A 56,045-nucleotide genomic window follows, 5' to 3' on the forward strand; every position below is an offset into this window, starting at 1 on the left:
TCAGGCGCTTCGTGCCCTGAAGAAAAAGCTGCAGCGCGAAGGCGTGTTCCGCGAGATGAAGCTTAAGCAACATTTCGAGAAACCGTCCGAGAAAAAAGCGCGCGAGAAAGCTGAAGCGATCCGCCGTGCCCGTAAACTGGCACGTAAGAAAGCACAGCGCGAAGGTTTGCTCTAAGCACCTTCCTCGTCCAGTTTTGGATGACACTATTTGACGACCCCCGAGGCATCGCCCGGGGGTTTGTCGTTTTCAGGGTGACGTTGCGCGCTTTTTCGCGACTGGCTGACGCAACCCAGCGTCAATGCGCGATAAATCGCGAACTCAGATTCAACTTCCGGTGGCGATCTGCCCACCAACCGCGAGCGGCACGATTGTGTCTTCTCGTCGCCAAGATCTCGCCACTAATGTCCCGCCAAAATAACGCAATCTATTGGAGGCAGAATCATGTCAACGGCCAGCGATCTAGAACGGCAGATGCTCGCATTGATCAATGCAGAGCGGGCGAAGGCGGGCTTACAACCGGTCAAGCTTGAGCTTCGGCTGAACGCAGCGGCGGAAGATCACAGCGAGTGGATGCTGAACGTCGATAAGTTCAGCCATACCGGCGCCGGAGGTTCGCGACCATCGGACAGAATGGAAGATGCAGGCTTCGAATTCTCCGGAAGCTGGCGTGCAACTGAAAACATCGCATGGCAGAGTGTCCGCGGTGCGCCGGGGCTGTCGGATGACGTTCAGGATCTGCACAACAGCCTGATGAACAGTTCCGGCCATCGCGCGAATATTCTGGACGCCAACGTGACCGTTATCGGAATTGGGATTGAGGTCGGAAACTATGACGGCTGGAACGCCATCATGGTGACCCAGAACTTTGCACGGACTTCTGCGCCTTTGCAGCTTGATACCAGCAGTTCGGGTGGTTCCGGTGGTTCCACACCTCCACCGCCCTCGGGGCAGTTGGACGTCAGGGCTGGCAAGATCGGCACTGCTGCGGATGACTGGTTCGTTTTGAAATCCGGACAGTCTGGCCTTTTGGATGGGCGCGGCGGTGATGATACCCTGGTTGGTGGCGGCGGCCGAGATAAGCTGCTTGGCCGCTCCGGCGACGACACCCTGAACGGCGAAGGCGGAAATGACACTCTGGTTGGCGGAGCTGATAATGACGACCTGAATGGGGGGGATGGCAAAGACCTTCTGAAAGGCGGCTATGGCATTGACCAGCTGGACGGTGGCGGCGGAAAAGATGTGCTTAAAGGCGGAGGAGGCAACGACATTCTTGTCGGCGGCGCGGGCAACGACAAACTGATTGGCGGCAATGGCGCAGATGTCATGACCGGTGGCACCGGAGTGGATCAATTCTACTTCACCAAGGGCGCGGATACTGTAACGGATTTCACTGACGAGGATATCGTCAACCTCCGGCAGGCCAAGTCTATCGTTGGGTATAACGATCTGATGAAGAACCACATTTCGCAATCCGGAAATGACGTCATCATCGATGCCGGTAACGGCCACACCCTGACACTAGAAGATACCTTGTTATCAGACCTGGCAAGAGACGACTTTGTGTTCTGAAGGCCGGACAAGCGAAAACTAAAGCCACGCCCCCGGAATCCGGGGGCGTTTATCGTGATCAGTAAATCTTGGGCACGTACAGCTCGTCCGGCAAAACACGCCGTTCGTATTCCGGATTATATTTGCGATCCGGGAGGTCGACTTTTTCCTGCGGTACATCCGTATAGGGGATCTTGGTCAGAAGATGCTCAATACAGTTCAGGCGCTCACGCTTTTTGTCGTTGCCTTCGACGATGTACCAGGGCGCCTCTCGGATGTTGGTACGGAACAGCATGTCCTCTTTGGCTTTGGTATAGGCCTCCCAGCGGATACGGGATTCCAGATCCATGGGGGACAGTTTCCACTGTTTCATAGGATCGTGAATCCGCATAAGGAATCGCAGCTGCTGTTCCTCATCCGTGATCGAGAACCAGTATTTCAGCAAGATGATCCCGGATCGAACCAACATCCGTTCGAATTCGGGAACGTCCTGAAAGAACTGATCAACCTGATCTTTGCTGGCAAACCCCATCACCCTTTCGACCCCGGCACGGTTATACCAGGACCGATCGAACAGAACGATCTCACCGGCGGCGGGCAGATGCGGAACGTAACGCTGGAAATACCACTGGCTCTGCTCACGACGACTGGGCGCCGGCAGAGCTACCACCCGGGCAACACGCGGATTCAGACGCTGCGTAATCCGCTTAATCACCCCACCCTTGCCAGCACTGTCCCGGCCTTCAAACAAGATACAGACCTTGGCACCGGTATGTTGCACCCAGTCCTGCACCTTGATCAGTTCAGCCTGAAGTCGCAGCAAGTTACGGAAATAGACCTTGCGATCCAGCATGTCGGGATGCTGATCCTTGTAGATCTTCCGCACTTCCACCGACAGCATGGGCTCGCTGAATTCGATCTCAAAATCTTCGTCCAGCGCGTCTTCCAACTCGGCTTCGAGCCAGTCTTTTGGTGCATGGTTAAACTCGTCGGTCAAGGTCTGCTCCTTATCAATTGTCGGGTCAGGACCCTATCAGGCGCGTGTAACCGCCTGATGTCATCACAGAGGTAGATGAAAGCCTTTTTCTAAGCTTATCTGCCGGGGTCAGCAAGATCACTGCCCTAGGAATTCGGAAACTTGGCATTTCCGCTCGGCTGGATCATTCAATCGCCAGAGCCACTCCTACTTCAGTTTGTATGAAACCTGTTAACACGACTTGCCAGCCCGAGTGTTCTGAGGGCATCAAAGCACAGGTCATTTCAGAGAGGGGCCGTGGCGCATTTCATATCTGTTCTGCCGGTTGTTTGGCCCTGGTTTATCCTGATCGCCGCGCAGATATGCGCTGTTTCGGGGAAATGGTCTTTGGGGATCGTTCTGCTGACCTGTTTTGGCCTGATTGCCCTGACCTTGGGTCTGGTCACGCCCTTTGCCGCAGCTATTTCGTCAGCAGGTCTTGCCGGGGCGTTGATGCTACGCGGTTTGAACGGTGCGTTTTCCTTTGTTGGACATATCGCCTTGATCCTGTGGTGCTTGGCCATGGGCGCACATCTGGTTCCGGGCTTTCATAACCTTCTGGTACTGGACCGGGTTCATTCCGGTCCGGGCAGCACCGATTTCACAATGTACCTGAACCTGGACAAGCCTCTGATCCTGTTCGCCGTCCTTCTGGCGTGGCCACGCATGAATGATGGGGTAGCGTATATACGCAAATCGCCGCTGGCGGTCGGGCTGGTCGCATTGCCGGCCCTGTTTCTACTGGGCCTCTCAGTTGGTGCCATCCGGCCAGAGTTCACCCTTCCCCATTGGTGGATGATCTTTGCACTTTCCAACCTGTTTCTGACCTGCCTCACGGAAGAGGTCTTTTTCCGTGGCTATCTGCAATCAGCACTTTCCAAACGCCTGGGGGCTGCTGCGGGGATTGCTGCGGCCAGCCTGCTTTTCGGGCTTGCACATTTTGCAGGTGGACCTGCATTGGTTTTCTTTGCAGCCCTTCTTGGCGCGGCATGTGGCCTGGGATATTACGCGACAGGACGTCTTTGGGTTCCGGTTCTGATGCATTTCGCCTTTAACGCGGCGCATCTGGTGATTTTCACCTATCCCGGCCCAGCCTAGGTTAAACCGGCAACGCCGTCGTCTTGAACACAGTCCGAAGCGCGAATGAACTTTGCATCTGCGCCACGCCTGGAAGTCGAGACAGATATTGGCGGTGGATGCGGGCGAAATCCTCGGTGTTTTCGGCAACGACCTTCAGGATGTAGTCCGCAGTTCCTGCCATCAGGTGGCATTCCAAAACATCCGGGATCCGCGCAACGGCTTTCTCAAAAGCCTCCAGTACTTCCTCGGCCTGGCCCTGCAAGGTGATCTCGACAAACACCGTTGTTGGCACATTCATCTTGCGCGCGTCCAACAAGGCAACGTAGTTGCGGATATAGCCATCGGCCTCAAGCCTCTGTACCCGCCTGTGGCAGGCCGAAGGCGACAAATTCACCTGCTCGGACAATTCGGCATTCGACATACGACCATTCCGCTGCAAGGCGGCCAGAATCTTTCTATCTGTCGTATCAAGGCTCATCCACGCAATTCCTTTGCGGGTTTTACCCATTGTAGCGAAGATTTTCCCGAAGAAAAGCCGGAATGCGGGCAGAGTTTCACAGAAATTGCACCCGAAACCGCCCATTATTTAGGCAGTTTAGGAACGGAGAGACCTAATGAAAATCGGTTGCCCCAAAGAAATCAAGCCGCAGGAATTCCGTGTCGGCATGACGCCCAACGCCGCACAAGAGGCGGTGTCTCGTGGCCATGACGTGATAATCGAAAACGGAGCTGGCATTGGCGCCGGGTTTGATAACGATGATTACGTCGCCGCAGGTGCCCGCATCGTGGACAGTGCAGAAGAAGTTTTTGCCACCGCAGATATGATTGTCAAAGTCAAAGAACCCCAGGCGGGCGAACGCAAGATGCTGCGTGAAGGGCAGCTTTTGTTCACCTACCTGCATCTGGCCCCGGATCCGGATCAGACCAATGACCTGCTGGAATCGGGCTGTACGGCTATCGCCTATGAGACAGTGACCGATGCAAATGGAGGTCTGCCCCTGCTTGCACCCATGTCCGAGGTTGCGGGCCGTCTGGCACCACAGGTCGGATCTTGGACGCTGCAAAAGGCCAATGGCGGCCGCGGAGTGCTGATGGGTGGCGTCCCCGGCGTTGGTCCAGCAAAAGTTGTGGTTATCGGTGGGGGCGTCGTCGGCACCCATGCCGCCAAGATCGCCGCAGGAATGGGCGCGGATGTGACGGTACTGGACCGGTCCCTGCCCCGGCTGCGTTATCTGGACGACGTGTTCGGCGGTCAGTTCAAGAACCAGTATTCAACTGCAGGTGCGACCGCGGAGCTGATCCAGACCGCCGACATGGTGATTGGCGCTGTGCTGATCCCGGGTGCGGCAGCGCCGAAACTGGTGACGCGCACGCAGCTGTCCACCATGAAACCCGGCGCGGTTCTGGTGGATGTTGCCATCGACCAGGGCGGCTGTTTTGAAACCTCAAAGGCCACAACCCATGCGGACCCTATCTATGAAGTTGACGGCGTCATGCATTACTGCGTGGCCAACATGCCCGGCGCGGTTGCAAGAACGTCAACAATAGCACTGGGCAACGCCACAATGCCGTTCATGCTGGCACTGGCGGATAAAGGATGGAAACAGGCCTGTCAGGATGATCCGCACCTGCTGGCTGGCTTGAACGTTCACGCCGGCCAACTCACCTATTATGCGGTTGGCAAAGCGCTTGGGATTGACGTGGTATCCCCCAACGTCGTCATCAAATCCTGACGGACGCCTCCAACCCCTGAAGCGCCCTCTCCGAGGGCGTTTGCAGCGTTGGGCATAGCGCCGCCTCTTCGAAGCGGCGTGACCTGTTCACAGCGTTGAACGGGGCACCAAAAACAACGACGCCGCGCGATTAGCGCGGCGCCGGACCCAACCGGAGGAGGGTATTTCAATGCCCGAGCGACGGGCGGGAGCATCATCCCTGTTTCTGGATCTCGACCGAATGCGGGTATGGAATCGAAACGCCTTTTGCATCAAACGCTTCTTTGACTGCTTTGGTCATTTCAAATTTGACATCCCAATAATCGACAGCGGCACACCACAAGCGCGCCGTCAGATCGACCGAGCTGTCCCCCAGATTTGTGACCCGCACCCAGGGCTCGGGATCGCCGTGGATGCGCCCGTCAGCCATTGCGAGGTCCAGAATGATTTTCATCGCCTCATCCGCGCTATCGCCATAGTCGATACCAAACACCAAATCTACACGACGCGTCTCGTGTGCCGAGTAGTTGGTGATAACTGACCCCCAAGCCTGGCCATTGGGTACAATGATCTGCACATTGTCGGGGGTCACGAGTTCGGTCGTGAACAGATTCAGATCTTTGACAGTTCCGGCTGTTCCGCCGATGTCGACATATTGACCAAGCTTATACGGCCGGAAGACAACCAACATCACGCCTGCCGCCAGATCACTAAGTGTACCCTGCAGCGCCAGGCCTATGGCCAGCGAAGCAGCGCCCAAAATGGCAACGATACTGGTTGCTTCGATCCCGAAGATGCCCAGAACAGCCACAATTACCATGGCCAGAATGACCCATTTGATCATGCTGGCGGCAAAATTGCCCAGCGTCGGATCAATATGGGGCGTTTTGTTGATACGGCGGCGAACAACCCCAGCGACCATACCTGCCGCAATCCAGCCCAATATCAGAACAATCAGAGCCTTGCCCGCACTCATCAAGATTGGCACATAGCCGTTTGCCATATCCATGGCTTGATTTGCCATTTCCATCGTCTGCTCCAATTCGGGTTTCCTTCTGCTTTCAGATCGTTAATTGAATCCCACCTATCTGGTGGGCTCCTCTTCTGCCGTAACTGCAGGAGTCACTTTTTCAGTGCGTCGCGGATTTCCATCAGGATGTCCAGCTCGCTTGGCCCGGCTGGCGCTTCTTCTTCCGCCGGTGCTTCCTCTTCTGCCGCCTCTTTGACTCGGTTCACCATTTTGACCAGCATGAAAACCACCCAGGCGATGATCAGAAAGTTGATGAACGCCATGATGAACGCACCATATGCAAAAACAGAAGCACCGGTTTCCCGCGCCGCTTCCAAGCTCGCCCCTTCGGCGACATCACCGGCCAGAACGGAGTAGTTGTTGGTGAAATCAACCCCACCCGTGAACAGACCAATCAATGGATTGATCAGATCGCCAACAAGCGACGTAACAATTGCGGTAAATGCGGCTCCAATGATGATACCCACCGCCATATCCATAACATTGCCTTTGGCAATGAATGTCTTGAACTCCTGGAACATAACTTCCCTCTTTCCCTGTTGTCATTTTTATGCGCCTAAACGCACGGCAACTGTGCGCTAATTGCACTATAAAATGTATGTTTTTATGGGAAATCGTGACTATTTTTCCCCAATCGGCTTATTCAGGAGACCCCATGACACATTTTGCGTCTTATTCCATTACAGACAAATGGCCCGCCAAAGACCCTTCGGTCATTCAGCTCTATTCTTATCCGACGCCTAATGGCGTCAAAGCCTCGATCATGCTTGAGGAAACCGGCCTGCCCTACGAGGCGCATCTGGTCACGCTTGCGGATGCGGATGTCAAAAGCTCCGAGTTCCTGTCGCTGAACCCAAACAACAAAATCCCTGCAATCATTGACCCGAACGGTCCTGATGGACATCCCCTGGGCCTGTTCGAAAGCGGTGCGATCCTGTTGTATCTGGCCGAGAAGTCAGGGAAATTCATGGGCCAGACACAAAGCGACAGACATCGCATTACCCAATGGCTCATGTTCCAGATGGGTGGAATTGGTCCCATGCTTGGGCAACTTGGCTTTTTCCACAAATTCGCCGGGAAAGAGATCGAAGATCCGCGCCCCCGTGAGCGTTATCTCAACGAGGCAAAGCGGCTTTTGAATGTCGTGAACAATCAACTTGATGGCCAGGAATGGATCTCCGGGGATTACTCGATCGCCGACATTGCAATCGTCCCCTGGCTGCGCGGGTTGGATTTTTATGGTGCCCGAGACATTGTTGGCTGGGATGAGTACGCAAATCTCCAACCTTATCTTGATCGGTTTCTTGCGCGTCCCGCCGTTCAGCGCGGGCTGCAGATTCCTTCCCCGGGTTAACACGCGTGGGGTGAGGCAATACCTCACCCCATCCATTTAGCTTGGAAGCTTACCCGTCAGAACATACCGCAGCACATCCACCACCTGCGAGGGATGTTCAGCAACAGCCAGGGCGGCTGCATCAACCTCTTTCAACGCGTGCTGATGATCTGGCCCGTGCACTACGATGATCGACTTGCCCAAAGCCGCCGCATATCCCGCGTCAAAGGCTGCGTTCCATTGCTTGTATTGATCGCCAAAGCGGACGACCACGACATCCGCGTCTGAAATGCCCTTTCGGGTTCGGATCGCATTGACCATCGCACCCTTGTGGTCATGCCAATACTTGTTTGGCTCGGACCCCAAAATTACAACGCCGCAATCGTCGCTGGCTTCGTGAACCGTGACAGGGCTGTTGAACGAAATGTCCAACCCTTTCGCCCCGTCAATGATCTGCTCGCGCCAGTCGGTGTGTATCTCTCCGGACAGGTAGACGTTCAGGCCCATTGATTTCTCCTTTGATTTTATTGGCGACCCTAAAGACAAAATGGACCTGACCCAAGGGGGGGCTCAGAAAGCTAACCGCCAAAACACCGGCTGCCCGTTGGGAACTGCCCTACGGGCCGCGCTGCGCTGCTTGCTTCCCAGAAACCCCGGCATCTCGGATGTTGGCTCGAACCCGAAACTGCGGGGCAAACGGGTATAGATCGACCGAGGCGGCAACCGCCCCCAGGTGATCCCTTTCAGCTGCGCGCCCGGTTCTGGCTGGTGCATCCAGACTTCGCGAATGGCGAATTCGTCGCGCAGCAGCACCAACACTGCCAACATCATGACCTCGGCCCATATTTTCGCGTATTTCTGCTGCAGCGCCTGCTCGTATTCACGCGTCAAACGCAACTCACGCGACCGGGGCGCCCGGCATTGCAGTCGACGCCGGGCATGGCCGACAAAGCGCAACCAGTCGGACTGAATTTCTTCGATCAGACAATAGCCACTTGTTAAATCTATATCCAAGCGGCACCAGGCCAGAGTCGGACGGCCATGCGTGCGTACCGGGTGCCAACAGCTTTGGAACGCACCCACCGCCGCGCGCTGTTCGAATTTCCACAACAGCTCGGCATGCTCGGTCGGGAAGCCCAACTGCACCACAAGATTATGCGCCTTGCGCGTGGTTTGTTCACCAGACCAGCGCTCAAAGCTCAGGCAGAAATCCAGCCATTCGGACTGATAGACCGCTTCTAAACCATGGAACGCCGCAGGGCTTAGCCCCTTCAGACGCACGGCGCGATCCGCATGGGCCACGGCCAGCACATCGTGCCGCCGCAAAACCCCGCCGCACCGCGCGATCATGGGTTTCAGCAAAGGACGCGCCAGCAAACAGGACAGCCCCGATTGCTTTAGATCCGAAACCGACATTTCGGCCTCCATCGACTGGCACAGCAACCAGGGGCTTTGCCGGTCGGTATAATAGTAGAATGGCATCTCTTCCGGCAGAATCTGCCGGATAATCGAGATGTCTTGGCGTTTCATGACAACTCTCCAACGGGAAACAGGCCCGCCGGTCAGTTGGCGGGCAATCAGGGTTTGGGCATTGCTTTTGCGAGGCTGGGATCTGGCATTGGGCCGACTCCGGATTGTGATTGCATCAGGGGGCTGGGCTTACGGCCAGGGGGTGATTCCACTCAACCCCTGGATTTTCAGGACGCAGGGACGTTGCAGCACGGCAACACTGGCGTCTGAGAAACGAGAAAAGCGCGCCGAAGGGCGCGCTTTGCATTTGGATTACTATGGCGTTAGCCGCGCAAAACGCCGCCTGTTGCCTTGGACACCTTGGCGATGATCTTTTCAGCCACCGCTTCGATATCTTTTTCCTTCAGCGTCGCATCTGTCGGCTGCAGCCGAACGGTGATGGCCAGAGATTTCTTGCCCTCACCCAGGCTGCCGCCAATGAATTCATCAAAGACGCGCACATCTTCGATCAGCGCCTTGTCGGCCCCGGCAGCGGCATTCACCAGCGTCAGTGCCTCGACGCCTTCATCGACGACAAAGGCAAAGTCACGCTCGACCGCCTGCAGATCGCGCAGTTCCAGCGCCGCGCGGGTCGCCCCGGATTTACGCGGCAGAGGCACCTCATCCGGCCAGATAGTGAAAGCCACCGCCGGGCCCTTGATGTCCATCGCCTGCAACACACGCGGATGCAACTCGCCGAAAACGCCCAGTACCTTTTTCGGACCCAGACAAATTTTGCCGTGCCGACCCGGATGCCACCAGGCGTCGCCCTCGCGTAGGATCTGAACCTTGGCGGGTGCGCCGATGGCGGCCAAAACGGCCTCGGCATCTGCCTTGGCGTCGAACACATCCGCCGGGCGTGTGGCGCTATGCACATCCTTGGGGCCGTCGCGACCGACCAGCAGGCCGGTAATCTGGATTTTCTGATCGCCTGGCTCGCCGTCGTGAAAAACTGGGCCAACTTCAAACAGCGCCACATCCGCATAGCCGCGCGCCTGATTGCGGGCCGCCGCTTGCAACAGCCCCGGCAGCAGATCGGGGCGCATATGGCTCATCTCGGACGAAATCGGGTTTTCCAACTGCGTCGCTTCATCGCCACCGCCAAACAGCGCTGCGGATGTCTGATCAATGAAGGTATAGCTGACGCATTCGTTATAACCCAATGCGGCACAGGTGCGGCGCGCCATCGACTGGCGGCGCTGAGTGGCTGTCATAACCGGTTTCGGAATGCCATCAGTGACCCTCGGCAGCGGCTTGCCCTGAAGCTTGGTCAGGGAGGCAATTCGTGCGACCTCTTCCACCAGATCAGCCTCGCCCATGACATCGGGGCGCCAGCTGGGGACATGGGCCATCTCGCCTTCAAGGCGGAAACCCAGACGGGTCAGGGTCTGGCGCTGCTCGCTTTCGGGAATGACCATCCCGACCAGCGATTGCACCCGGGCCGAGTCCAACTTGTAGGATCGCGCGTGGTTTGGTGCTTTGCCTGCCTCAACCACTTTAGAGACCTCGCCACCGCAGATATCCAGGATCATCTGCGTTGCATGTTCCAATCCTTCCAGCGTGTATTCCGGGTCGACGCCGCGCTCGAATCGGTACCGCGCATCCGAGTTGATTTTCAATGCCCGGCCTGTCAGTGCAATTTGCACATGATCCCAGAACGCGCTTTCGAGGAAGACGTTCACGGTACCCTCGGTACAGCCGGTTTCTTCGCCGCCCATGATCCCTGCAATGGATTCCGGGCCGTTGTCGTCCGAAATCACCATCATGCCCGGTTGCAGCGTGTATTCCTTTTCGTCCAACGCCACCAGCTTTTCGCCGCCCTTGGCCCTATGTACGCGCAGGTTGCCCTGAACCTTGTCCGCATCAAAGACATGCAGCGGACGGTTCTGGTCGAAGGTCATATAGTTGGTGATATCCACCAAGGCCGAGATCGGACGCAGGCCGATCGCCTTCAACTGATCCTGCAGCCACTGCGGGCTGGGGCCGTTCTTGACACCCTTGATCAGACGCCCGGTGAAATGAGGTGCTCCGTCCAGCGTGTCATCATCAATCGTCACCTTGATCGGGCTGACGAAATCGCCCGGCACCGGCACATAGTCGCGCTCTTTCAGCGTGCCGACCCCGCGTGCCGCCAGATCGCGCGCGATCCCGGCGACGCCCAGCGCATCGGGACGGTTCGGGGTGATCGCAATCTCGATCATCGGATCGACCTTTGCGGGATCATTCTCGGCCAGCCAGTCAACGAACTGATCGCCGACCTCACCCGAGGGCAGCTCGATGATGCCGTCATGCTCTTCCGACAGCTCCAGCTCGCGCTCCGAGGCCATCATGCCAAAGCTCTCGACACCGCGGATCTTGCCGACGCTGATGGTGATGTCCAGGCCCGGAATATACATGCCCGGTTTGCAGACCACGACAGTGATACCTTCGCGCGCATTGGGCGCGCCGCAGATGATCTGCAGATCACCCTCATCCGTCGCAACCGTACAGACCCGCAGCTTGTCGGCATCAGGGTGCTGTTCGGCATGGGTCACTTTTCCCAGCGTAAAGCCCGCCAGTCGGTCCGCCGGATTGACGATCTCTTCGACTTCGAGCCCCAGATCGGTCAGCGTTTCGGCGATCTCATCGACCGACGCGTCAGTGTCCAGGTGATCCTTGAGCCAGGAAAGGGTGAATTTCATCGGTCGTATTCCGCATAATCTTGGGTCAGCCCGCGTGTAACGGATATTCAGACAAGGGGAAAGAGGCCGTGTGCCACATGATCACCTACTGTTCGGCAACTGTGTTGGCGACGCTATCCGATCCGGCAAACACCGCCAAAATCCGCGCGATGTTTTCGCCTGTATTCGCCCCCACATGCGGGGATCGGAACGCTTCGACAAAGGCATCACCGGTTTTGTAGGTCTTTACCCCCGCCGCGCCGTAATCGACAGTGATTTCCCCTTCCAGCACATAGGCCATCAGCGGAGCATTATGCCGGTGACTACCGGTCACCTGACCCGGCTGCATGGTGATGATGGCCATGGTGATCTGCGGCGTCCCGTCCGGGTATTCCAGTGGCTCTCCGATCACGGACTTGTCCGTTTGCACCAACACATCAACAGGCGGATAGGCGTCGCGCGCCAGGGCAGAGGTTGCGGTCAGGATCGCGGCGGTCACCAGCAGGGGTTTCATCGGGCAAGGCTCCTTGGTCAGATGGCCTGCGCAGATGACCCCGGATGTAGGGGGCTGTCAAACGGGTCAGGGATAGACCGGCGCTCGTCCGGCCAGCTCATCCAACTGCCAGCCGATCCAGCCATGCGGGATGAAATGCCCGCCCGGATGCGTGTCCAGCGTGACGCGGCCCTGCGCGCAATCGGTCCATTCCACACGGCTGAGGGTCAGGAAAGGCTTCACGCTCCAATCGCCACGCGGAGTTGCACCGTTGCAATCGAACTTCGCCTTCCACAACGCCACCGGATAGGTCGTGTCCCCGCCCGGACCCAAGGGAAAATCCATCACCGTGTCGTCCAACCCATGCACATGGCGCACCTGGCGCGGGGCTTGCGAGCAATCCTCGGTCTGGCGAATGCTACCAGCCACCGCCAGCAGGGCCGCAATATCATCGCCGGATTGACAGACAAAGCGCCACGCCATCGCACCGCCATAGGAATAGCCCGAGACATAGATGCGATCCGGGTCGATCGGATAGCGCGTCGCCACATCCTCTAGCACCCGATCGGCAAAGGGGACGTCATCAGTGTCGGACGTCCAGAAATCCCAGCTTTTGCCGCGCCCGTTCGGGGCCACCAGCAGCACGCCGCGCAGTTTGGTGGCCCCTGCAATCCTTTCGTGGTTGACCACCACATCCCCCTGCCGCGCCCAGCCGTGGAAATGCAGCAATACCGGCAGAGGGCTTTCGCCATCCCAGCCGTCGGGTTCAAGCACATGATAGGAACGGTCGCCCAGCGGGCAGGCTGTGTCGCCGTGGCAGCCATTTGCTACAGCTTGGAGCGGGAGAAGGAAAAACAGGCAGGTCAGAATCCGAAACATAACTCGGAGCCTACCCGGCCCGCGCACGAAGTCACGTCACAACCCCGTGGGAATTCAGCGAAAGCAGCGCTATCGCCAGATTAGTTTAGCGTACCAAAGCACATACTGCGCCGCAGTTTATTGCACGTCATACCGGGCTATTGGTAGCAGAGCTTCTTCGATCTTTTTTGTCGCTCGGGCCTGCCTTAACCACAAAGTATCATCCTCGCCGTATCTGTCCATACGACGTTGGCAATCCATTCTCAATTGGTTGTTTTCTGGAGTGCTATCGTCATTCAAAAGCTCCAGTGTTTCGATCGCCCAAAGTACTTCATTGCGAATGCGGAACAACTCGTCGATTCCCCTTGAAACTTCTTCGATCCCTATGAAGACCTTTTGTTGAATTTCAGCGTTATTAAGTGAGTCAAAGTACTTCTCACTTTGAAAAATTCTTTGCTTACGATGTGAAAGGAAATCTGTTCGTTCCCTACTGACTTCATTTGGAAGTCGATAAGGATCCCTAATGAATTGTAGAGCCCGATCAACACCCAGCACTGCCGATAGACAAGCTGCGGCCGCCTCTGCCCTCGAGCGCAATTTTGCCTCTTTTTTCCAAACTTTCAATTGATAGAAGGCAGCAATCACCCCGAAGCCAACAATGAATGTACCAAGATCCGCGAGAATCGATGCAAGGGGAGCAATCCAAGAATAATCACGGCACACGTTTTCGCATGCCGTGATCACTTCTACTTCGCTCACCGGCTCAAACCACCATGCAGGTTCGGCATATCCAGCGCTGCAAACCCGTAATGCCGCAGCCACCGAAGATCGCTATCAAAGAACGCCCGCAGATCAGGAATGCCGTATTTCAGCATCGCCAGACGGTCGATGCCGATGCCAAAGGCAAAGCCCTGATAGACGTCCGGATCAATCCCACCGGCGGCGATCACCTTGGGGTGAACCATGCCGGAGCCAAGGATCTCCATCCAGTCGTCGCCCTCACCGATCTTCAGCTGACCGTTATCCCACGAACAGCGGATATCGACCTCTGCCGACGGTTCGGTAAAGGGGAAGTGCGAGGCGCGGAAACGAAGTTCGACGTCATCAACCTCGAAGAAGGCCTTCACGAACTCTTCCAGAACCCATTTCAGGTTCGCCATCGAGATGTCCTTGTCGATGGCAAGACCTTCGACCTGATGGAACATCGGCGTGTGGGTCTGATCATAATCAGCGCGATAAACGCCGCCCGGACAAATGATGCGGATCGGCGCGCCCTGCAGCTCCATCGAGCGGATCTGGACCGGCGACGTATGGGTGCGCAGCACGTGCGGCGGACGCTCGTCGCCCTCGGCACGGTGCATATAAAACGTGTCCATCTCGGCCCGCGCGGGGTGGTGGCCGGGGATGTTCAGCGCGTCGAAATTGTGCCAATCAGTCTCAATCCGCGGCCCTTCAGCCACCGAGAAACCCAGTTCGGCAAAGATCGCGGTCAGCTCCTCGGTCGCCTGACTGACCGGGTGGATCGAGCCTTGGCGGCGCGCGCGGGTCGGCAGGGTAACGTCCAGCCATTCGGTCCGTAGACGTTCGTCCAGCGCGGCATCGGCAAGACCGGCTTTCTTGGCGGCCAGCGCCGAGTTGATCTCATCCTTCAGGGCGTTCAGCGCGGGGCCTGCGACCTGACGTTCCTCGGGGGTCATCTTGCCCAACTCGCGCATCTTCAGCGCGACCTCGCCCTTTTTGCCCACGGCGGCGACGCGGATCGCCTCAAGCGCGTTCTCATCGCCCGCCTCGGCGATTTGCCCCAGATATTTTGCCTTAAGATCGTCCATGACGCCCTCTGAATTTGGTCGCCAACCTGCTATCGGCCCCGCCCCGCGAATGCAAGCGGGACGCGGTGGGTCAATAGCTGTATTCGGGATAAATTCGGGTCAGATCGCCGTTCCAGTCGCCATTGTAGTGTTCCAGCAACTCATCCGCCGGAACCTTGCCGGTATCGAGGCTTTCCTTCAGCGCGTTCAGGAAATGCGTCTCATCGGGAACCAGACCACCTGCGCCGGGATAGGCCCGGGCCTTGAGACCACTTTCCGAGATCGCAACCACTTCGCGGGCAAGATCATGCATGTTGATGTCGCCAACCTGCGCCTGCAGGCCATTGACGGCTGCCTGAACGCGCAGTTCCTCGCGCGTTTCGGCATCCCAGCCCTTGACCAGATCCCAGGCCGCATCCAGCGCGCCCTGATCATAGGTCAGGCCAACCCAGAAGGCAGGCAGCGCACACAGACGTCGCCATGGGCCACCATCCGCGCCGCGCATCTCCATGAATTTCTTGATCCGCGCCTCGGGGAAGGCGGTGGTCAGGTGATCGGCCCAATCGGACAGAGTAGGTGTTTCACCCGGCAGCGCGGGCAGTTTGCCCTGCAGGAAATCGCGGAAGGACATGCCCAGCGCGTTGATATACTGGCCATCGCGATAGACAAAGTACATCGGCACATCCAACGCGTATTGCACGTAGCGCTCGAACCCAAAGCCTTCTTCGAACACAAAGGGCAACATACCGGTGCGTGCATCGTCCAGATGCCGCCAGATATGGCTGCGCCAGCTTTTCTGGCCGTTGACCTGTCCTTCGAAGAAGGGTGAATTGGCAAACAGCGCCGTCGCCACCGGCTGCAAAGCCAGCGCCACGCGCAGTTTCTGCACCATGTCTGCCTCGGACCCAAAGTCGATATTGACCTGAACCGTGCAAGTGCGCCGCATCATGGCACGACCCATCGAGCCGACTTTCTCCATGTAATCGTTCATCAGCCGATAACGGCCTTTGGGCATCAGAGGCATCTGCTCATGGGTCCAGATCGGGGCCGCGCCCAGACCGATAAAGCCCACGCCGATTTCATCAGCGATATCCTTAACCTCGCGCAGGTGGGTGTTCACCTCGTCGCAGGTCTCGTGGATCGTCTCCAACGGCGCACCCGACAGCTCTAGTGCACCGCCCGGTTCAAGGCTGACATTGGCCCCGTCTTTTTCCAGACCGATCAGGTGGCCCGCTTCGCGCACCTCGGCCCAGCCGTGCCTGTCACGCAGCCCTTCAAGCACCGCCACAATCGACCGCGTGCCTTCGAATGGCAGCGGTTTCAGTGAGTCTTTACAATAGCCGAACTTTTCATGTTCGGTTCCGATGCGCCAATCGGCTTTGGGCTTGCAGCCCGCTTCCAGATATTCGGCAAGTTGCTCGTGGCGTTCGATCGGTCCGCCGCCGGACTGGGGGATGGACATGAACCGTGCTCCGATCCTGATGTGTCTGTCTTGTTGGTCAGTCGTGGTCGCAAACGACGGCGGTGTCAATGCAACCGCATATGCGCAGGGCGCATCGGCTGACGCTCCCAAATTACTACGGGATGGACGGCCCCACCGTTCAATTCCGACAACATATGTTCTGTTTTCAACCCCGGCAGCGCCGAGAACACGTCAAACAGCGCTTCGGCCCCTTCAGCATTCACAGGAATGTGAAGTGTCGGCTGGCCAGGCTGTTCCAACACCCAATGCGCCGGATTCGAGGATGGGTCCAACGCCAACCGCTCGATTTCCCGCGTCGCGACCATGCCACCGTCCAGCGGGCCAAAATAGGATATCTGGCCTTCGTCGATGGTCACAACTCCGGGGCCACCGACGCCGGTGCGAAACCTGGCGCGCTGAACCCCGATCACGGCCAGTGCAAGCGACACCGCCACCAAAACCCAGCCCAACCAGCCCAGCAACCCACCCGGGCCGCTGATCCAGCTGAGGCCAACCAACAGAATGACACCGGCAACCAGCACTTCGCGCCAGCGCCACAGGGCCAGTTTCGCTTCGGGTCGGATGAAACTCATGCGGTATCCTCTGGGTTTATGAACAGGATGAGCGAGTACTGCCCCGCGGATTGAAAACCGATACCGATATAAGCACGCGCAGCGGAATCGGAAGCCGCAAACAAAACCGCGCGTTTCGCACCCGTACGGCGCGCCTCCTCCAGATGCAGCGCGACGGCCAGACGCGCATATCCACGGCCGCGCATTTCACGAGGTGTAAAGACCCCACCAATCTGCACGACTTCTTGCAAGCGCGCGTTAAAACCAGTCATGGCGACAGGCCGATCGTCGACCAGCAACACACGATGAGAATCGCGTTCGATATAGGCGTCGTAATCCAAGCCAGCCTGTTTTTGCGCTCGTGACGAATTGAATTCCATTGCTTCGATCAGGTAGTCAGACCGCCACCTTACGACGATTTCACGATCAAACGCACCCAAAGGCACCAATTTTGCGCTTGTAGCATCCGGAATAGCAAGTTGTTCCAAATCCAGCGTGAAACCCGGTTCATCGCTGTTCAGCGTTGCCGGCCGATCCTCCCACCCCGCAAGACGCATGATCCGGCGGGCCTGTGTTGCCTCAGCCGCCATTCCAAACAAGGCACGCCCCCGGATCAGATCAATCGCAGCGGCCAGTTCTTCATCTGTGCAATCGGGACATTGCGGTAAAACCATGCCCTCATTCGTGATGGAGAAAACAGCCCGGGGGTCATCGCCCAACACCCAGATATTAACGGCACGTCGGTCCGTGCCCCGCAATCCAAAATCACGCAGATTGGCCAAAGGGAACATCGACGTCTGAATGTGGCGCATTAGAAACTGGTCGATCTTCGGTACATCCGCCTCCTGCGCGAGACGCCAAATCATGACCAGTCCCCCAGCGCCTGCTGCCACATGGTCAGAGCCGCAACCGCTGCTGTATCCGCGCGCAGGATACGCGGGCCAAGACTGACGACATGGGCATAGGGTAAGGCGGTCAGCCGGGCGCGTTCACGTTGGGAAAAGCCGCCCTCGGGTCCGATAAGGATCGCCCATGGCAACCCCTTTTCATTCGCCGCCAGGCGCAGGGCCGAGCCGACCTCGGCCTCGTTACAGAACATCAGTTGACGCCCCTCGGGCCAGCTATCCAGAACTCGGTCCAGCCGCTGCAGATCGGCGACCTCGGGCACAAAGGTACCGCCGCATTGCTCGGCGGCCTCTACCGCGTGGGCTTGCAAGCGGTCCTGACGGATACGTTCGGAATTGGTGAATTCTGTCTGCACCGGCATGATCCGCGCCGCACCCATTTCCGCCGCCTTTTCAACGATGAAATCGGTGCGTGCCTTTTTGATCGGGGCGAACAGGAACCACAGGTCAGGTGGCCGTTGCAGCGGTTTGGTCTGTTCGACACAGGTCAGTACACCGCCACGCTTTCTCGCTTCGGCCACTTCGGCCTGCCATTCTCCGTCCTGTCCGTTAAACAAGGCAACCTGCCCCCCCACAGCCAGGCGCATGACACCGAACAGGTAATGTGCCTGCTCGCGCGTCAATTCTACCGATTGCCCCGGACCCAAAGGGTGCTCTACATACAGTCTGATCTTTGCACTCATGAGACCTTACATATGCAAGGCAATGCGCCAACACCAGACGGTCAGGTCGCTGATGCGGTCAGCGGCAACTGGGTCGACACCTATGCGCCGGAATTCTCGCGCCCTTACCTGCGGCTGAGCCGGGCTGATCGGCCTATCGGCACATGGCTGCTGCTGATCCCCTGCTGGTGGGGGCTGGCGCTGGCCATCCTCAGCGACGGCACCCCGCGGTGGGAGGACCTCTGGATCGCCATCGGTTGTGCCATCGGTGCCTTTTTGATGCGCGGCGCGGGCTGCACTTGGAATGACATTTCGGACCGCGACTTTGATGCAAAGGTGGAACGGACCCGGTCGCGCCCGATCCCTTCTGGGCAGGTCAGTGTTCGGCAGGCCGCGATCTGGATGGTGCTGCAATGCCTGCTGGCATTGTTGGTTCTGCTGAGCTTCAACCAGGCCGCCATCGCCATGGGCGTGCTGTCCCTGTTGCCCGTCGCTGTCTACCCCTTCGCCAAAAGGTTCACCTGGTGGCCACAGGTATTTCTAGGACTGGCCTTCAACTGGGGCATCCTGCTGACCTGGGCCGCGCATACTGGAACGGTCGGCGGCCCGGCTATCACTCTGTACCTGGCCGGCATCGCCTGGACGCTGTTCTACGACACGATCTATGCGCATCAGGACGCCGAGGATGACGAGCTGATCGGTATCAAATCCACCGCCCGCCTGTTCGGGACAAATACTGCGCATTGGTTAAAGTATTTCCTGGTCGCCACTGTATCCCTAATGGCGCTGGCCATTATCGACGCCATGACAGGGCAGGAGCCGGTTACAGCCATGTTCGTGGCACTTGCCGGACCTTGGGCGATGGGATGGCACATGACGTGGCAACTGCGTGGGCTGGACACTGAAGACAACGCCAAATTACTGCAACTTTTCCGCGCCAATCGTGACACCGGCCTTATTCCGCTGATCTTCCTTTGCATTGCTGTGCTGCTCTGATTGCACCTCGGCGCGGGCCTCTGTAAGAGTCCTGCTCAATAACTTCAGGAGTCGTCTGCCCGCACATGCGCCTGCCCTATTTCCTAGCTGCCTCCCTGATATTCCTCGTTTCGGCCAGCCTTTCGCTCGTGGCCGCAGGATATGCGGTAACCAAAGTCGAAGAAGCGTCGGAACTCGCCGTGCGGCGTGCGCTTGACCTAAAAGGGCATGACTGGGCCGAAGTCGAATCCGATGGCCTGCGCGTTGTCCTGACCGGCACAGCCATTGACGAAGCAACGCGGTTCAATGCGCTGACCGCAGCCGGGACCGAGGTTGATACCTCACGCGTTATTGATGACATGCAGGTCGCCCCCACCCGGCAACTGGCAGCACCGCGCTTTTCCGCTGAAATTTTGCGAAACGACAGCGGTATTTCGATTATTGGTCTGATACCCGCAAGCCAAGACCGCAGCGAGCTGATCGAAAGGTTGCGCCGGATGGACGGCGACACCGTTTCGGACCTGATGGAAACGGCGGATTACCCTATACCCGAAGGCTGGGACGACGCGTTGAACTATGCGCTCGAAGCGTTGACCCGCCTGCCGCGCGCCAAAATATCGGCCAGCCCCGGTTTGGTGAAAATCACCGCCATTGCAGACAGCCTGCGGGAAAAAGAACGACTGGAACAGAGCCTGACCCGCGCAGCACCTCCCAGTTTGCGAATCGGGTTGTCGATCTCGGCTCCGCGCCCCGTAATCACCCCCTTTACACTGCGCTACCTGATTGATGCCAACGGCGGCCAGTTCGATGCCTGCTCGGCCCAGAATGAAAAAGCGCGGGATGCCATCGTCGCTGCTGCCAAAGAGGCAGGCCTTGCCGGCCCGTTTAGCTGTACAATCGGTTTGGGCGTGCCCTCACCCCGTTGGCCCGAAGCGGCAACGCTCAGCATTCGTGCCCTGTCCGAGATTGGTCAGGGTTCGGTCACGATTTCGGATGCGGATATCACGCTGGTGGCGGCGCAAGGAACAGAGGCTGGGGTCTTTGACCGTGTGGTGGGCGAGCTGGAAAATGCGCTGCCCGAGGTTTTCGCCCTGCACGCCGTCCTGCCCGAACCCGAAACCACCGACTCCACCGGCCCCCCCGAGTTCTCGACCACGCGCAGCCCCGAAGGGCTGGTCCAAATGCGCGGTCGTCTGAGCAATGAGACATCGCGCGACATGGCCGACAGTTTTGCCCGCGCGGCATTTGGATCGGAACAGGTTTATACCGCCACCCGCATCGCCTCCGACTTACCCGCAGACTGGCCGGTGCGCGTTCTGGCGGGGCTGGAAGCGTTGTCTCTGCTGCATAACGGCGCTCTGACTGTTACCCCTGACGACGTTTCTCTCAGCGGGGTCAGCTACGACCCGGACGCCAAAGCCCGTATCGCCGGATTGCTGTCGGAAAAGCTTGGGGATGCCAAAGGTTTCACCCTTTCGATCACCTATCAAGAGCCGCCGAAACCCGCAGACAGCCTGCCCGACCCAGAGCTGTGCGAAGACCAGCTTGCTGAGGTTCAGGCCAGCAGCAAAATCGCATTCGAACCGGGATCGGCCACGGTTGCAGCGGATTCGCGCGATACCGTCAATCAGATCGCCGAGATTCTGCGCGAATGCGGCCCCATCCGGATTGAAATTCAGGGCCATACAGATAGTCAGGGCCGCGAAGAGATGAACCAGCAACTCAGCCAGGCGCGGGCTCAGTCGATCCTGAATGAGTTGCGCGGACGCCGCATCCCAACGTCAAGCTACTCGGCCGTGGGATATGGTGAAACGCAACCGATCGCAGACAACGATACCGAGGCAGGCCGAGAAGAAAACCGTCGCATTGAATTCCGCCTGATCCGGCCCGAGCCCATTGCCAATTCCGAGACCGGGCTTGAGGCGCTGGAGGCCGAGACAGAGACGCCAGAAGACGCCGTAGATACCGGCGCAGAGGATCAGTAAGTTGAACAGAATAGAATTCATCATTGCCACCGCCATCATCCTGTTCGCAGCCTTCTGCATGGGGTGGTTCGCCAACTGGCTGGCCCATCGTCTGTCTCGTGTTCGCCAAAGCGACGTCGCCGATCTGGATCGCATGAGCCAGGAATTGCATGAGGCCGAAGAAACCCGCGATCAGGCCATCACCTATCTGCAACAGCGTGAGGCCGAGCTAACCAATCAGCTCACCCAGACCGAGGCGGAACTGGGCGCTGCCATGGACGGGTTGCGCGCCGCGCGGCAGGAGGCCGAAGAATTACGCGGCCGGATCAACAACGCGGACTAAGAGAACTAGAGGAATCGGCAACTTGCGACACCCGCAAATATAGGGCGCCGTTGTGTGTTTCAGACACCTGCCAAACCGGGCCCGAAAATCCCCTCAGCTTGATGAAGCTTGGGCACAGCTCAATTCATGATCATGTCTCAGAGGTTGTCTCTGCCTCGTCCAGAACCTTGCGCGCGACACGAAAGCATTCCAGCGCCTGCGGCACGCCACAATAGATGCCGATCACGTGAATAATGGCCCGGATTTCTTCTTTGCTGACGCCGTTGCTGATGGCGCCGCGACAGTGGAGTTCCCATTCGTGCATCTTGCCCAGCGCGCCGATCATGGACAGGTTCATCATTGACCGGGTCTTGGCGTCAATCACATCGTCGCCCCAGCCGAAACCCCAGCACCAAGCGGTCATTGCCTCTTGAAACGGCCGGGTAAAATCGTCGGCGGCAGCCAGGTTTTTCTCAACATATTCCGCGCCCAGGGTGCTTTTGCGTTGCTCCAGCCCTCTGAGGAACAGATCTTCGTCGAAAGTCTCGGCCATTTTGGTCTCCGGTAATCGTCACAATGAAGCGGTGCGCTGATGCACTCTACGCCTCTTACAGGTACTATCAACGCTTGCACTTTACGCCGGATAAGAAAATGCGACGGATTTTCTAGCCCCTTGGCACGAGGATCATTCCACTGCCCCGCGCATCCAGTCTTGAAGACAGGCAATTATATGTACTGACATCGCTTCACCAGCGGGCTGCGATTGTGCAAGCGGTTCAAGACGTCGCGGCTATTTGAGACACCCAAAAGTAAACGGGCCGCCGTCTTAATGAGACAGCGGCCCTTACTGACTGAATGTCGGGGTTTGGTCTCGCCCCCTCGAATACCACTTAAAAATGGACAGACTAACAAAAACTTTCGACTTCTTCGAGACCAACCCGATTTCTCAATCGGTGTGCATCCTTAATGCCTGATCTTTGAGAGCGCGACAGTGAACTAGTTCACATTAAATAAATTTATCTTCAATTCATCCAATCAAAGAACCCGGGGCCGGCCTTTGTCAGTAGTTTTTCGGCCATTGCGCGCGCCATTTCTGCACCATCACCAATCACGCCAGTGGCGTCTTCGGCGATAGAATCAGACCCGTCCGGGCGCAGGACTTCTCCGCGCAGGCGCAGAATGCCACCGCTGATATCAGCCAGCCCGGCAATCGGAGTCTCGCAGGACCCGTCAAGCGCGGCCAGCAAGGCGCGCTCGGCCAAAAGTCGATACCCGGTTTCGCTATGATGAATTGCCTCCAACATCCCTGCAGCACGGGGATCGTCACTGCGACGTTCGATACCGATTGTACCTTGTGCAATGGCGGGCAGCATATCCTCGGGCGAGATAGCAGTTGCGGGAACGTCGTCCATATTCAGGCGCCGGATACCTGCCATCGCCAGAAACGTGCAATCCGCTACGCCATCGGTCAGTTTCTTCAGGCGCGTTTGCACGTTGCCACGGAACTCGACCACATTCAGGTCAGGGCGCCGGTTCAACAGCTGAGCCCGGCGGCGCAAAGACGAGGTGCCGACCACTGCGCCATACGGCAGGTCATGAATAGAATTCAGGCTGGGCGAAATAAAAGCGTCGCGCACATCTTCGCGCGGCAGGAACGTGTCCAACACAAGACCCGCGGGCTGTTCGACCGGCATGTCCTTGGTCGAATGCACAGCGATGTCGATATCACCTCGCAGCATCGCTTCTTCGATTTCCTTGGTGAACAGGCCTTTGTTGCCGATCTCTTTCAGCGGGCGGTCCGCGTCGATCATCGCGCGATTGTCGCCGGTGGTCTTGATCACCACGATTTCGAATGCATCTTCGGGCAGATCAAAGGCTGTGCCTAACCGCTGCCGGGTTTCATAGGCTTGCGCCAGCGCCAGGGGCGAACCACGGGTGCCGATTTTCAGCGGTGAGGCGGGTGAAGGCAGGGTCAATGTCATGGACACAGCTTTAGTCGCGTCACATTGCCCTGACAATGGGGGCAGAGCTTGACAAATTGCCGCCGAAGGAAGACCCGTTGCCACAAACCAGACGATTGGGGGCACAGATGGCCGAAACAAAGAAACTGCTGCGGGCATTGGCAGGACAGGTGCAGGATGTGCCTCCGATCTGGATGATGCGCCAGGCCGGGCGGTATCTGCCAGAATATCGTGCAACGCGCGCGCAGGCCGGGGATTTCCTGTCGCTGTGCTACAATCCCGAGCTTGCGGCCGAGGTCACATTGCAGCCGATCCGTCGCTATGGGTTCGATGCAGCTATCCTGTTTGCGGATATCCTGCTGGTACCACAGGCGCTGGGTGCGGATCTTTGGTTTGTCACCGGTGAAGGCCCGCGTTTGTCGACCATCACGCAGCAATCCGAGTTTGATGCGCTGAAATCAGTCGAGGATATCCACGAAACACTCTCGCCAGTCTATGAGACAGTGCGCATCCTGTCACGGGAGTTGCCATCCGAGACGACCTTGATCGGTTTTGCTGGCGCGCCGTGGACAGTGGCGACCTACATGATCGCCGGACGCGGCACCCCGGATCAAGGCCCCGCCCATGCGCTGCGCGAGGGGAATACTGCGCTGTTCGAAGCGCTGCTGGACCGGATCACGCTGGCCACGATCGAATATCTTTCAGCCCAGATCGAGGCCGGCGCCGAGGTAGTCAAGATATTCGACAGCTGGGCCGGATCGCTGAAGGGTGAGGCGTTCCGCAAATATGCGGTCGAGCCGTGCCGCCTAATCACCCAGGCCATCAAGGAACGTCACCCCGGCATCCCGGTGATCGGATTCCCGCGAGAGGCCGGAGATGGCTATATCGGGTTCGCCAAAACCACGGGGGTTGATTGCGTCGCGCTGGACAATTCGGTCTCGCCGGAATGGGGCGCCGAGCATGTCCAGGTGGATGGTTGCGTACAGGGCAATCTGGCGTCGTCGCATATGGTGACCGGCGGTCAAGCGCTGGTGGACGAGACCCGGCGGATTGTCGATGCATTCTCCAAAGGGCCGCATATCTTCAATCTGGGTCATGGCATCACGCCCGATGCCGATCCCGACAACGTTCAGCGTATGATCGACGCAGTGCGCAACCGCTAGGCTTTGGGTCGGGCGTCCAGCTCGGCCAGTATGTCTTGTGTATGATCTCCGCGGCGCGGGCTGGGTCTGGGCTTCCACTCCCGCTCGGAAAACCGCGGCGCGGCGGCGGCCTGTAGCATACCGTCGGGGGCAAGCCAGGTCTGGCGTGCTGTGTTCATGGCATGGTTCTGCGCCTCGGACGGGTTGAGCACCGGTGCAACACAGGCGTCACTTGCTGCAAACAGCGCCGCCCAATGATCACGTGGTTTGCCAGCAAAGATTTCAGCCAGCCGCCGGGTCAGCGCGGGCCAGGTGGAAGCATCATATTGCTGCCGAAATTCGGGATCGCCAGACAGGTCCAATATCTGCAGGAACTCGGCATAAAATTTCGGCTCCAGGCACTGCACCGCCACAAATCCACCATCAGAGCAGGCATAGGTTCGGCTCCAATGGGGACCGTCCAGAAGGCTGTGTCCGCGAGTATCTGACAGGTTTCCGGTTTGGCGCAGGCTCATCAGCAGGTTCATCATATGGGCCGAGCCATCATAGATGGCGGCGTCCACGACCGAGCCCTTTCCTGTGCGTGCCGCATTCAGCAATCCGGCCAGAATGCCCGCGACCAGATACATGGCACCGCCACCGATATCACCCACCAAAGTGGCCGGGGTTTGCGGCGGTTGGTCCGGTTGCGACGCATACCAAAGCGCCCCGGACAGTGCGATGTAGTTCAGATCGTGCCCGGCATTCTTGGACAAGGGGCTGTTCTGTCCCCAACCCGTCATACGGCCATAAATCAGCTTTGGGTTCAGATCGCGACAGATATCAGGGCCAAGGCCCAGCTTTTCCATCACACCGGGTCGAAACCCTTCGATCAGTGCATCAGCCGTGGCGATCAGGCGCCGGGCCACATCCAGATCGGCCGGGTCTTTGAGGTTCAGGCTGATCGACCGCTTGCCCCGATCCAGAACTGACTGTTCGGGCATGCCCGGAGTCGCGGCCTGACCCTTGCGGTGGATGGTGATCACATCTGCACCAAGATCGGCCAACAGCATGGCGGCAAAGGGACCGGGGCCCAAGCCCTCGATTTCGATGATCCGAATTCCACTTAACATACCAGTCCTCCTGCCCGCGCAGGGTTTCGGGGCCAGCCAGGAAATGCAAGCCCGGACTGGAAAGGCCAATTGGAAAGCTGAGCAAAATGTGTGAATTGGGCCTGTTCTGTGGCTAACTCGCAGGGTAGTGTCGCCGCCAGAACGGGGGAGGCGCATGACAACAATTCTGTCCATCAGGGATTTGCGAAAGTCCTATGCCGGAGGTTTTGAGGCGCTAAAGGGCGTGTCTCTGGACATCGAGCAGGGAGAAATCCTGGCTCTTCTGGGTCCCAACGGTGCAGGCAAGACCACGCTGATTTCGACGGTGTGTGGAATAACGACGCCAACCTCAGGAAGCGTGACCGTCGGCGGCCACGATATCCAGACTGATTTTCGCGCAGCACGCCGGATGATCGGTTTGGTTCCGCAGGAGATCGCGCTCGAACCCTTTGAAAAGGTCTGGAACACTGTGCGATTGTCGCGCGGGCTGTTCGGGCTTGGGCAGAACAACGCACGTATCGAAGAAATTCTGCGAAAATTGTCTTTGTGGGAAAAACGCAAAAACGCAATCAAAGAACTATCGGGCGGTATGAAACGTCGGGTTCTGATCGCAAAAGCGCTGGCACACGAGCCACGTGTTCTGTTTCTGGACGAGCCGACCGCAGGTGTTGATGTCGAACTGCGCAAAGACATGTGGGAAATCGTGGCCGAGTTGAAGCAGGCCGGTGTCACCATCATTCTAACCACCCACTACATCGAAGAGGCCGAGGCCATTGCCGACCGTGTCGGTGTCATCGACAAGGGTGAACTGCTACTGGTTCAGGACAAGGACACTTTGATGGCGCAGATGGGAAAGAAGCAGATCGAAGTCATGCTGACCCAGCCCATTCAAACCGTCCCCGACAGTCTGGCCGCACACAATCTCAAACTGAATGGCAAGGGTGACGCGCTGGTTTATACCTACGACACAAACGCCGACCGCACTGGCATCACCACCCTGTTGAACGATGTGGCCGAGGCCGGACTGATTTTACGCGATGTACAAACGCGTCAGTCCAGCCTTGAAGAGATCTTTGTCAATATGGTGTCGGGAGAAGCCACATGAACTGGTCCGCCATTACTGCCATCTACCGGTTCGAAATGGCCCGGTTCTTCCGCACCCTTGCGCAAAGCTTCATATCTCCGGTCCTGTCGACATCGCTGTATTTCGTTGTCTTTGGCACGGCGATTGGCAGCCGCATACAAGAGGTCGAAGGCGTATCCTATGGGGCGTTCATCGTTCCGGGGCTGGTCATGTTATCTGTTGTGACGCTGTCGATCTCGAACGCCTCTTTCGGGATCTATTTCCCAAAGTTTCTGGGAACGATATATGAGCTTCTTTCGGCGCCGGTGAATTTCATCGAGATCGTCATCGGCTATGTCGGAGCGGCAGCGACAAAATCGCTGTTTGTGGGTGTCGTGATCCTTGTGACCTCTGCATTCTTTGTGGATTTGCGTATTGAACACCCGCTTGCCATGGCGACATTTCTAGTCCTGACCTGCCTCAGCTTTTCCTTGCTGGGCTTCATCATCGGCATCTGGGCCAGCAATTTCGAGCAGATGTCTTTGGTTCCGCAACTCGTGGTGACACCGCTGATCTTTCTGGGCGGTACCTTTTATTCGATTTCGATGCTGCCCCCGCTGTGGCAGACCATCACCCTGTTCAACCCGGTCGTCTATCTGATCTCAGGCTTTCGCTGGTCGTTTTACGGCCTGGCCGATGTGCCGATCATGTTCAGCCTTTTGGCCATACTGGCGTTTACCGGCGTGTGTCTGGGCATCATCGGATGGATCTTCAAAACTGGCTGGCGCATCCGGAGTTAGGCCATGGACGGCGTTGCATTTTTGCCCATCACCTTCAGTAAATACGTTCACGCGACCGATAACGGTCAGCCGCTCCCTTGTTTACCGCGTGGGCGCACTCTACATCGGCACCCATGAAGGTCAGCCTGCCGTTTCTCAAAAAACAGCCAACCGTTTCGGTCGTGCGCTTGTCGGGTGCAATCGGCATGTCCGGGCGCGGGTCGATGTCTGACACAACTCTGGCACCGGTTCTCGAAAAAGCATTTCGCAAAGGCAAACCTGCCGCCGTCGCGCTTGAGGTCAACTCGCCCGGCGGATCCCCGGTCCAAAGTTCATTGATCGGTGCGCGCATTCAGCGTCTTTCGAAAGAACTGGATGTTCCCGTCTTCGCATTTGTCGAGGATGTGGCAGCTTCGGGTGGCTATTGGTTGGCAGCGGCAGCTGATGAGATTTACGCCGATGACAGTTCGGTACTGGGTTCGATTGGCGTGATCTCTTCGGGGTTCGGCGCACATCTTTTCCTTGAGAGGCAAGGTTTCGAACGGCGAGTGCACACGGCGGGTCATTCGAAATCCATGTTGGATCCCTTTGCCCCGGAAAAACCCGAAGATGTCGCAAGGCTTGAAGGCCTGCTACGCGATATCCACGAAAACTTCACTGCTCATGTCAAAGCACGACGCGGGGCAAAGCTTGAAACGGGTGCTGATCTGTTCACTGGCGAAGTCTGGCTGGCACGCCGCGCGCATGAACTTGGCCTGATCGACGGCATCGCGCATCTCAAACCCAAAATGCAGGACCGGTTTGGCGATAAAGTAAAATTCCGCCGTTACGGGCTGCGCAAGCCATTCTGGTCACGGTTCGGCGCCTCCTTGGCACAGGACGCGGTTGCCGGACTTGAGGAGCGTGCCGCATACGCACGTTTCGGTTTGTAACGTGATTATCAAGATCGTGACCCTCTTTTTGATTGCCATGGGCGTCCTGGCAATGTTCGGCAAACTGCGGTTCCCGGGGCAGAAAAAACTGCAATCCGCAAGATGCCCGCGCTGTCATCGGTTCAGGATCGGTAAAGGTCCCTGTGCCTGCGAAAAAGGAGGCCGCGCATGACGGCATGGCTGTTATCCGGTCTCGGTTTGTTGATCCTGTTGCTGGCGGGTGATGCGCTGGTACGCGGTGCCGTGAACCTCAGCCTGCGGATTGGAGTACCGGCGTTGATCGTTAGTTTGACGATCGTGGCATTCGGCACCTCGGCGCCAGAACTTCTGATTGCAATCAGTGCAATTAAGGAAAACGCACCAGGCATCGCCCTGGGTAACGTTGTGGGGTCGAACACGGCCAATATTCTGCTGGTGCTGGGCCTGCCTGCGCTGCTTGCCACGCTGCACACCAGCGAATGCGACAGCCGCAAGAACTATGTGTTCATGTTGCTGGCAACCGTTCTGTTCATCGGCCTTGCCTTCTGCGGCGTGTTCAACCTGTTCAGCGGCGCGATTTTGCTGGCTGCTCTCAGCTTTGTTCTATGGACCGCTTTCCGAGAAGCCCATGCCCATCGTAAGGCCTGTGGCAAAGCCTGCGCTGAGGATGACGATTTTGATGGCCTCGAAGAAGCCGATCCAGACATGCCCTATTGGAAGATTTCAGTCTACCTGGTGCTCGGACTGATAGGCCTGCCGATGGGCGCACATCTTCTGGTCGACAACGCTACAATCATTGCCCGCACTTACGGCGTCAGCGAGACTGTAATCGGACTGACACTTATAGCGGTGGGAACTTCCCTGCCGGAACTGGCGACCACAGTTATGGCAGCACTGCGCCGACAAGCCGATGTCGCATTGGGCAATGTTATCGGGTCCAACATGTTCAATCTGTTGGCCATCGTCGGCATTGCAACCCTGTTTGGGCGCATTCCTGTTGATCCAGAATTCCTGCGATTTGATCTTTGGGTCATGCTGGGCGCATCACTCCTTTTGGTCCCCTTTGTATTTTTCAAACGGGATATCACCCGCGGATGGGGAATTCTGTTGACAAGCCTATACGCGGTTTACGTTATTTCCTTGTTGGTGTGACACAAAGAGAGGCCGCATGACCCGAGCCCTAGTTACCGGTGCCGGAATTCGCCTTGGTAGGGCAATGGCCCTTTATCTGGCCGGGCGTGGCTACGACGTGGCGGTCCATTACGCCTCCTCTGAACAAGAGGCATCTAAGGTTGTCGCTGAAATCAGGGCCCTAGGCCGCAATGCGGTAGCTCTGCAGGCCGACCTGTTAGAAGAAGCAAGCGTGGCTGCCCTGCTGCCACGCGCATCCGAGGCGCTGGGCGGACCCATTACCTGCCTGGTCAACAACGCTTCGATATTTGAATACGACAACATCCACACGGTCACCCGGCAAAGCTGGGACCGCCACATGAACAGCAACCTGCGGGCGCCATTCGTTTTGACTCAGGCGATGGCTGAACAGGGTCTGGAACCTGAAACCGATGATGCGGGCGAGCCGCTGGCAACGGGCCTGATCGTAAATATGGTCGACATGCGAGTCCGCAAACTGACGCCCGAATTCATGTCCTACACCGTCGCCAAAATGGGGCTATGGGCGTTGACCCGTACTGCAGCTCAGGCGCTAACCCCGGCGATCCGCGTCAATGCCATCGGACCGGGACCGACGATGCAGGGTCACAGGCAATCCGAAGATCACTTCAAAGCACAGCGCGCCAACACCATTCTGGAACGTGGGTCAAACCCCTCTGACATCACCGCTGCACTTGGGTATTTCCTGGATGCTCATGCGGTCACCGGTCAGATTCTCTGCGTGGATGGCGGACAGCATTTGGGATGGCAGACACCGGATGTTCTGGGCGTGGAATAACGTTTGGTGCTGGAAGTTTTGCACCGCTCTCATTTCTGTTATCAATCCGTTACAAAAATGTCTTTTTTTTCATACACTTGCCATGTGTAGAAATTTTTACTGTTTAAATTCAATAGATTACATATGTGCCTATTTTTTAAGCAAATCAAGGAATCCTTAATGAAACAAGGGAAAATTCAAGCCCCACAAAAGTTATCTGCACAGTTATCCACAGAATACGTGGATTTGTTTTCCCTTGATCTGAAGCGCTCAAGATTGCAGCCATGGTCAAAGAATCACATATTTTGGCCATGACCTCTCAAGACGACACCAACAGCTCTCAGAATGACGCCCAGTCGACAGGATACGCCTGCATCCAGCGATATGCGAAAACGCTCGACAGTTCACCTGGCGTGTACAGGATGCTGGATGCGGACAGCCGAGTTCTTTACGTCGGCAAGGCGCGCAATCTGAAGGCACGGGTGTCGAACTATACAAGACCGGGACACTCTGGCCGGATCGAGCGGATGATTGCGGCCACGGCCTCGATGATGTTCCTGACGACCCGGACCGAGACCGAGGCGCTGCTGCTTGAACAGAACCTGATCAAGCAGCTCAAACCGAAATACAACGTGCTGCTGCGCGACGACAAAAGCTTTCCCAATATTCTGGTGGCAAAGGACCATGTCTTTCCACAGATCAAAAAGCATCGGGGAGCAAAAAAGGAAAAGGGCGCGTATTTCGGCCCCTTCGCCAGCGCGGGTGCCGTGAACCGAACCCTGAACCAGCTGCAAAAGGCCTTCCTGCTGCGCAACTGTTCTGACTCGATGTTCGAAAGCCGCACCCGTCCCTGCCTGCTCTATCAGATCAAGCGGTGTTCTGGGCCTTGTGTCGGGTTGATCTCGGATCAGGATTACCGTGAAAGCGTCAAGGATGCGGAAAGATTCCTGTCAGGCCGGTCGACCAAAGTGCAAGAGGAGCTGGCCGAACAGATGATGGCCGCGTCTGAGGCGATGGAGTTTGAACGCGCCGCTGGCCTACGCGATCGCATCCGGGCGCTGACGCAGGTGCAGACCTCGCAAGGCATTAACCCGCGCGGTGTGGCCGAGGCGGATGTGATCGGCCTGTATATGGACAGTGGGCAGGCTTGCGTTCAGGTGTTCTTCATCCGCGCCAACCAGAACTGGGGCAACAAGGACTTCTATCCCCGCGTCGGGGCAGATGTGTCAGCCGCCGAGGTGATGGAGGCGTTTCTGGGTCAGTTCTATGACAACAAGGAACCACCCCGTCAGTTGATCCTGTCAGATGCCATTGAAAACGCCGATCTGATGCAAGAGGCGCTGACCGAAAAAGCCGGTCGCAAGGTAGAAATCCTTGTGCCCCAGCGTGGTGAGAAACAAGAACTTGTCGCAGGGGCCATACGCAACGCGCGTGAATCCCTGGCCCGGCGGATGTCGGAAAGTGCCACCCAGGCCAAACTGTTGCGCGGGATCGCCGAGGCATTTGATCTGGATGCCCCGCCAAACCGGATCGAAGTCTACGACAACTCCCATATTCAAGGAACAAATGCCGTGGGCGGCATGATCGTGGCCGGCCCCGAAGGTTTCATGAAAAATGCCTATCGCAAGTTCAACATTCGTGGAGATGACCTGACCCCCGGTGACGACTTTGGCATGATGAAAGAGGTGCTGACCCGCCGCTTTACCCGCCTGCAAAAAGAAGATCCCGACCGTGACAAGGGAATGTGGCCCGATCTGCTGCTGATTGACGGTGGCGCCGGGCAAGTGAGTGCCGTCCATGAGATTATGGCGCAGCACGGGGTCGAGGAGATCCCCATGATAGGTGTCGCCAAAGGCGTTGACCGCGACCATGGTAAGGAAGAATTTCACCGCACCGGCCAAAGGCCCTTTGCGCTGAAACGCAACGACCCGGTGCTCTATTTCATTCAGCGCCTAAGAGACGAGGCCCACCGGTTTGCCATCGGCACCCATCGAGCCAAGCGTGCCAAGGCCGTGGGAGCCACACCGCTGGATGAAATCCCCGGCGTGGGGGCCGCGCGCAAACGTGCCCTGTTGGCTCATTTCGGCAGCGCCAAGGCAGTTGGCCGGGCCAACCTAGCCGATCTGAAAGCGGTCGAGGGGATTTCGGCCGGCTTGGCGCAAAAGGTCTATGATTTCTTCCACGACAAGGGCTAGGCCCGCCGCCCGCGCCACAGGATGTACAGCCCCGAGGCCACAATCAGCGCGCTGCCGATCCACATGGTCTGGTCTAGTTGCTCGCCGAACAGGAACACGCCCAGACCGATACCGAACAGCAGACGCGTATAGCGGAACGGCGTCACGGCCGAGACCTCTCCGATCCGCATCGCCTTCATAAGCGAGGCATAGGCCATCACACCCATAAGCACCGCACCGGTCAGAAACAGACCGTTGTACAGATCGAGCGGGACGATTGGCACGTCCTCCCACAGGCGATAGGCCAAACCGGCAACGATGATGCTGAGGAAGCCGTAAAAGCCCAAAACCTCAGTCCCCAGTGTCGCCGGGGCTGCGCGGCTGGCCAGATCGCGACCGGCAAAGCCCAACATTCCCAGCACCGCCAGAATGGACAGCGCCGAAAAGCTGTCTCCGGTCGGTTGCAGGATGACTACAACGCCAATCAGACCGATCAGAATCGCGCTCCACCGTCGCCAGCCAACTGTCTCGCCAAAGATCAGCGCAGCGCCAGCGACCACGACCAACGGAGTGGCCTGCAAAATCACAGTAGCTGAAGACAAAGGCGTCAACACAATGGCTAAGACATAGAATAACCGTCCGAATACCTCGAAGAGCACGCGCACTTTCATCGGGCGCGACAGGACATCCGGCTGAAACAGTTGCGTGCCGCGCGCCAGTGCAACCGCCGCAAAGACCAGCGCCCCACCCACCCCGAACAGAACCATCACCTGCCAGATCGGTACGACACCCGAAGCCGCTTTCAACAGCGCGTCTTCCAGCGCAAACCCCGCCATTGCGGCGATCATCCACAGGCTGCCGGTCAGATTTGACCGGGCATCGGTTTGTATATGAGCTGTCATGAGGTGCCTTCTGTCCCGGATACGTGCGGTGAACCTGACCGCAAAAAGAACAAACTCCAAGGGGCATGGACGCACCACGCCCTGCCTGCGGCGCTTTGACCAAGTTCATGGGACAAGTACGGTTTTTTGACTGTCTATCTTTTCTGTTGGATTTTAGCGATGTAGGGTCCGCTGCATGAAGTGGAACCTACCCAATATTCTGACCGTCCTGCGTCTGCTGGCAGCCCCGGGGCTGGCCGTGATGTTTTTGTATTTCACCCGGCCCTATGCCGACTGGTTCGCGTTGATCCTGTTCCTGACAGCCGCCTTAACCGACTGGTTCGATGGCTATCTGGCACGAGCGTGGAAGCAGGAAACAAAAATTGGCGCCATGCTGGACCCGATTGCCGACAAGGCGATGGTGGTGATCGCGCTGATGATCTTGGTCGGGTATTCGGCCGAACACTGGACGCCGTGGCTGGTCCTGCCTGCCACTGTGATCCTGTTCCGAGAGGTCTTTGTGTCAGGCCTGCGCGAATATCTGGGTGATACGGCTGGAACGCTGAAAGTTACCAAACTTGCCAAATGGAAAACCACGGCTCAGATGGTGGCGATAGCCGTCTTGTTTTCACAGGGCATCTTCGAGCATTACTTTGTGATGGCCAGCTTCGGCATGGACCCAACGCTGATCGACCAGATTCTGACCGGGCAGGAAGACGACCTGAACGGCCTGCGCTGGCATCTTGAAGGGATGTTCTGGTCCAGTCGGATCGGCCTGTGGCTGCTGTGGATCGCAGCAGCGCTGACATTGATCACCGGCTGTGACTACCTACGTAAAGCCATGCCACACCTGAAGGAGAACTAAGGGATGGATGTGCTGTATTTCGCATGGGTCCGCGAACGGATTGGCCTGCCGAAAGAACGGGTTGAAACCGAGGCCGCCACCGTATCCGATCTGGTCGCAGAACTTAGCGCGCGCGAGGATCGCTATGCAGCGGCCTTTGCGGATCTGTCGGCCTTACGTGTTGCGCTGGATCAGGAGCTGTCGGATTTTGACGCCCCGTTGGCGGGCGTTCGTGAGGTTGCCTTTTTCCCACCAATGACAGGTGGCTGAGGTCATGCGCATCGTGGTGCAGGAAGACCCGTTTGACCTAGGTACCGAGGCAAATGACTTTGCGGCGGGCGATGCTGCAAATGGCGCAATCGTGACCTTTACCGGTGTTGTGCGTGATCTGGCCACGGGCGATTTGGACGTGATGGAGATTGAGCATTATCCGGGCATGACGGAACGGGCCTTGACCCAGATTGCGCAAGAAGCAATAGACCGCTGGTCGCTGGGCAATGTGCTGGTGATCCATCGGCATGGCAGGCTCGCTCCGGGGGATCGGATCATGATGGTGGCCACTGCCGCACCGCATCGTAAGGATGCGTTCGAGGCGGCCGAATATCTGATGGACTACCTAAAATCCCGCGCCCCCTTCTGGAAGAAAGAAATCACCACCGCTGGTGCGGTGTGGGTTTCGGCCAAGGACGAAGACGAAGATGCGCTGACCCGGTGGTAAACACGGGTCCCTGGATATAAGCCTTTGCACCATGCTGTTCGTATTCGGCGCTCACATGCTTATCATCGCTTGCTGCATATTTGGATCCGCCAATACTATGCTGGATAAAGGTGTTGGTTTCAGGCAGCCGCTCAGCTTCGGTCAACTCTAGAACCGTAAGCAAAACATCCCGCATGTGGGCAAAGATGTTGAGACAATCTTCCTCCGCCGAAGCCGCAAAAGAAATGACTATCGACAGGAAAGCGGTAATTAGCTCTGTCAGAATGCCGGTTCCAATTAGATAGTCGTTGAACGGATTTTTGACATCGTAGAAGCCCCTAAAGGTTAGAGTTTCCCATTCGATTTCAACCTTAAGTACAGACGGAAGATGCCGACTGGAACTTGACGGCATATCACCTCAGCTGCGTGGACCCAGCAAGCACCAAAACCAGCTTGTTTTGAAGTTCTGGATTACCTGACGTTGCACAAGGCCCTTATCCGCAAACAAGGAATCGTGTTCACGGGATCGATGCGCATGTCCTAGCCTGAATAAAGAAGCACGTTCTCGGGGCTCTTTGGCGCACCCGGCAAAGCACCGGCCAATAAATTCGGTCACTTTTCGGAGGGGTCACTTTCTGCATAGTCTCTCAGTACTTGAATGTCCGAGAGCAGGGCATGTGTCCGGTCAATTTTAACGCCAAACGGCTTTAGCCGGGAAAAAGCGCGGCTCAGGCTTTCGGGCTTCATGCCCAGCCGCCCGGCAATCAACATCTTGTCATAGGGCAGCTCGACAACGCAGTCCCCCATCTCGGCTTCGCAGAGAGTCAGAAGAAATTCTGCCACCCGCTGTGCGCCGGTCTGGGCCTTAAGCTGCTCAAGCTGGGCGACCAGAGAATGCAGATGGGTAAAGGTAGCTGCCAGAATTGACACCCCAATTTCCGGGTCCTCTCGCATAAGGGACAAAAGGACCGGACTTGGAATGTGCATGATCTCACAGGCCGAAACTGCCTCGGCCGAAACCGGATAGGGAACGTTACGCAAGGCGACCGCTTCGCCAAAGCTTTCGCCGCGGGTGAAAACGCTGACAACTGCTTCGGCACCGGTAGGGGACATGCGAAACAGCTTTACCCAGCCCGACAGAACCACATGAATGGCCTGGGCTTTTTCTTCCTGTAGAAAAATCGTCTCTCCGCGATCATATTTCCGCCAGATCGCGTGACTTAACAGCGTGTCGATATGATGCTCGGGAAAGCTCTTGAGCAATAGTGACTGCTTGGCGATCGCTTTAAGTGCCTCATGCGCCACGAAGCTTTCCCCTCTTTTCTAGTTGCGTACCCGATCAGTACGTCCGTCCTCTTAAGGCTATGCCAAACCTTCGGCTTCCAAGCCAGCCTTTCCTTTCTGCGGCTTGACATTTGTCATGTTGCGTAGCGGGCCCGGCACATAGTCTTGCTGGAAAGCCAGTATTCCCGGGAGTGTTCGAGATGGACTACGAGCGTTTTTTCAGCCAAAGCCTTGAGCATCTGCGCGACGAAGGCAACTACCGCATCTTCATTGATCTACAGCGCCGCTGTGGCGCGTTCCCGAATGCACGCCAGACGGACGGCGCTTTACAGCGCGACGTACGAATTTGGTGTTCCAACGACTATCTGGGAATGGGCCAGCATCCTGATGTAGTCGGGGCAATACACAAGGCACTCGACCGTTGCGGCGCGGGCGCAGGGGGCACACGCAATATCTCGGGCACGACACATGACCACGTTTTGCTGGAACAGGAACTGGCCGACCTCCACGGGAAAGAAGCCGCCCTTCTGTTCACCTCTGGCTATGTGTCGAACTGGGCGGCACTCGGGACGCTGGCTGCGAAGATCCCAGGTCTGATCGTATTCTCGGACGCTTTGAACCATGCCTCCATGATTGAAGGCATCCGCCATTCGCGGGCACAAAAAGTGATCTGGAAGCACAATGATCTGGCGGACCTCGAGGCAAAGCTGGCCGCAGCCGATCCAGATGCGCCCAAGATGATCGCCTTCGAATCTGTCTATTCGATGGATGGGGATATCGCTCCGATCAAAGAGATTTGCGACCTGGCGGATAGATATGGTGCGATGACCTATCTGGACGAGGTCCACGCCGTTGGCCTTTATGGCTCGCGCGGTGGTGGCATCGCCGAACGCGAAGGGTTGATGGATCGCCTGACTGTCATCGAAGGGACGCTGGGCAAGGCCTTCGGCGTGGTTGGCGGTTACATCGCGGCATCCGCTGCCTTGTGTGACTTTGTCCGCAGCTTTGCCAGCGGGTTCATATTTACCACCGCCCTCCCGCCCGCAATAGCAGCAGGCGCTGCCGCCTCGATCCGACACCTCAAGCAATCCAATACCGAGCGCGATCTGCAGAAAACCCGCGTTGCGCAGGTGCGCGCCAAACTGGACGCCGAAGGCATCCCGCATTTGCCCAATCCCAGCCACATCATCCCGGTGATGGTAGGTGACCCGGTGAAATGCAAATTCATCTCGGATACGCTGCTGGAAGAATTCGGGATCTATATTCAGCCGATCAACTATCCGACCGTTCCCAAAGGCACCGAACGCCTGAGAATTACCCCCTCTCCGGTTCATACGAACGAAGATATCGACCATCTGGTCGGTGCCTTATCGGCCCTGTGGCAACGGTGTCAGATCGCGCGAATGCCGATGGCCGCACAATAACTGAGGCGTCCCTGCGCTTGGAGAACTGCCGCCCCACGGGGGCGGCTTTTTTCATGTCAAAACAGTGAGAGGCCGAAGATCACCATCGCAAATCCGGTCAGTACATTGGTGAAACCGCTAAGCCAGGCCGGGCTGTGCGTCAGGTCCAGATATCGTGCAAGGATAATGCGGGCTTTGGACAGGGCCAGGATCAAAATGCCTGCGCTCAACACCGGTGAGGACAGGGGGAGTATCGTCAGCAGGGCCGAAGCGGTGCTCAGAACCAACAGGCTGAGCCATGCGCGGGTGAGCGGGTTTGAGAGCATCCAGCGGGAGCTTTTTGGATCCGATGAGGTTTGGGTCATGTCCGTCATCCCAACAGGTAGATCACGGGGAACAGCATGATCCAGACGAGATCGACCATGTGCCAAAACTGGGCGCCGGCCTCGATGTTGCGGGGATTGTCCCGCCAGGCGACCAGCAGCAGGATAACAACCCCAGCCAACACATGTGCCGCGTGGAAGCCGGTGAGCAGATAGTAGAACAGGAAGAACGGATGGGTCTCGTAGGTAATTCCTTGTGCAGCCTTGTCCGCGTATTCCATGCCTTTGATAATCAGGAATACAACGCCCAGCGCGGCAGCTGCGATTAACGCCAGGCGGGCAGCAGTCCGACGCGCAATCTGCCGCCAATGCAAGGCTTGCGCGGCCAGATAGCCGGAGGTGACCAGAACCGCAGTGTTCAGCGCGGCTCCGGTGCGGTGCAGATGCGATTGCGCCTCGGCAAAGCCCGCCGGATCGGTCAGGCGCACGCCCATGAAAGCGATCAGGCCCGCACCAAAGACCAGCAGCTCCGAAATGATCAGAACCCACATCAGTAATTCGCCGGGCAACTCGTCGATAAGGGACGCGTCGCTCATGCGCCGACCAGTTGGCGGTAGATTTGCGGCAGCGCCATAGTCAGGCGATGCGGGTCCGGGATGACGGCAAAGCCGCCCTGCCCGAACATCCGCGGGAACCAGCTTTTACCTGTCTTGTCGATGGTGACGCCAAAGACCGATTGCCCGGCTCGGCGCGCCTCGCGCACGGCCATGTGGGTGTCTTCGATTCCGTGGCGGCCTTCGTAGTGGTCAAGATCATTGGGTTTGCCATCGGTGATCGCCAGTAACAACCGGCGCTTACGCGTTTGGGTGGCCAGATCGGCCGAGCAATGGCGGATCGCGGCACCCAGCCTTGTATAGTGCCCCGGGCGTAACGATGCGATGCGCTGTTCAACCTGGCTGCCCATCACCTCATCAAACCGTTTGCAGCGTTGCACATAGACCCGCTGTCGTTTCAGTGAACTGAAGGCGTGAATGGCGAAATCATCACCACAGGCGTTCAGGCCCCAGGCCAGCGCTGCCAGCGCCTCGCGTTCGATGTCGATCACGGCGCGTCCAGTCACGGCACTTTCGGTCGAGCGGCTGACATCCAGCAGGATAGAAACCGCCAGATCGCGTGCCTCGGGGCGGGATTGTTGCCAGATGCGTTCGGTACCTTCACCGTTGGCACAGCGGTCAACCTGCGCCCGAACGGCGGCCTCGATATCCAGCTGATCGCCGTCCAGATGGCCTCGGGTCATCACGCGGCCCGGGCGCAGCGCTTCGAACTGGCGTTTGACGGCGCGGATACGGCGGGCGGTGGCGGGGTCTTTTCCAAACTCGGCGGCATCCTCACGAGTATCGGCGTCCGAGGTTAGAACGTTGACGTGATCGGGCAGGTATTGCCCGGTGCGCACGTCCCATTCCGGATAGAGAATACGGCCCGACAGACGTTCGCGATTCACATCCTCGGGTGCCAGGTCCAGATGCAATTTCAGCTTGGTCGGCGGCGCCTTGGAAATCTGGCCCAAACCGATCTCATCCTGATCATCGGCGGCCTTTTTGGCATTGTCGGGATCATCGTCATCAATGCGACGGTTGATGTTCAGAAACTCGGCCCAGCTGAGGATCGCTTCGAATTTATGAAGGATGAAACTGTCACTGCGTTCAGCCTGGTCGGATTTGCGCCGCCGGGCACGGTGGGTTTTCTCACCCGATTCCTCGGGCGGGCCTTCAGTATCGGGGTTTTCGACATCGTTATGCTCTGAAAAACCAACAGCGCGCAATTCCGGCCACAGAGGGACAGGGCGGAAAGATTGATATCCGCGTGGGGCAGTCAAGTCATCGTCAAATGACATGAATTGCCTGGCCTTCGGGGATAAAGGCGCGGGGTCGCCCAGCCGATGGCGGATCAGTTCTTCAACCGCTGTTTCCACAGGCGGGAGGCCGGATTTGTTGCGTTCATGCAGAACACCTTTGCAAAGCTCGGTGTAAAGCGGTCGCAAGCCGGGGGCGTTGTCCAAGGTTGCATTAACCATGGTTTGTGCAGCGCTCAGCGCGTGCAGATCGGCGCGCAACGGATCACCTTCGACGATCCGGGTTCCCGCATGGGCCGCTGCGGCGGCCAGCCAAACATACAGCGCTCCGTTCGCCTCGCGCGCGGGAAACACCGCCAGACGGTCCGGGAGGCGCAGCACTTCGCCATCGAACGAAGCGCGCGGCATCAGTTCAACTTCGGTACCCAACCGACGGCGCCAGCTTAGGCGATGGTGTGAAACCTCGGGCGAGACCGGGCGCAATTCAACGCCCGGGCTGCCCCCAAGCCCGCGAAAAAGGACTGCCAGCCGCCCCGCGACCTCAGAAAGGTCGACCGCGGCTCCAACATGCACCTGGGGTGCATCGAGACGGCTGGCAAGGGAGTGCCACAGTTTCCCGATCGTTTCTTCGGGTTCCCATGGCTCAAAATCGATCCTGACCATCGGCCGGCCTCACCCAAAGACAGCCGTGACAAGATCGAGGAGCCCGCGTTTGATGTCCTCGTCATCTGTCAGAGGTTCGATCATGGCGGCAAGGATCGCGCGGTCGGTGGACATGCCCTGCGCGATCAGCGTGGCGGCATAGACGACCAGACGGGTGGAAACGCCCTCTTCAAGATCCTGCCCCCTGAGCCCGCGCAGTTTACCTGCCAAGCGGATCAGCGGCTTGCAGCGTTCCAGCGCCAGCCCGCTTTCCTTAGCGACGACCTTTGCCTCCATCTCGGGCGACGGAAAGTCGAACTCCAGTGAGATGAACCGCTGCCGGGTCGAGGGTTTCAGGGTTTTCAGGATATTCTGATATCCCGGGTTATATGAGGCGACCAGCATGAAACCGGGCGCGGCCACAAGCTCCTCACCGGTGCGGTCGATCGGCAGGATGCGCCTGTCGTCAGTCAGCGGGTGCAGCACGACGGTCACGTCCTTGCGCGCCTCGACCACTTCATCCAGATAGCAGATCGCGCCTTCGCGCACCGCGCGGGTCAGGGGGCCATCGACCCAGATCGTTTCCCCGCCTTTCAGCAGGTAGCGCCCGATCAGGTCCGCAGCGGCAAGGTCATCGTGACAGGCCACCGTGTAAAGCGGGCGGCCAAGGCTGGCGGCCATATGCGCCACAAACCGGGTCTTGCCGCAACCTGTCGGGCCTTTCAGCAGGACCGGCAGGTTGTTGGTATAGGCAGCAGCGAACACGTCACATTCATCACCCTGTGGCAGGTAGAAGGGGGCGTCAGCCGCCCCCGTTCTCAGTTTCATGGAGCCATCCATATCCATCACTCCGCTGGGGTTTCGGCCGCGCCGGCTTCAATGATCTCTTTCCGGGGAACCCAGATCGAGTAGATGAACAGCAGCGCACCCAAGACCACGACGATGCCAGAGCCAAGGCGCATCCAATAGAAGATCGCGACCTGATCCTGCACATCCATGAAGTAGTCTCCGACCACCCGCTGCATGTGCGTCTGCACTGTTCCAGCAAAGGTCAGCACAAAGGTCATGAAAACCATACCGCTGGACATCAGCCAGAAGCTGCCCATGTTCAGAACCTGATTATAAGGATCGCGGTTCTTCAGGATCGGCATTGCATAGCTGAAGATTGCCAGGTTGAGGCAGACATACGCTCCATAGAACGCCAGGTGTCCGTGAGCCGCAGTGATCTGCGTACCGTGGGTATAGTAGTTCACCCCATGCAGCGTGTGCAGGAAGCCCCAGACACCGGCACCGAAAAAGGCCAATGTGGCACAGCCCAGCGACCACAGCAGCGCCGCTTTGTTCGGGTGGTCCCGACGGCCCTTCCAGACCATCACAAAGGCAAAGGCCATCATCGCAAAGAAGGGGATCACTTCGAGGCTTGAGAAGATCGAGCCGATCCACTGCCAGTACCCTGGTGTGCCTATCCAATAGTAGTGGTGACCTGTACCAAGGATACCCGAAAACAACGCGGCGGCGACAATGACATAGAGCCATTTCTCGACAACCTCACGGTCTACCCCGGTCAGCTTCAGCATCAGATAGGCCAGGATCGAGGCCATGATCAGTTCCCAGACACCTTCGACCCACAGGTGGACAACATACCACCAGTATTGCTTGTCCAAGGACAAGTTGCCCGGGTTGTAGAAGGCAAACAGGAACAGCAGCGCCAGACCCCAAAGACCCAGCAACAAGATGTTGGTGATCGCGGTCTTCTTGCCCTTCAGAACGGTCATCGACACGTTGTACAGGAAGATCAGTGCGGCCACGACGATGCCGGCCTTGACCCATTTGGGTTGCTCTAGGAACTCGCGCCCTTCTTTACCCAGCAGCCAGTTTCCTTCAAACAGGTTGAACGTATAGGTCAAGACCACGCCCAGTGTACCGACCACCAGAATGATCAGCTGCAGATAGGCCAGCATGGGCGAATGGATCTCACGCTCGGCCTCTTCCGGGATCAGAAAATAGGCCGCACCAAAGAACCCGAGGATCAGCCACACGATCAGCGAGTTGGTGTGCAGCATCCGCACGATGTTGAACGGCAAAAGCTCGCTCAGGAAATTGGGTGATACATAGATAAAGCCGGCCAGAAGGCCGCCTAGAACCTGTATCGCGAACAGGGCCATTGCCACCGCAAAGTAGGCATAGGCGATTTTTTGGGATTCGTATTTCATTGCTCCGTTCCCTTCTCAGCCCGCCTCGTTGGGCGGCCAGTCCTGAGCGTCGATATTGTCCGTCCAGATCAAAAAGTTGGTCAGATCACGGATGTCTTCGTCGCTGAGGTTGAAATTGGGCATCTGACGACGACCGGGAATGTCTGTCGGCTGCGCCTCCATCCAGCCTTTGAGGGCTTCAAAGGCCGATTCCGGGTCGTCCAGCACGCCCCAACGTGTCATCACATTGCCAACCTCGGGTGCAAAGTATGCACCTTCGCCAAGGATGGTATGACAGTTGATGCAGGCGTGTTTTTCCCAGACGTGCTTGCCCCTGATCACACTTTCATCGAGCTTTGCTGCGTTCTCAGAGTTCACGATATACCAGTGAGAATGGGCCGACAGAGCCAGAAAGATGAGGATAAAGAACAGTGACCCGCCATAGAATATATTGCGTGCCATGCTCTTGGTCATGACTTCTCGCATTGCGCTCTCCTTTGCGCAGATTAGCTAGTCTGGCTAAAATGACGGGATGGGCACGGTATATCCTTAACGAAAGTCAAGACTTGCAAAAGGAAATCAAATCACGCTGACCGTTGCACCTTGGGACCCGTCAGCGCGGGCCACATCGCGATCAGGAAAAGCGCAAATGCGCTGACCCACAACCCGTCCGACAGCAGCATCGCAACCATGTAACCTGCATTCAGATCTGCCCCAATCCACCGCGACAGGGCCGCCACCGCCATCAGACCATAGGCCACCGCCATTGGGCCGGGTGCCACCAGCGCGCGACCACTGTGGCCAAGCGCGGCGCGGCTCATGACCGCTAGGGTCATGCCGCCGACGCATCCGATGCCCAGGATGTGTAGGGCTGCGATCTCGTTTCCGAAACCCAGCACTGACAGCCCCCAGAGGATCAGTCCCAGCGCCAGCATTGCAAGCCCAAGATACAGTGCCAATAGGATCGGCTCCCGCGCAGCCCAGCCCGCGCGCCAGCGGGCCATGCGCGAAACCTGCGCCACCCCTAGAACCAGCGCCATCGATCCAGCCACAGCACCTGACCCCAGCACCAGAACGATTGGTGGCAGGGTCAGGGCAACCGCCATCGCTGATTTGTCCAGAATTGGCACAGATATTGGCCAGTTCGCCTCGGGAACGCCCGCGCGTCTCATGGCGTTTCGGGTAAAGGCCGGGGTGATCCGTCCGCCAAGAATGGCAATCATCGCGCAGAGCGCCAGCAACCCCGCGCGCAGCCCGGTATGCAATGTGTCATCTGTTATCCCCGTCCATTCAAGATGCGTGAACAGATCAGCAATCCAGATAAAGCTGAGCAACAGCAGAAAGAGCATGTTCTGAGGTTTCGGCCTCCGGATGAGCTGGGTTGCAATCTTGGCCGCCAGAATCGGTACAAAGGCCAGGTCGACCACCGCCACAAGCGCCGCAGGCAGCATCCCCGAAAACCACATCGCCATCCGACCAGCCAACCACAATCCGGCGGCCAACGTTATGAACTGCGCACGCGCATCTGGTGCGCCGGTCCAATTTGGCACCGCGGTCAGAAAGAACCCGCCCAGCGCGGCTGTTGCATAGCCGAAGATCATCTCATGCGCGTGCCACATGGGCGGGGCCATGCCATAATCCGGCACTGCATATGGCACCGTCAGCCACAGCCCCCAAACCACTCCGACAAAGAGGCCATAGAGGCCGGCGGACAGAAAGAATACACGAAACCCTTCACCAAACACGCGGGTGATGATTGCGGGCATGGCTGCTCTCCTTGGTGTTTTCCAAGCCCTAGCAAGCCGCCCGGCTGCGCGACTTAACAAAAATCAAACCGGCCGAAAAAGTGTGCCAAAGATACAGATTTTCCCAGCCGGAAAATTGACGTTTTTCCCTGCCCGCCACCTGAATTGCGCGACTGGTGTTGACTTTCGTCAAGGAGCACCCTTGCGCGATGCCCCACGCTTGGACCGCCTCACCAGCAAATGGAGAGTGATCATGTCACTTGGAATCAGCTATACCAAAACGGGCCGCGTCTTCGGGGTCGGTTTGGCGATGTTGCTGGGCAGTGTCGCTGCACCAGCTTTCGCCGAAGAGCCAACTTTGAACGAAGAAGCGTTTGAAGCGTCCAAACAACTTTACTTTGAACAATGCGCGGGGTGCCACGGTGTCTTGCGTAAAGGCGCCACTGGCAAGAACCTTGAACCGCATTGGAAGAAAACCGCAGCTGACGGCGCCGTGACCGAAGGCGGTACACTTGCGCTTGGGCAAGAGCGGCTTGAGAAGATCATCGCCTGGGGCACCGAAGGCGGGATGAACAACTTCTCGGACATCATGTCCGAGCAGGAAATCAAAGACATGGCGACTTACATCATGATGGAGCCGCCCAAACCACCTGAAATGTCGCTGGACCAGATGATGGCGACCCGCAAGATATATGTTGAAGAAGAGGACTACCCAACCGAGCCGATGCATGGCCGCAACTGGGAAAACTTCTTTGTTGTTATCGAGCGCGACGTCGGCAAAGTCGCTGTTATCGATGGCGACACCAAAGAGGTGCTGACACATATTCCGACTGGCTATGCGGTGCACGTTCTGAAAGCATCCGAACACCATTCGCTGGAAGAGCCGGAACAGCCCGGTCGCTTCTGGTACACCATGGGCCGCGACGGCAAGATGACCAAGATCGACCTCTGGCAGACGCCGGACAAGATGTTGGTTTCCGAAGTCAAGATTGCCTATGACGCCCGCGACGTTGCTGTTTCCGGCGATGGCAAATACGTCATCGGTGGGGGCTATTGGCCGCCGCACTTTGCAATCGTTGACGCCCAAACGATGGAGCCGGTCAAGGTTGTATCGACCCGCGGCGTGAACGTGGACGGGGACTATGTGGAAGAGGCTCGCGTGGCCGCTATCTACACAACTCCGAATGAGCCGACCTGGATCGTTGCCGTCAAAGAGCTGGGGCAACTGTGGCAAGTAGATTATACTGATCTAGACAATCTGCGGATCGACAAGATCGACAGCGCCAAATTCCTGCATGACGGATTCTTCGATCCGACGGGCCGGTATTTCCAGATCGCTGCAAACGCATCGAACAAGATGGTGGTTGTAGATACCGAGACCCACAAGCTTGAGGCGATGATCGACACGGCCGCGTTGCCGCATCCCGGTCCGGGCGCAAACTGGATTGACCCGAATTGCGGGCCGGTAGCTGGCACAACCCACCTCGGGGTTGGCACCGTGACGGTCTGGGGCAACGACCCCGAAAACCGACCCGATGACGCCTGGAAGATCTGCTACGAAGTGGAAACAGACGGCCCGGGCCTGTTCGTCCGTACGCATCCGGAATCGGACTATATTTGGGCTGACCAGACCAAACACCCGGAACCGGAAGTGCAGCAATCTGTGCAGGTCATCTCGAAAGAGACCGGCGAGATCGTGAAAACCATCCAGATCACCGAAGACGAAGGCAGCGCCGCTGTTCACTTTGAATTCAACGCGGATGGAACCGAGGTCTGGGTGTCCAAGTGGAACCTGTCGGATTCAAAAGAACCCAACGGTCAGATCGTGATCTTTGACGCCAAGACTTTGGAAGAGATCGGTCGCATCGAAGGGCTGTACGCCCCGACCGGCAAGTTCAACGTCTACAACCGGTCGAACCACGTCACCTGACGGGTTTCGATCAACTCGGAGCAGGGCGGGCCCCTCGCCCGCCCTGTCCTTGTTTCATCCATCAGCCGAATGCGCAGGCCTGACACGCCGCGCCAGTCAACACAGCCAAAACGGAGCCCGGACATGACCTCCGATCCAGATAAGAAACCACCGATCTGGCGTCGGTATTTCCTGTGGGGAATGCCTGTGGCCGGTATTGCCGCTGCCTTTGCCGCCGGGATCGTCTTTTGGGGTGGGTTCAACACCGCCATGGAAGCCACCAACACCAAAGAGTTCTGTATCTCGTGCCATGAGATGCGCGATTTCGTCTATGAAGAATACACCGGGACCATCCACGATGTGAACCGATCAGGGGTCGGGGCGGTCTGTTCCGACTGTCACGTACCCAAGGACTGGACCCACAAGATGATCCGCAAGATCAAGGCGTCCAAAGAACTGTATGGCAAGGTGGTTGGCTCGATCAGTACACCCGAGAAGTTCGAAGCTAAGCGTATCCATCTGGCGATGAATGAATGGGAAAGGATGAAGGCCACAGATTCGCGCGAGTGCCGCAACTGCCACGACTTTGAATCGATGATGCCCGAGTTCCAGCGCCCCCGCGCGCGCCAGCAACATTTGAACGCAATGGAGACAGGCCAGACCTGTATCGACTGCCACAAAGGGATTGCGCATTCGAACATCCGCGACAGGGCCACAGATGAATATCTGGAACAGATTGAAGCCCCGAATCCTGATTTCATCCGTGCAATTCCGCCAGAATACCTGGCCAGTCTCGACCGTGTAGAAGCCAAGGAGGCGGCTGAGGCCGAAGCCGAAAAATCGGCCAAGACAGCACAACAAGAGGCGGTGCAAGCCCAGATCGCAGCCGCTGTGGACGCTGCAGTCGCCGAAGAGCGCGCCAAATCAAGCGGTGAAGAATCTACAGCCCCGGCAGGCGGTGGCAGCGATATCGGAGGCGATATCGACTGGACCAGCATCGCAAGCGCGGATCTGAAGTTGTTTTATCCCGGTCAGGCTTCGTTTGAATGGGTTCAGAATGGCAAGTTCCACGGCGGCGCCCGGCCACTGACAAAAGGTGGCGACCAATGTTCGACTTGTCATGCCAAGGAATTGGACATGATTGGAAACAAGATCGTCGCAGGCGGCGAGCTGGAACCAACCCCGATCCCTGGAAAACGTGGTGTGATCGACGCAACTGTTCAGGCGGCCCATGATGCCGAAAACCTCTATATCCGCTTGCAATGGCCGGATGCAGGCCACAATCCTGCACCATTTGTGGATGGCGGTAAGATGGACCCGGACAACCAGATCAAGGTCGCCATGATGATCACCGGAACCGGGATCGAAATGGGGGATCAGGTGGGCTGCTGGGCCTCGTGCCACGCGGACAACACCTATATGCCGTTTGATCCGGGTGCAGATGCGATTGTCGCCAATGGCGATGTTGCAGGCCGCCTGGCCGCTCAGGACACTGTGACCAAATATATCAGCGAAAGCCGCACCGAGGTCGAAGTCAAAGGCCGGCGTGGGAAAGCTCTGGGTGGCTGGGACAAATTGCAGGCCGAAGCGCAGATCGCGCAATATCTGGATGACGGCACCTATCTGGATCTGATGCGCGTCTATGCCGATGGCAGCGCCAGCAACGGCTATCTTCTGGAACAGCGCATAGTCAATGATGGCGAAATCGCCGCCTCGGCCAACTTGTCGGGTGGTATTTGGACCGTCACGTTCTCGCGGCCCTTAAACTCGGGCGCACCGGGTGATGTGCCATTGGAACCGGGCAAGACCTATACGGTCGGCTTTGCAATCCACGATGACTTTGCCGCGGCACGATTCCACCACGTGACGCTGAACACAAGCTTCGCGCTGGACGACGACAGTGCCAATATCAACGTGGTCGGACAATGACTGATGGGGCCGGGTAAACCGGCCCCAATGTATTTGGTATGGAGACTTGGACGATGAAGATCCGCCTACTTCTTCCTGCATTTCTGGCTTTGGCGTCACCTGCGGTGGCCGCTGACGAAGACACAGCTGAGATCTGCGCTGAGGCAGAAACCCGCTACGTGGATCTGTTCGGTCAGCCGTCTTCAGATGTGGAAGATGCAGAGGTTGTGCTGATGTACAAATACAATTTCTGCCCAGCCCAACTGACGGTCAAAGCGGGGACCACAGTGCGTTGGGTGAACGTAGACAAACGCACCAGCCATAGCGTCCTGCTGAAAGATGGCAGCAAAGCCGAGAGTGACCGCCTGTTCCCCGAGGAATTTGTTGATCTGACATTTCTTGTTCCCGGCGCCCAGGATTACCTGTGCGGACCACATTGGGAGACACAGAACATGTTCGGAATGGTCACCGTAGAGCCCTGATAAGCGGCAGGCTGAAAGATGCGCGGGCGCAATTCCCGTGCTCCTTAACTTAAGTCAAGGAGGTCGGTTTACCTGTGCGCCAACTTGTTTCCATGACACGCCCGGTTCCCCAGCAACGTCCCATATTCGCGCATGGAAACGACCAAAACACCGGGTTCCGAAGACATTCAGAACAAGCGAGTTTGCACATGAGCGGTAAGGTTTTTCTGATTGGTGCCGGCCCTGGTGATCCCGAACTGATCACCATGCGCGCCCTGCGTATGCTGCAGGAGGCGGACGTGGTGGTCTATGACCGCCTTGTTTCGGATGAAATTCTGGCCATGCACACCGAGGGCGCGCGGCTGATCGCCGTCGGCAAGGCCCCCAAGTGCCACACTGTTCCTCAGGATCGCATCAACGAAATCCTGCTGGAACACGCACGCGCAGGTCACGTTGTGGCCCGGCTGAAAGGCGGGGATCCGATGATCTTTGGTCGCGGCTCGGAAGAGGCCGCTTTTCTGATGGCACACGGTGTTACGGTCGAATACGCACCGGGCATCACGGCGGCACAAGGCGCATCCTGTTCGACCGGCGTGCCCCTGACCCATCGCGGACTGGCGACCTCGGTTCAATATGTCACCGGGCACAGGCAGTCCGACAAGGTTCTTGATCTGGATTGGAAACGGCTGGCGGACCCGGATACAACGCTGGTCGTCTATATGGGCGTGGCCAATATCGGCCAGATCGCCATCGGCTTGATGACCGAGAACCTACCCGGATCCACCCCGGTCCTGGCTGTTGGGCAGGCCACCAGTGCCTCTGAACGCCGCCTTGTATCCCGACTGGACCAGATTGCCGCGGATGTGCGCAAGGCGGATCTGAAGGCCCCTACCTTATTCATTATCGGAAAGGTCGTTTCGCTTTATGCCAATCAGGCCCTGACCGAGATTTTGGAGCGGGCGCATGGGTAGCCTGGCGAATATGGACCGCAAGCAGCCGGGCTGGGCCGCGCATACTGTTCTGACTGCCGTCGTTCTGGTTGCCACTTCCGCTCTGGCAGCTGACGCCATCGACCCAACCGCCCTGAAACGGTTGGTCCACCAGGATTGCGGCTCGTGCCACGGATTGTCCCTGAAAGGCGGGCTTGGTCCTGATCTGCGACCGGAAACTCTGGAACATTACGAGGCAGACGTCCTGACGGGGGTCATACTAGACGGCATCCCCGACACGGCTATGCCCCCCTGGCGCCCCCTGATCAGCGAAGAAGAGGCCGAATGGATCGCCCGATACCTGCTGGAACAGGAGGCAAAATGAAACAACTTGCCCTTGGCATCGTTGCCCTAATGATGATGACACCTGCCAATGCAGACCCCACCGCCACCGGAGATCTGGGCCTTGTGATCGAACGGGCAAAAGGGTCGGTCTTATTGGTGGACCAGTCGGACCGGGCCGCATTGGCACGGATCGAAGGGTTGGGCGATCTGTCCCACGCCTCCCTGGTCTATTCACCCGACGAACGCTTTGCCTATGTTTTTGGCCGCGATGGCGGGCTGACCAAGGTTGATATAGTGACCCGTCAGATTGCAAATCGGGTCGTGCAGGCTGGCAATTCCATTGGCGGCGCAATTTCGGATGACGGCCAACTGGTTGCGGTGTCGAACTATGAGCCGGGTGGCGTACGCGTGTTCGACGCGGATACGCTGGAACTGGTTGCCGACATTCCCACCGACAGCAAAACCATAGGTCTTGTCGATGCGCCGGGCCGTCGGTTCGTGTTTTCCATGTGGGACACGGGCGAGACCTGGATTGCTGATTTCGCAAATGGCGCGCCCGAGATCACCAAGATCACCGATATGGGTAAGAACCCCTATGACGCGCTGATCACCGCCAATGGTCGCACTTATATCACCGGTCTGTTTGGCGAGGACGGGCTGACCGCGCTGGACCTATGGGCAGACAATCCAAAACCGATCCGCGTGCTGCCGGGCTATGGGCGCGGACAGGAAGAGATGCCGGTATACAAGATGCCTCATCTTGAGGGCTGGGCACTGACGGATCGCGAATTTGTCCTGCCCGCGGTCGGCCACCATGAGGTTCTTTGGATTGACGCCGAAACCTTGACAGAAACAGGCCGCACCCAAACCCATGGTCAGCCGGTCTTTGCCATGGCGCGCCCGGATGGGCGACAGGTCTGGGTGAATTTTGCCCATCCATTGAACGATACAATTCAGGTCATCGACAGCGTCAGCAAACAGGTCATCCACGAATTCTCTCCGGGCCCTGCCGTCCTGCATATGGAGTTCACGGCACGCGGGCATGAGGTCTGGATCAGTGTCCGCGACGCCAACAAGGTCGTGGTCTACGACACGCATAGCTTTGAAAAGCTGCGCGAGATCGCGGCGGACAGCCCCTCGGGTATCTTTTTCACCGCCCGCGCGCACAGAACAGGGTTGTAACCCATGCAACATATCACTGACCCGATCGACCGTCGCTTGCTGGACGATTTTCAGCGCGAATTTCCGATTGTCGACCGCCCGTTTCAGCCAGTGGCCAAGGCGCTGGGGCTGGACGAAGCTGAAGTGCTGAACCGCCTGGCGCGAATGCGTTCGACCGGCCGGATCACCCGGGTCGGGGCCACGATCACTCCGGGCGCGGTGACGGCCAGTACTCTGGCCGCGGTGGCCGCACCCGAGGAGCATCTGGAGGACATTGCCGCCCTGATCGACGCAGAGCCTGGTGTGAACCACAATTATCAACGTGAGGACAAATGGAACCTCTGGTTTGTAGCGACCGGCCCTGATCGCGCGCATGTGGACGCCACTCTGGCCCGGATTGGCCTGCAAACCGGTTTGCAGGTTTTGGACTTGCGTCTGGTTCGGCCGTTCAATGTTGATTTGGGCTTTCGAATGACAGGCAAGCAACGCAACGTACCGGCACCGCGCAAGGTGGACTGTTCCGTTTTGCAAAAGGGTGATCGCTCGTTGATGCAGGCGCTTAGTTCCGGCTTACCGCTGGTTTGCGAACCTTACGCAGCACTGGCCACCTCTTTGGACCGTAAACCAGAGGACGCCATGACGCGGATCCGGATCTTACACGAGGCTGGAATTGTCTCGCGTCTTGGCGTGATCGTAAGACACCGGGCACTGGGCTGGTCGGCCAATGCGATGGTGGTCTGGGATATGCCAACTGATCAGGTCGATCGTGCCGGACCTGCGCTGGCAAAATACCCTGGCGTGACACTGTGTTATGAGCGTCGACCCGTTGAAAACATCTGGCCCTACCGCCTGTATTCCATGATCCACGCCCGCTCGCGCAGCGAAGCGCGAAACGTCCTGGCCGGGGCTGCGGCATTGCCTGAGCTGTTTGGCGCGCAGCACAAGGTGTTGTTTTCGACGCGCTGTTTCAAACAGACCGGCGCGCTGATCCAACCCAAGGAGACGGCGGCATGACCCTGGACGAAACTGATCGGGCAATCCTGAACCGAATGCAGGACGACTTACCTCTGACCTCACAACCCTATGCGATGGTGGCCCAAGAACTGGGGATTTCGGAACAGGATCTGTTGGTTCGCTTATCACGGATGAAGGATGACCGGGTCATCACGCGCTTTGGCCCGTTCTTTGACGCGGCCGCGATGGGCGGGGCTTTTTGCCTATGTGCCATGGCCATACCGACAGAGGCATTTGAATCCGTCCTGACCAAAGTCAATGCGCATCCCGAAGTTGCCCATAATTATGAACGTACGCACCGGCTGAACATGTGGTTCGTGTTGGCCACCGAAACGCCCCAAGGGATTGAGGCCTGCGCCGATGCGATCGAACAAGAGACGGGGATCGAAGTTCTCAGATTTCCCAAGTTGCAGGAATTCTTCATCGGCTTCCGGGTGGCGGCATGATCGACGCAAAAGACAGACTGATTATCGAGGTTCTGCAGGGCGGATTGCCCCTGGTGCCTTCGCCCTACGCTCGGGTCGCTGAAAGCCTTGGGATGGACGAACAAGCGCTGCTGTATCGCCTCGCAGAACTTAAGGCGCGCGGCGTTATACGTCGTATCGCGGCAGCCCCGAACCACTACAAACTGGGCATGACTTCGAACGGCATGACAGTCTGGGACGTCGATGACAGTCAAATCGCTGATTTGGGGGCACATATTGGCGGTCTGCCTTTTGTCACCCATTGCTATGAACGTCCACGTGCCCTGCCCGACTGGCCTTACAACCTGTTCGCCATGGTCCATGGCAAAGACAGGGGTGAAGTCGAAGAAAAACGGGCCGAGATTGCCGGTATTCTGGGCAGTGCCTGCCGGGCCAAGGACATCCTGTATTCAACGCGCATCCTGAAAAAGACCGGGCTGCGCCTGAAACCGAAAGGCCAAACGCCATGTTCCGCCTGACTGAATACATGCAGCAACTGGTCACCCCGACCCCCGTGCGCAAGCGCCGCCCCGGCCCGGTTAAGCCGGTGGTCATCTGGAATCTGACCCGGCGCTGCAACCTGAAATGCCGCCATTGCTATACTGTTTCGGCGGATGTCGCGTTCCCGGGTGAGCTCAGCCACGAGCAAGCCATGGTAACCCTTGAGGATCTCGGCCAATTTCGCGTCCCGGCCCTGATCCTCTCGGGGGGGGAACCGCTGGATCGGTTCGATTTCTTTGATATCGCCAACCGGGCGCGCAAGTTGGTGCCGATGCTGGCGCTGTCGACGAATGGCACGCGGATTTACGATGAAACCGCCGATATGATCGCTGATGTCGGCTTTAACTATGTCGGCATATCACTTGACGGAATCGGGGCCACAAACGACTGGTTCCGAGGTGTCGAGGGCGCCTTTTCAGATGCCCTGCGCGGCGTGCGCGAGTGCAAGAAACGCGGCATCAAGGTCGGTTTGCGATTCTGTTTGACCGAGGGCACGCAGCACCATCTGCCCGATCTCCTGCAGTTGTGTGATGATGAGGGGGTCGACAAATTCTACCTGTCTCATCTGGTTTACGCCGGTCGCGGCGACAAGAACAGGGGCGAAGATGCCGAACACCTGCGCACGCGCAAAGGTCTGGATCTGTTATTGGACCGTGCGTGGGAGGCAGCCTCGGGCGGGCGCCCGCTGGATATCGTCACCGGCAATAACGATGCCGACGCCGGATATTTTCTGAACTGGGTCAGGACGCATTTTGATGCCGAAAAGACCTCGCATATACGTGCGCATTTGGCGGCCTGGGGCGGGAACTCCAGCGGGTTGGGGGTGGCCAATATCGACAATCTTGGTCGGGTCCATCCCGACACCTACTGGTCAGATTACACGGTCGGGAATGTGAAAACGACGCCGTTTTCCGAGTTGTGGACCGGGGACGACAAGATGCTGGCCATGCTGCGCACTCGCCCGCGTCCGTTGAAAGGGCGCTGTGGAGTTTGTCAGCTCAGGGATGTTTGCGGTGGCAACACGCGCATCCGGGCCCTGCAACTGACGGGCGATCCCTGGGCCGAGGACCCGGCCTGTTACCTGTCAAACGATGAAATTGGCGTGGATAAAGCGGGCAAACGCCTGCAGGTCACACCTTTCCGGGGGAAAAGCCATGATCCGGCGCATCAGTTCTTTTAGGGCTCGGACGCTTGGAACACTGTGTGCGCTTCTGCTGACCAGCGCCGCATGGGCCGACGCCCAGTCCGACTATGCCGAACATTGCGCGTCCTGCCATGGTGACACCCGGCTGGGCGGAGTTGGTCCGGCCTTGATACCCGAAACGCTAAAACGCATGCGCGGGCCGCGGGTTGCCGCCGTGATCGCCGAAGGGCGCACCGCCACCCAGATGCCCGCCTTTGCGCATAATCTGAACACCCTGCAGATCGAGGAGTTGGCAGGTTGGTTGAAATCCCCGCTCGAGACCGTCCCGGACTGGGCCGAGGCGGACATCATGGCCAGCCGTACGCTGGACGCAGACTATGTCGAGATTGATGCGCCCGTTTGGTCCAGTGATCCGATGAACATCACGTTGGTGGTGGAAACCGGAGACCACCATGTCAGCGTTCTGGACGGTGACACATTTGAGGTTTTGGACAGATTTGAAACTCCTTTTGCCGTTCATGGCGGCCCAAAGTTCAGCCCCGATGGGCGTTACGTGTTCATCATGTCCCGCGATGGCTGGGTCCAGAAATATGACATCTGGGCGTTGCAACAAGTGGGTCGCGTGCGGGCGGGACTAAACAGCCGCAACATTGCCATGTCAGGCGATGGCAAATGGCTGGCGGTGGCGAATTACCTACCCAACAGCCTGACCCTTTTGTCCACCCGGGATCTTTCGGTGGCAAAAGTGATCGAGATTAAAAGCAGGAAAGGTAATCCCAGCCGCGTTTCGGCCGTTTATCAAGCTCCGCCACGGGAAAGCTTTGTGCTGGCCTTGAAGGATGTGCCAGAGATTTGGGAGGTCTTCTATGGCGCCAATCCACCCCAATCCGGGCTGGGACACGATTTTCGTATCGAAGGGCAGTTCAAGAACCCGAACCCTTTCCCAGTACGCAAGATCACTACGCCCGACTATCTGGACGATTTCTTTTTCGACCAGACTTATGAATACGTCATGGGCGCATCTCGCGACGGGAACGGCGGTCAGGTGATTGATCTGGTCATTGGCCAAAAAGTGGCTGACCTGGATCTGCCCGGCATGCCGCATCTGGGTTCCGGGATTACCTGGCGGCGCGGCGATACAACTGTGATGGCAACGCCGCACCTGACTGATGGCACCGTCTCGGTGATCGACATGGAGACATGGGAAACGGTCAAGCGGCTCAAGACCGAAGGGCCGGGGTTTTTCATGCGCAGCCATGAAAACTCGCCATATGTCTGGGCCGATGTTTTCTTTGGGCCCAACAAGGATGTGATGCATGTGATCGACAAGCAAACCCTTGAGATCGTACGGACCCTGCGCCCAGCGCCGGGCAAAACCGTGGCCCATGT

57 protein-coding genes (2 of these 57 only partly in view) are annotated in these 56,045 nt (G+C 57.8%); 30 read left to right on the forward strand and 27 right to left on the reverse strand.

Annotated features, from left to right (window positions below; translation table 11 throughout):
• On the forward strand, nt 1-175 hold the 3' portion of the coding sequence (rpsU, locus tag AC2FIC_RS11940; protein ID WP_005614280.1) for a 30S ribosomal protein S21. It extends 32 nt beyond the left edge of the window; the window shows 175 of its 207 coding nt (coding positions 33-207); the start codon falls outside the window, past its left edge; the stop codon is at nt 173-175.
• Between the two features lie 267 nt (nt 176-442).
• Nucleotides 443-1,570, forward strand: coding sequence for a CAP domain-containing protein (locus tag AC2FIC_RS11945; RefSeq protein ID WP_496691845.1), 1,128 nt, complete (start codon nt 443-445; stop codon nt 1,568-1,570).
• Nucleotides 1,571-1,628: 58 nt separating this feature from the next.
• On the opposite strand, the gene ppk2 is transcribed toward AC2FIC_RS11945, so the two are convergent.
• Nucleotides 1,629-2,546, reverse strand: a complete 918-nt coding sequence (ppk2, locus tag AC2FIC_RS11950; protein WP_496689073.1) for a polyphosphate kinase 2 — start codon at nt 2,544-2,546, stop codon at nt 1,629-1,631.
• Nucleotides 2,547-2,822: 276 nt separating this feature from the next.
• On the opposite strand from ppk2, the gene AC2FIC_RS11955 reads away from it, so the two are divergent.
• A complete protein-coding gene (locus AC2FIC_RS11955; protein WP_496691846.1) occupies nt 2,823-3,662 on the forward strand; it encodes a CPBP family intramembrane glutamic endopeptidase in 840 nt (279 codons plus the stop codon).
• A 1-nt stretch (nt 3,663) separates the two neighbouring features.
• On the opposite strand, the gene AC2FIC_RS11960 is transcribed toward AC2FIC_RS11955, so the two are convergent.
• Nucleotides 3,664-4,122 (reverse strand): Lrp/AsnC family transcriptional regulator, encoded by a 459-nt coding sequence (locus tag AC2FIC_RS11960; protein ID WP_142635322.1) that lies wholly within the window; start codon nt 4,120-4,122, stop codon nt 3,664-3,666.
• A gap of 136 nt (nt 4,123-4,258) precedes the next feature.
• Between AC2FIC_RS11960 and ald the strand changes: the two genes are divergently transcribed.
• Nucleotides 4,259-5,377: an alanine dehydrogenase gene (ald, locus tag AC2FIC_RS11965; protein WP_496691847.1), complete on the forward strand. Its 1,119-nt coding sequence runs from the start codon at nt 4,259-4,261 to the stop codon at nt 5,375-5,377.
• Between the two features lie 193 nt (nt 5,378-5,570).
• Here the strand turns inward: ald and AC2FIC_RS11970 are convergent, their stop codons facing one another.
• The gene (locus tag AC2FIC_RS11970; RefSeq protein ID WP_496691894.1) at nt 5,571-6,380 is read right to left on the reverse strand and encodes a mechanosensitive ion channel family protein; all 810 of its coding nucleotides are present in this window, start codon (nt 6,378-6,380) and stop codon (nt 5,571-5,573) included.
• Between the two features lie 98 nt (nt 6,381-6,478).
• Complete coding sequence (gene mscL, locus AC2FIC_RS11975; protein WP_496691848.1) at nt 6,479-6,907, reverse strand: large conductance mechanosensitive channel protein MscL; 429 nt, start codon at nt 6,905-6,907, stop codon at nt 6,479-6,481.
• Nucleotides 6,908-7,041: 134 nt separating this feature from the next.
• On the opposite strand from mscL, the gene AC2FIC_RS11980 reads away from it, so the two are divergent.
• The gene (locus AC2FIC_RS11980) at nt 7,042-7,740 is read left to right on the forward strand and encodes a glutathione S-transferase family protein (protein WP_496691849.1); all 699 of its coding nucleotides are present in this window, start codon (nt 7,042-7,044) and stop codon (nt 7,738-7,740) included.
• A 36-nt stretch (nt 7,741-7,776) separates the two neighbouring features.
• On the opposite strand, the gene AC2FIC_RS11985 is transcribed toward AC2FIC_RS11980, so the two are convergent.
• From AC2FIC_RS11985 to AC2FIC_RS12035, 11 genes are all read right to left on the reverse strand, one after another.
• A complete protein-coding gene (locus AC2FIC_RS11985; RefSeq protein ID WP_496691850.1) occupies nt 7,777-8,226 on the reverse strand; it encodes a YtoQ family protein in 450 nt (149 codons plus the stop codon).
• Nucleotides 8,227-8,289: 63 nt separating this feature from the next.
• The gene (locus AC2FIC_RS11990) at nt 8,290-9,249 is read right to left on the reverse strand and encodes a hypothetical protein (protein WP_496691851.1); all 960 of its coding nucleotides are present in this window, start codon (nt 9,247-9,249) and stop codon (nt 8,290-8,292) included.
• Nucleotides 9,250-9,512: 263 nt separating this feature from the next.
• Nucleotides 9,513-11,909: a phenylalanine--tRNA ligase subunit beta gene (pheT, locus tag AC2FIC_RS11995; protein ID WP_496691852.1), complete on the reverse strand. Its 2,397-nt coding sequence runs from the start codon at nt 11,907-11,909 to the stop codon at nt 9,513-9,515.
• A gap of 85 nt (nt 11,910-11,994) precedes the next feature.
• Nucleotides 11,995-12,402, reverse strand: a complete 408-nt coding sequence (locus tag AC2FIC_RS12000; RefSeq protein ID WP_496691853.1) for a cupin domain-containing protein — start codon at nt 12,400-12,402, stop codon at nt 11,995-11,997.
• 66 nt (nt 12,403-12,468) lie between these two features.
• On the reverse strand, nt 12,469-13,260 hold the full coding sequence (locus tag AC2FIC_RS12005) for a CE1 family esterase (protein WP_496691854.1): 792 nt from the start codon (nt 13,258-13,260) through the stop codon (nt 12,469-12,471).
• Between the two features lie 117 nt (nt 13,261-13,377).
• Complete coding sequence (locus AC2FIC_RS12010) at nt 13,378-13,998, reverse strand: hypothetical protein (RefSeq protein WP_496691855.1); 621 nt, start codon at nt 13,996-13,998, stop codon at nt 13,378-13,380.
• Nucleotides 13,995-15,068 carry a phenylalanine--tRNA ligase subunit alpha gene (pheS, locus tag AC2FIC_RS12015; protein WP_281995269.1) on the reverse strand — a complete coding sequence of 358 codons (1,074 nt, stop codon included), beginning with the start codon at nt 15,066-15,068 and terminating at the stop codon, nt 13,995-13,997. The genes AC2FIC_RS12010 and pheS overlap by 4 nt, the downstream gene beginning before the upstream one ends.
• 70 nt (nt 15,069-15,138) lie before the next feature.
• On the reverse strand, nt 15,139-16,509 hold the full coding sequence (locus AC2FIC_RS12020; protein WP_496691856.1) for a glutamate--cysteine ligase: 1,371 nt from the start codon (nt 16,507-16,509) through the stop codon (nt 15,139-15,141).
• Nucleotides 16,510-16,574: 65 nt separating this feature from the next.
• Nucleotides 16,575-17,102, reverse strand: coding sequence for a hypothetical protein (locus tag AC2FIC_RS12025; RefSeq protein WP_142635298.1), 528 nt, complete (start codon nt 17,100-17,102; stop codon nt 16,575-16,577).
• Nucleotides 17,099-17,947: a GNAT family N-acetyltransferase gene (locus tag AC2FIC_RS12030; protein ID WP_496789448.1), complete on the reverse strand. Its 849-nt coding sequence runs from the start codon at nt 17,945-17,947 to the stop codon at nt 17,099-17,101. Before AC2FIC_RS12030 ends, AC2FIC_RS12025 begins: the two co-directional genes overlap by 4 nt.
• Nucleotides 17,944-18,669 (reverse strand): 16S rRNA (uracil(1498)-N(3))-methyltransferase, encoded by a 726-nt coding sequence (locus AC2FIC_RS12035; RefSeq protein ID WP_496870173.1) that lies wholly within the window; start codon nt 18,667-18,669, stop codon nt 17,944-17,946. The genes AC2FIC_RS12030 and AC2FIC_RS12035 overlap by 4 nt, the downstream gene beginning before the upstream one ends.
• A 12-nt stretch (nt 18,670-18,681) precedes the next feature.
• Here AC2FIC_RS12035 and ubiA point away from each other — a divergent pair, with 12 nt between their 5' ends.
• The 3 genes from ubiA to AC2FIC_RS12050 all read left to right on the forward strand — a co-directional run bounded on the left by ubiA (nt 18,682) and on the right by AC2FIC_RS12050 (nt 21,930).
• Complete coding sequence (ubiA, locus tag AC2FIC_RS12040) at nt 18,682-19,644, forward strand: 4-hydroxybenzoate octaprenyltransferase (protein WP_496870174.1); 963 nt, start codon at nt 18,682-18,684, stop codon at nt 19,642-19,644.
• 65 nt (nt 19,645-19,709) lie between these two features.
• Nucleotides 19,710-21,608, forward strand: coding sequence for an OmpA family protein (locus AC2FIC_RS12045; protein ID WP_496870175.1), 1,899 nt, complete (start codon nt 19,710-19,712; stop codon nt 21,606-21,608).
• Nucleotide 21,609: 1 nt separating this feature from the next.
• On the forward strand, nt 21,610-21,930 hold the full coding sequence (locus AC2FIC_RS12050; RefSeq protein WP_142635291.1) for a hypothetical protein: 321 nt from the start codon (nt 21,610-21,612) through the stop codon (nt 21,928-21,930).
• 130 nt (nt 21,931-22,060) lie between these two features.
• Here AC2FIC_RS12050 and AC2FIC_RS12055 read toward each other — a convergent pair whose 3' ends face one another.
• Both AC2FIC_RS12055 and hemC read right to left on the reverse strand, forming a co-directional pair.
• Nucleotides 22,061-22,462, reverse strand: coding sequence for a carboxymuconolactone decarboxylase family protein (locus tag AC2FIC_RS12055; protein ID WP_142635290.1), 402 nt, complete (start codon nt 22,460-22,462; stop codon nt 22,061-22,063).
• A 469-nt stretch (nt 22,463-22,931) separates the two neighbouring features.
• Nucleotides 22,932-23,891: a hydroxymethylbilane synthase gene (gene hemC, locus AC2FIC_RS12060; RefSeq protein ID WP_496691861.1), complete on the reverse strand. Its 960-nt coding sequence runs from the start codon at nt 23,889-23,891 to the stop codon at nt 22,932-22,934.
• A 107-nt stretch (nt 23,892-23,998) separates the two neighbouring features.
• On the opposite strand from hemC, the gene hemE reads away from it, so the two are divergent.
• The gene (gene hemE / locus AC2FIC_RS12065; protein ID WP_496691862.1) at nt 23,999-25,033 is read left to right on the forward strand and encodes a uroporphyrinogen decarboxylase; all 1,035 of its coding nucleotides are present in this window, start codon (nt 23,999-24,001) and stop codon (nt 25,031-25,033) included.
• On the opposite strand, the gene AC2FIC_RS12070 is transcribed toward hemE, so the two are convergent.
• Nucleotides 25,030-26,124 carry a CaiB/BaiF CoA transferase family protein gene (locus AC2FIC_RS12070; protein WP_496691863.1) on the reverse strand — a complete coding sequence of 365 codons (1,095 nt, stop codon included), beginning with the start codon at nt 26,122-26,124 and terminating at the stop codon, nt 25,030-25,032. The two genes, hemE and AC2FIC_RS12070, sit on opposite strands and share 4 nt — an antisense overlap.
• Before the next feature lie 154 nt (nt 26,125-26,278).
• On the opposite strand from AC2FIC_RS12070, the gene AC2FIC_RS12075 reads away from it, so the two are divergent.
• The 6 genes from AC2FIC_RS12075 to uvrC all read left to right on the forward strand — a co-directional run bounded on the left by AC2FIC_RS12075 (nt 26,279) and on the right by uvrC (nt 32,978).
• Nucleotides 26,279-27,208, forward strand: coding sequence for an ABC transporter ATP-binding protein (locus tag AC2FIC_RS12075; protein WP_142635285.1), 930 nt, complete (start codon nt 26,279-26,281; stop codon nt 27,206-27,208).
• Nucleotides 27,205-27,966: an ABC transporter permease gene (locus tag AC2FIC_RS12080; protein ID WP_142635283.1), complete on the forward strand. Its 762-nt coding sequence runs from the start codon at nt 27,205-27,207 to the stop codon at nt 27,964-27,966. The genes AC2FIC_RS12075 and AC2FIC_RS12080 overlap by 4 nt, the downstream gene beginning before the upstream one ends.
• Before the next feature lie 113 nt (nt 27,967-28,079).
• Nucleotides 28,080-28,877: a S49 family peptidase gene (locus AC2FIC_RS12085; RefSeq protein ID WP_142635281.1), complete on the forward strand. Its 798-nt coding sequence runs from the start codon at nt 28,080-28,082 to the stop codon at nt 28,875-28,877.
• Nucleotides 28,878-29,045: 168 nt separating this feature from the next.
• Complete coding sequence (locus AC2FIC_RS12090) at nt 29,046-30,008, forward strand: calcium/sodium antiporter (protein ID WP_142635277.1); 963 nt, start codon at nt 29,046-29,048, stop codon at nt 30,006-30,008.
• Between the two features lie 16 nt (nt 30,009-30,024).
• Nucleotides 30,025-30,804, forward strand: a complete 780-nt coding sequence (locus tag AC2FIC_RS12095) for an SDR family oxidoreductase (protein WP_496691864.1) — start codon at nt 30,025-30,027, stop codon at nt 30,802-30,804.
• A gap of 290 nt (nt 30,805-31,094) precedes the next feature.
• Nucleotides 31,095-32,978, forward strand: a complete 1,884-nt coding sequence (gene uvrC / locus AC2FIC_RS12100; RefSeq protein WP_281972609.1) for an excinuclease ABC subunit UvrC — start codon at nt 31,095-31,097, stop codon at nt 32,976-32,978.
• Here the strand turns inward: uvrC and AC2FIC_RS12105 are convergent.
• The gene (locus tag AC2FIC_RS12105) at nt 32,975-33,859 is read right to left on the reverse strand and encodes a DMT family transporter (protein ID WP_496691865.1); all 885 of its coding nucleotides are present in this window, start codon (nt 33,857-33,859) and stop codon (nt 32,975-32,977) included. The genes uvrC and AC2FIC_RS12105 overlap by 4 nt on opposite strands.
• Before the next feature lie 175 nt (nt 33,860-34,034).
• Here AC2FIC_RS12105 and pgsA point away from each other — a divergent pair, with 175 nt between their 5' ends.
• From pgsA to AC2FIC_RS12120, 3 genes are read left to right on the forward strand one after another with little or no spacing between them, the layout of a single operon-like run.
• Nucleotides 34,035-34,703 carry a CDP-diacylglycerol--glycerol-3-phosphate 3-phosphatidyltransferase gene (gene pgsA, locus AC2FIC_RS12110; protein WP_496691866.1) on the forward strand — a complete coding sequence of 223 codons (669 nt, stop codon included), beginning with the start codon at nt 34,035-34,037 and terminating at the stop codon, nt 34,701-34,703.
• A 3-nt stretch (nt 34,704-34,706) separates the two neighbouring features.
• Entirely contained in the window at nt 34,707-34,952 is a 246-nt protein-coding gene (gene moaD / locus AC2FIC_RS12115; RefSeq protein WP_142635267.1) for a molybdopterin converting factor subunit 1, read from the forward strand.
• A 4-nt stretch (nt 34,953-34,956) separates the two neighbouring features.
• Nucleotides 34,957-35,400, forward strand: a complete 444-nt coding sequence (locus AC2FIC_RS12120) for a molybdenum cofactor biosynthesis protein MoaE (protein ID WP_282021673.1) — start codon at nt 34,957-34,959, stop codon at nt 35,398-35,400.
• Between the two features lie 591 nt (nt 35,401-35,991).
• On the opposite strand, the gene AC2FIC_RS12125 is transcribed toward AC2FIC_RS12120, so the two are convergent.
• Complete coding sequence (locus AC2FIC_RS12125; RefSeq protein ID WP_142635263.1) at nt 35,992-36,684, reverse strand: Crp/Fnr family transcriptional regulator; 693 nt, start codon at nt 36,682-36,684, stop codon at nt 35,992-35,994.
• A 179-nt stretch (nt 36,685-36,863) separates the two neighbouring features.
• Between AC2FIC_RS12125 and hemA the strand changes: the two genes are divergently transcribed.
• Nucleotides 36,864-38,087, forward strand: a complete 1,224-nt coding sequence (gene hemA / locus AC2FIC_RS12130) for a 5-aminolevulinate synthase (RefSeq protein ID WP_496691867.1) — start codon at nt 36,864-36,866, stop codon at nt 38,085-38,087.
• 56 nt (nt 38,088-38,143) lie between these two features.
• Here hemA and AC2FIC_RS12135 read toward each other — a convergent pair whose 3' ends face one another.
• The 7 genes from AC2FIC_RS12135 to AC2FIC_RS12165 all read right to left on the reverse strand — a co-directional run bounded on the left by AC2FIC_RS12135 (nt 38,144) and on the right by AC2FIC_RS12165 (nt 44,841).
• Nucleotides 38,144-38,431, reverse strand: coding sequence for a cytochrome C oxidase subunit IV family protein (locus AC2FIC_RS12135; protein WP_496691868.1), 288 nt, complete (start codon nt 38,429-38,431; stop codon nt 38,144-38,146).
• A gap of 5 nt (nt 38,432-38,436) precedes the next feature.
• A complete protein-coding gene (locus AC2FIC_RS12140) occupies nt 38,437-38,985 on the reverse strand; it encodes a cytochrome c oxidase subunit 3 (protein ID WP_142635259.1) in 549 nt (182 codons plus the stop codon).
• Nucleotides 38,982-40,904: a nitric oxide reductase activation protein NorD gene (locus tag AC2FIC_RS12145; protein WP_496691869.1), complete on the reverse strand. Its 1,923-nt coding sequence runs from the start codon at nt 40,902-40,904 to the stop codon at nt 38,982-38,984. Before AC2FIC_RS12145 ends, AC2FIC_RS12140 begins: the two co-directional genes overlap by 4 nt.
• Nucleotides 40,905-40,913: 9 nt before the next feature.
• The gene (locus AC2FIC_RS12150; protein WP_416383916.1) at nt 40,914-41,723 is read right to left on the reverse strand and encodes a CbbQ/NirQ/NorQ/GpvN family protein; all 810 of its coding nucleotides are present in this window, start codon (nt 41,721-41,723) and stop codon (nt 40,914-40,916) included.
• 5 nt (nt 41,724-41,728) lie between these two features.
• Entirely contained in the window at nt 41,729-43,096 is a 1,368-nt protein-coding gene (locus AC2FIC_RS12155; protein ID WP_496676741.1) for a cbb3-type cytochrome c oxidase subunit I, read from the reverse strand.
• A 15-nt stretch (nt 43,097-43,111) separates the two neighbouring features.
• A complete protein-coding gene (locus AC2FIC_RS12160; protein WP_142635251.1) occupies nt 43,112-43,561 on the reverse strand; it encodes a c-type cytochrome in 450 nt (149 codons plus the stop codon).
• A gap of 98 nt (nt 43,562-43,659) precedes the next feature.
• Nucleotides 43,660-44,841 carry an NnrS family protein gene (locus AC2FIC_RS12165; RefSeq protein WP_496691870.1) on the reverse strand — a complete coding sequence of 394 codons (1,182 nt, stop codon included), beginning with the start codon at nt 44,839-44,841 and terminating at the stop codon, nt 43,660-43,662.
• Nucleotides 44,842-45,073: 232 nt separating this feature from the next.
• Here AC2FIC_RS12165 and AC2FIC_RS12170 point away from each other — a divergent pair, with 232 nt between their 5' ends.
• From AC2FIC_RS12170 to AC2FIC_RS12220, 11 genes are all read left to right on the forward strand, one after another.
• Complete coding sequence (locus AC2FIC_RS12170) at nt 45,074-46,750, forward strand: cytochrome D1 domain-containing protein (protein ID WP_496691871.1); 1,677 nt, start codon at nt 45,074-45,076, stop codon at nt 46,748-46,750.
• Nucleotides 46,751-46,873: 123 nt separating this feature from the next.
• Nucleotides 46,874-48,658 (forward strand): NapC/NirT family cytochrome c, encoded by a 1,785-nt coding sequence (locus AC2FIC_RS12175; protein WP_496691872.1) that lies wholly within the window; start codon nt 46,874-46,876, stop codon nt 48,656-48,658.
• A 53-nt stretch (nt 48,659-48,711) separates the two neighbouring features.
• On the forward strand, nt 48,712-49,119 hold the full coding sequence (locus AC2FIC_RS12180) for a cupredoxin domain-containing protein (protein WP_281972618.1): 408 nt from the start codon (nt 48,712-48,714) through the stop codon (nt 49,117-49,119).
• Nucleotides 49,120-49,307: 188 nt separating this feature from the next.
• Nucleotides 49,308-50,069, forward strand: a complete 762-nt coding sequence (gene cobA, locus AC2FIC_RS12185) for a uroporphyrinogen-III C-methyltransferase (protein WP_281972619.1) — start codon at nt 49,308-49,310, stop codon at nt 50,067-50,069.
• Nucleotides 50,062-50,412, forward strand: coding sequence for a c-type cytochrome (locus tag AC2FIC_RS12190; protein WP_496691873.1), 351 nt, complete (start codon nt 50,062-50,064; stop codon nt 50,410-50,412). The genes cobA and AC2FIC_RS12190 overlap by 8 nt, the downstream gene beginning before the upstream one ends.
• Entirely contained in the window at nt 50,409-51,554 is a 1,146-nt protein-coding gene (locus AC2FIC_RS12195; protein WP_496691874.1) for a cytochrome D1 domain-containing protein, read from the forward strand. The genes AC2FIC_RS12190 and AC2FIC_RS12195 overlap by 4 nt, the downstream gene beginning before the upstream one ends.
• A gap of 3 nt (nt 51,555-51,557) precedes the next feature.
• Nucleotides 51,558-52,547: a siroheme decarboxylase subunit beta gene (gene ahbB / locus AC2FIC_RS12200; RefSeq protein WP_496691875.1), complete on the forward strand. Its 990-nt coding sequence runs from the start codon at nt 51,558-51,560 to the stop codon at nt 52,545-52,547.
• On the forward strand, nt 52,544-52,993 hold the full coding sequence (locus AC2FIC_RS12205; protein ID WP_142635234.1) for an Lrp/AsnC family transcriptional regulator: 450 nt from the start codon (nt 52,544-52,546) through the stop codon (nt 52,991-52,993). Before ahbB (AC2FIC_RS12200) ends, AC2FIC_RS12205 begins: the two co-directional genes overlap by 4 nt.
• Entirely contained in the window at nt 52,990-53,490 is a 501-nt protein-coding gene (ahbB, locus tag AC2FIC_RS12210; RefSeq protein ID WP_496691876.1) for a siroheme decarboxylase subunit beta, read from the forward strand. The genes AC2FIC_RS12205 and ahbB (AC2FIC_RS12210) overlap by 4 nt, the downstream gene beginning before the upstream one ends.
• Entirely contained in the window at nt 53,478-54,692 is a 1,215-nt protein-coding gene (gene nirJ / locus AC2FIC_RS12215; protein WP_496691877.1) for a heme d1 biosynthesis radical SAM protein NirJ, read from the forward strand. Before ahbB (AC2FIC_RS12210) ends, nirJ begins: the two co-directional genes overlap by 13 nt.
• Nucleotides 54,667-56,045, forward strand: partial view of a cytochrome D1 domain-containing protein gene (locus tag AC2FIC_RS12220; RefSeq protein ID WP_496691878.1) — the 5' portion only. 175 nt of this gene lie beyond the right edge of the window; 1,379 of the gene's 1,554 nt are visible here — the first part of the coding sequence; the start codon lies at nt 54,667-54,669; its stop codon lies beyond the right edge, outside the window. The genes nirJ and AC2FIC_RS12220 overlap by 26 nt, the downstream gene beginning before the upstream one ends.

This window comes from Ruegeria sp. CDSC079, from assembly GCF_059610505.1.

Excerpts from the sequence above, each read along its gene's own strand:
- AC2FIC_RS11945 (WP_496691845.1), top strand. The coding sequence starts at position 443 with ATGTCAACGGCCAGCGATCTAGAACGGCAGATGCTCGCATTGATCAAT.
- AC2FIC_RS11960 (WP_142635322.1), bottom strand. The coding sequence starts at position 4,122 with ATGAGCCTTGATACGACAGATAGAAAGATTCTGGCCGCCTTGCAGCGG.
- ald (WP_496691847.1), top strand. The coding sequence starts at position 4,259 with ATGAAAATCGGTTGCCCCAAAGAAATCAAGCCGCAGGAATTCCGTGTC.
- AC2FIC_RS11970 (WP_496691894.1), bottom strand. The coding sequence starts at position 6,380 with ATGGCAAATCAAGCCATGGATATGGCAAACGGCTATGTGCCAATCTTG.
- mscL (WP_496691848.1), bottom strand. The coding sequence starts at position 6,907 with ATGTTCCAGGAGTTCAAGACATTCATTGCCAAAGGCAATGTTATGGAT.
- AC2FIC_RS11980 (WP_496691849.1), top strand. The coding sequence starts at position 7,042 with ATGACACATTTTGCGTCTTATTCCATTACAGACAAATGGCCCGCCAAA.
- AC2FIC_RS11985 (WP_496691850.1), bottom strand. The coding sequence starts at position 8,226 with ATGGGCCTGAACGTCTACCTGTCCGGAGAGATACACACCGACTGGCGC.
- AC2FIC_RS11990 (WP_496691851.1), bottom strand. The coding sequence starts at position 9,249 with ATGAAACGCCAAGACATCTCGATTATCCGGCAGATTCTGCCGGAAGAG.
- pheT (WP_496691852.1), bottom strand. The coding sequence starts at position 11,909 with ATGAAATTCACCCTTTCCTGGCTCAAGGATCACCTGGACACTGACGCG.
- AC2FIC_RS12000 (WP_496691853.1), bottom strand. The coding sequence starts at position 12,402 with ATGAAACCCCTGCTGGTGACCGCCGCGATCCTGACCGCAACCTCTGCC.
- AC2FIC_RS12005 (WP_496691854.1), bottom strand. The coding sequence starts at position 13,260 with ATGTTTCGGATTCTGACCTGCCTGTTTTTCCTTCTCCCGCTCCAAGCT.
- pheS (WP_281995269.1), bottom strand. The coding sequence starts at position 15,068 with ATGGACGATCTTAAGGCAAAATATCTGGGGCAAATCGCCGAGGCGGGC.
- AC2FIC_RS12020 (WP_496691856.1), bottom strand. The coding sequence starts at position 16,509 with ATGTCCATCCCCCAGTCCGGCGGCGGACCGATCGAACGCCACGAGCAA.
- AC2FIC_RS12025 (WP_142635298.1), bottom strand. The coding sequence starts at position 17,102 with ATGAGTTTCATCCGACCCGAAGCGAAACTGGCCCTGTGGCGCTGGCGC.
- AC2FIC_RS12030 (WP_496789448.1), bottom strand. The coding sequence starts at position 17,947 with ATGATTTGGCGTCTCGCGCAGGAGGCGGATGTACCGAAGATCGACCAG.
- AC2FIC_RS12035 (WP_496870173.1), bottom strand. The coding sequence starts at position 18,669 with ATGAGTGCAAAGATCAGACTGTATGTAGAGCACCCTTTGGGTCCGGGG.
- ubiA (WP_496870174.1), top strand. The coding sequence starts at position 18,682 with ATGCAAGGCAATGCGCCAACACCAGACGGTCAGGTCGCTGATGCGGTC.
- AC2FIC_RS12045 (WP_496870175.1), top strand. The coding sequence starts at position 19,710 with ATGCGCCTGCCCTATTTCCTAGCTGCCTCCCTGATATTCCTCGTTTCG.
- AC2FIC_RS12055 (WP_142635290.1), bottom strand. The coding sequence starts at position 22,462 with ATGGCCGAGACTTTCGACGAAGATCTGTTCCTCAGAGGGCTGGAGCAA.
- hemC (WP_496691861.1), bottom strand. The coding sequence starts at position 23,891 with ATGACATTGACCCTGCCTTCACCCGCCTCACCGCTGAAAATCGGCACC.
- hemE (WP_496691862.1), top strand. The coding sequence starts at position 23,999 with ATGGCCGAAACAAAGAAACTGCTGCGGGCATTGGCAGGACAGGTGCAG.
- AC2FIC_RS12070 (WP_496691863.1), bottom strand. The coding sequence starts at position 26,124 with ATGTTAAGTGGAATTCGGATCATCGAAATCGAGGGCTTGGGCCCCGGT.
- AC2FIC_RS12075 (WP_142635285.1), top strand. The coding sequence starts at position 26,279 with ATGACAACAATTCTGTCCATCAGGGATTTGCGAAAGTCCTATGCCGGA.
- AC2FIC_RS12080 (WP_142635283.1), top strand. The coding sequence starts at position 27,205 with ATGAACTGGTCCGCCATTACTGCCATCTACCGGTTCGAAATGGCCCGG.
- AC2FIC_RS12085 (WP_142635281.1), top strand. The coding sequence starts at position 28,080 with ATGAAGGTCAGCCTGCCGTTTCTCAAAAAACAGCCAACCGTTTCGGTC.
- AC2FIC_RS12090 (WP_142635277.1), top strand. The coding sequence starts at position 29,046 with ATGACGGCATGGCTGTTATCCGGTCTCGGTTTGTTGATCCTGTTGCTG.
- AC2FIC_RS12095 (WP_496691864.1), top strand. The coding sequence starts at position 30,025 with ATGACCCGAGCCCTAGTTACCGGTGCCGGAATTCGCCTTGGTAGGGCA.
- uvrC (WP_281972609.1), top strand. The coding sequence starts at position 31,095 with ATGACCTCTCAAGACGACACCAACAGCTCTCAGAATGACGCCCAGTCG.
- AC2FIC_RS12105 (WP_496691865.1), bottom strand. The coding sequence starts at position 33,859 with ATGACAGCTCATATACAAACCGATGCCCGGTCAAATCTGACCGGCAGC.
- pgsA (WP_496691866.1), top strand. The coding sequence starts at position 34,035 with ATGAAGTGGAACCTACCCAATATTCTGACCGTCCTGCGTCTGCTGGCA.
- moaD (WP_142635267.1), top strand. The coding sequence starts at position 34,707 with ATGGATGTGCTGTATTTCGCATGGGTCCGCGAACGGATTGGCCTGCCG.
- AC2FIC_RS12120 (WP_282021673.1), top strand. The coding sequence starts at position 34,957 with ATGCGCATCGTGGTGCAGGAAGACCCGTTTGACCTAGGTACCGAGGCA.
- hemA (WP_496691867.1), top strand. The coding sequence starts at position 36,864 with ATGGACTACGAGCGTTTTTTCAGCCAAAGCCTTGAGCATCTGCGCGAC.
- AC2FIC_RS12135 (WP_496691868.1), bottom strand. The coding sequence starts at position 38,431 with ATGACCCAAACCTCATCGGATCCAAAAAGCTCCCGCTGGATGCTCTCA.
- AC2FIC_RS12140 (WP_142635259.1), bottom strand. The coding sequence starts at position 38,985 with ATGAGCGACGCGTCCCTTATCGACGAGTTGCCCGGCGAATTACTGATG.
- AC2FIC_RS12145 (WP_496691869.1), bottom strand. The coding sequence starts at position 40,904 with ATGGTCAGGATCGATTTTGAGCCATGGGAACCCGAAGAAACGATCGGG.
- AC2FIC_RS12150 (WP_416383916.1), bottom strand. The coding sequence starts at position 41,723 with ATGGATGGCTCCATGAAACTGAGAACGGGGGCGGCTGACGCCCCCTTC.
- AC2FIC_RS12155 (WP_496676741.1), bottom strand. The coding sequence starts at position 43,096 with ATGAAATACGAATCCCAAAAAATCGCCTATGCCTACTTTGCGGTGGCA.
- AC2FIC_RS12160 (WP_142635251.1), bottom strand. The coding sequence starts at position 43,561 with ATGCGAGAAGTCATGACCAAGAGCATGGCACGCAATATATTCTATGGC.
- AC2FIC_RS12165 (WP_496691870.1), bottom strand. The coding sequence starts at position 44,841 with ATGCCCGCAATCATCACCCGCGTGTTTGGTGAAGGGTTTCGTGTATTC.
- AC2FIC_RS12170 (WP_496691871.1), top strand. The coding sequence starts at position 45,074 with ATGTCACTTGGAATCAGCTATACCAAAACGGGCCGCGTCTTCGGGGTC.
- AC2FIC_RS12175 (WP_496691872.1), top strand. The coding sequence starts at position 46,874 with ATGACCTCCGATCCAGATAAGAAACCACCGATCTGGCGTCGGTATTTC.
- AC2FIC_RS12180 (WP_281972618.1), top strand. The coding sequence starts at position 48,712 with ATGAAGATCCGCCTACTTCTTCCTGCATTTCTGGCTTTGGCGTCACCT.
- cobA (WP_281972619.1), top strand. The coding sequence starts at position 49,308 with ATGAGCGGTAAGGTTTTTCTGATTGGTGCCGGCCCTGGTGATCCCGAA.
- AC2FIC_RS12190 (WP_496691873.1), top strand. The coding sequence starts at position 50,062 with ATGGGTAGCCTGGCGAATATGGACCGCAAGCAGCCGGGCTGGGCCGCG.
- AC2FIC_RS12195 (WP_496691874.1), top strand. The coding sequence starts at position 50,409 with ATGAAACAACTTGCCCTTGGCATCGTTGCCCTAATGATGATGACACCT.
- ahbB (WP_496691875.1), top strand. The coding sequence starts at position 51,558 with ATGCAACATATCACTGACCCGATCGACCGTCGCTTGCTGGACGATTTT.
- AC2FIC_RS12205 (WP_142635234.1), top strand. The coding sequence starts at position 52,544 with ATGACCCTGGACGAAACTGATCGGGCAATCCTGAACCGAATGCAGGAC.
- ahbB (WP_496691876.1), top strand. The coding sequence starts at position 52,990 with ATGATCGACGCAAAAGACAGACTGATTATCGAGGTTCTGCAGGGCGGA.
- nirJ (WP_496691877.1), top strand. The coding sequence starts at position 53,478 with ATGTTCCGCCTGACTGAATACATGCAGCAACTGGTCACCCCGACCCCC.